65 protein-coding genes (2 of these 65 only partly in view) are annotated in these 56,964 nt (G+C 32.9%); 39 read left to right on the forward strand and 26 right to left on the reverse strand.

Features of this window, described 5'->3' with window-relative positions; translation table 11 throughout:
• A protein-coding gene (locus JNUCC83_RS00565) for a GNAT family N-acetyltransferase (protein WP_454460326.1) crosses the window boundary here: on the reverse strand, positions 1-174 show its 5' portion. It extends 288 nt beyond the left edge of the window; 174 of the gene's 462 nt are visible here — the first part of the coding sequence; the start codon lies at positions 172-174; its stop codon lies off the left edge, out of view.
• 151 nt (positions 175-325) lie between these two features.
• On the opposite strand from JNUCC83_RS00565, the gene JNUCC83_RS00570 reads away from it, so the two are divergent.
• Positions 326-844 (forward strand): QueT transporter family protein, encoded by a 519-nt coding sequence (locus JNUCC83_RS00570; RefSeq protein WP_454460327.1) that lies wholly within the window; start codon positions 326-328, stop codon positions 842-844.
• Positions 845-892: 48 nt separating this feature from the next.
• Here JNUCC83_RS00570 and cbpA read toward each other — a convergent pair whose 3' ends face one another.
• A complete protein-coding gene (cbpA, locus tag JNUCC83_RS00575; RefSeq protein ID WP_454460328.1) occupies positions 893-1,537 on the reverse strand; it encodes a cyclic di-AMP binding protein CbpA in 645 nt (214 codons plus the stop codon).
• Positions 1,538-1,698: 161 nt separating this feature from the next.
• Here cbpA and rpmG point away from each other — a divergent pair, with 161 nt between their 5' ends.
• The 5 genes from rpmG (at position 1,699) to nhaC (ending at position 5,354) form a co-directional block, all read left to right on the forward strand.
• Positions 1,699-1,851: a 50S ribosomal protein L33 gene (gene rpmG / locus JNUCC83_RS00580; RefSeq protein WP_071457484.1), complete on the forward strand. Its 153-nt coding sequence runs from the start codon at positions 1,699-1,701 to the stop codon at positions 1,849-1,851.
• A 25-nt stretch (positions 1,852-1,876) separates the two neighbouring features.
• On the forward strand, positions 1,877-2,053 hold the full coding sequence (secE, locus tag JNUCC83_RS00585) for a preprotein translocase subunit SecE (RefSeq protein ID WP_454460329.1): 177 nt from the start codon (positions 1,877-1,879) through the stop codon (positions 2,051-2,053).
• A gap of 105 nt (positions 2,054-2,158) precedes the next feature.
• Complete coding sequence (nusG, locus tag JNUCC83_RS00590; RefSeq protein WP_454460330.1) at positions 2,159-2,701, forward strand: transcription termination/antitermination protein NusG; 543 nt, start codon at positions 2,159-2,161, stop codon at positions 2,699-2,701.
• A gap of 63 nt (positions 2,702-2,764) precedes the next feature.
• Positions 2,765-3,625, forward strand: a complete 861-nt coding sequence (locus JNUCC83_RS00595; RefSeq protein ID WP_454460331.1) for an alpha/beta fold hydrolase — start codon at positions 2,765-2,767, stop codon at positions 3,623-3,625.
• A 349-nt stretch (positions 3,626-3,974) separates the two neighbouring features.
• Positions 3,975-5,354 carry a Na+/H+ antiporter NhaC gene (nhaC, locus tag JNUCC83_RS00600; protein ID WP_454460332.1) on the forward strand — a complete coding sequence of 460 codons (1,380 nt, stop codon included), beginning with the start codon at positions 3,975-3,977 and terminating at the stop codon, positions 5,352-5,354.
• Positions 5,355-5,368: 14 nt separating this feature from the next.
• On the opposite strand, the gene JNUCC83_RS00605 is transcribed toward nhaC, so the two are convergent.
• Together JNUCC83_RS00605 and thiD are read right to left on the reverse strand one after the other, a co-directional pair.
• Positions 5,369-5,920, reverse strand: a complete 552-nt coding sequence (locus JNUCC83_RS00605) for an ECF transporter S component (RefSeq protein WP_454460333.1) — start codon at positions 5,918-5,920, stop codon at positions 5,369-5,371.
• Positions 5,904-6,749: a bifunctional hydroxymethylpyrimidine kinase/phosphomethylpyrimidine kinase gene (gene thiD / locus JNUCC83_RS00610; protein WP_454460334.1), complete on the reverse strand. Its 846-nt coding sequence runs from the start codon at positions 6,747-6,749 to the stop codon at positions 5,904-5,906. Before thiD ends, JNUCC83_RS00605 begins: the two co-directional genes overlap by 17 nt.
• Positions 6,750-6,871: 122 nt before the next feature.
• Between thiD and JNUCC83_RS00615 the strand changes: the two genes are divergently transcribed.
• The 5 genes from JNUCC83_RS00615 to JNUCC83_RS00635 all read left to right on the forward strand — a co-directional run bounded on the left by JNUCC83_RS00615 (position 6,872) and on the right by JNUCC83_RS00635 (position 13,960).
• Entirely contained in the window at positions 6,872-8,299 is a 1,428-nt protein-coding gene (locus JNUCC83_RS00615) for an aminotransferase-like domain-containing protein (protein WP_454460335.1), read from the forward strand.
• A gap of 250 nt (positions 8,300-8,549) precedes the next feature.
• A complete protein-coding gene (locus JNUCC83_RS00620; RefSeq protein WP_454460336.1) occupies positions 8,550-10,223 on the forward strand; it encodes a ribonuclease J in 1,674 nt (557 codons plus the stop codon).
• A gap of 307 nt (positions 10,224-10,530) precedes the next feature.
• Positions 10,531-11,847, forward strand: a complete 1,317-nt coding sequence (locus JNUCC83_RS00625) for a DRTGG domain-containing protein (RefSeq protein ID WP_454460337.1) — start codon at positions 10,531-10,533, stop codon at positions 11,845-11,847.
• 10 nt (positions 11,848-11,857) lie between these two features.
• The gene (locus tag JNUCC83_RS00630) at positions 11,858-12,811 is read left to right on the forward strand and encodes a DHH family phosphoesterase (protein WP_454460338.1); all 954 of its coding nucleotides are present in this window, start codon (positions 11,858-11,860) and stop codon (positions 12,809-12,811) included.
• 147 nt (positions 12,812-12,958) lie between these two features.
• Positions 12,959-13,960: a hypothetical protein gene (locus JNUCC83_RS00635; RefSeq protein WP_454460339.1), complete on the forward strand. Its 1,002-nt coding sequence runs from the start codon at positions 12,959-12,961 to the stop codon at positions 13,958-13,960.
• 43 nt (positions 13,961-14,003) lie between these two features.
• Here JNUCC83_RS00635 and JNUCC83_RS00640 read toward each other — a convergent pair whose 3' ends face one another.
• Positions 14,004-14,522, reverse strand: coding sequence for a GNAT family N-acetyltransferase (locus JNUCC83_RS00640; protein WP_454460340.1), 519 nt, complete (start codon positions 14,520-14,522; stop codon positions 14,004-14,006).
• Positions 14,523-14,755: 233 nt separating this feature from the next.
• On the opposite strand from JNUCC83_RS00640, the gene JNUCC83_RS00645 reads away from it, so the two are divergent.
• Positions 14,756-15,472 (forward strand): YebC/PmpR family DNA-binding transcriptional regulator, encoded by a 717-nt coding sequence (locus JNUCC83_RS00645; protein WP_125957239.1) that lies wholly within the window; start codon positions 14,756-14,758, stop codon positions 15,470-15,472.
• A gap of 17 nt (positions 15,473-15,489) precedes the next feature.
• Here JNUCC83_RS00645 and JNUCC83_RS00650 read toward each other — a convergent pair whose 3' ends face one another.
• Complete coding sequence (locus tag JNUCC83_RS00650; RefSeq protein WP_454460341.1) at positions 15,490-16,257, reverse strand: DUF6681 family protein; 768 nt, start codon at positions 16,255-16,257, stop codon at positions 15,490-15,492.
• The gene (locus tag JNUCC83_RS00655) at positions 16,257-16,712 is read right to left on the reverse strand and encodes a hypothetical protein (protein ID WP_454460342.1); all 456 of its coding nucleotides are present in this window, start codon (positions 16,710-16,712) and stop codon (positions 16,257-16,259) included. Before JNUCC83_RS00655 ends, JNUCC83_RS00650 begins: the two co-directional genes overlap by 1 nt.
• Positions 16,713-16,980: 268 nt before the next feature.
• On the opposite strand from JNUCC83_RS00655, the gene JNUCC83_RS00660 reads away from it, so the two are divergent.
• The 3 genes from JNUCC83_RS00660 (at position 16,981) to JNUCC83_RS00670 (ending at position 19,901) form a co-directional block, all read left to right on the forward strand.
• Positions 16,981-17,487: a DUF2798 domain-containing protein gene (locus JNUCC83_RS00660; protein WP_454460343.1), complete on the forward strand. Its 507-nt coding sequence runs from the start codon at positions 16,981-16,983 to the stop codon at positions 17,485-17,487.
• Between the two features lie 82 nt (positions 17,488-17,569).
• On the forward strand, positions 17,570-18,667 hold the full coding sequence (locus tag JNUCC83_RS00665) for a S66 family peptidase (RefSeq protein ID WP_454460344.1): 1,098 nt from the start codon (positions 17,570-17,572) through the stop codon (positions 18,665-18,667).
• Positions 18,657-19,901 (forward strand): S41 family peptidase, encoded by a 1,245-nt coding sequence (locus JNUCC83_RS00670; protein ID WP_454460345.1) that lies wholly within the window; start codon positions 18,657-18,659, stop codon positions 19,899-19,901. Before JNUCC83_RS00665 ends, JNUCC83_RS00670 begins: the two co-directional genes overlap by 11 nt.
• Here JNUCC83_RS00670 and JNUCC83_RS00675 read toward each other — a convergent pair.
• Positions 19,891-21,147: a S41 family peptidase gene (locus tag JNUCC83_RS00675; protein WP_454460346.1), complete on the reverse strand. Its 1,257-nt coding sequence runs from the start codon at positions 21,145-21,147 to the stop codon at positions 19,891-19,893. The genes JNUCC83_RS00670 and JNUCC83_RS00675 overlap by 11 nt on opposite strands.
• A gap of 84 nt (positions 21,148-21,231) precedes the next feature.
• Between JNUCC83_RS00675 and JNUCC83_RS00680 the strand changes: the two genes are divergently transcribed.
• Both JNUCC83_RS00680 and JNUCC83_RS00685 read left to right on the forward strand, forming a co-directional pair.
• On the forward strand, positions 21,232-21,615 hold the full coding sequence (locus JNUCC83_RS00680) for a GFA family protein (protein WP_454460347.1): 384 nt from the start codon (positions 21,232-21,234) through the stop codon (positions 21,613-21,615).
• A 15-nt stretch (positions 21,616-21,630) separates the two neighbouring features.
• A complete protein-coding gene (locus JNUCC83_RS00685) occupies positions 21,631-22,080 on the forward strand; it encodes an HIT family protein (protein WP_454460348.1) in 450 nt (149 codons plus the stop codon).
• Here JNUCC83_RS00685 and JNUCC83_RS00690 read toward each other — a convergent pair.
• Positions 22,077-22,421, reverse strand: a complete 345-nt coding sequence (locus JNUCC83_RS00690) for a YrvL family regulatory protein (RefSeq protein WP_454460349.1) — start codon at positions 22,419-22,421, stop codon at positions 22,077-22,079. The two genes, JNUCC83_RS00685 and JNUCC83_RS00690, sit on opposite strands and share 4 nt — an antisense overlap.
• A 104-nt stretch (positions 22,422-22,525) precedes the next feature.
• Between JNUCC83_RS00690 and JNUCC83_RS00695 the strand changes: the two genes are divergently transcribed.
• Positions 22,526-23,284, forward strand: a complete 759-nt coding sequence (locus JNUCC83_RS00695) for an AIM24 family protein (RefSeq protein ID WP_454460350.1) — start codon at positions 22,526-22,528, stop codon at positions 23,282-23,284.
• Between the two features lie 19 nt (positions 23,285-23,303).
• Here JNUCC83_RS00695 and JNUCC83_RS00700 read toward each other — a convergent pair whose 3' ends face one another.
• The 3 genes from JNUCC83_RS00700 to JNUCC83_RS00710 form a co-directional block, all read right to left on the reverse strand.
• Positions 23,304-23,939, reverse strand: coding sequence for an alpha/beta fold hydrolase (locus JNUCC83_RS00700; protein WP_454460351.1), 636 nt, complete (start codon positions 23,937-23,939; stop codon positions 23,304-23,306).
• Entirely contained in the window at positions 23,936-24,259 is a 324-nt protein-coding gene (locus tag JNUCC83_RS00705; protein ID WP_454460352.1) for a DUF1700 domain-containing protein, read from the reverse strand. Before JNUCC83_RS00705 ends, JNUCC83_RS00700 begins: the two co-directional genes overlap by 4 nt.
• Positions 24,260-24,395: 136 nt before the next feature.
• Entirely contained in the window at positions 24,396-24,701 is a 306-nt protein-coding gene (locus tag JNUCC83_RS00710; protein WP_454460353.1) for a hypothetical protein, read from the reverse strand.
• 86 nt (positions 24,702-24,787) lie between these two features.
• Between JNUCC83_RS00710 and JNUCC83_RS00715 the strand changes: the two genes are divergently transcribed.
• The 7 genes from JNUCC83_RS00715 to JNUCC83_RS00745 all read left to right on the forward strand — a co-directional run bounded on the left by JNUCC83_RS00715 (position 24,788) and on the right by JNUCC83_RS00745 (position 28,335).
• On the forward strand, positions 24,788-25,147 hold the full coding sequence (locus JNUCC83_RS00715) for a MerR family transcriptional regulator (protein ID WP_454460354.1): 360 nt from the start codon (positions 24,788-24,790) through the stop codon (positions 25,145-25,147).
• A complete protein-coding gene (locus tag JNUCC83_RS00720) occupies positions 25,137-25,655 on the forward strand; it encodes a phosphoribosylanthranilate isomerase (protein ID WP_454460355.1) in 519 nt (172 codons plus the stop codon). Before JNUCC83_RS00715 ends, JNUCC83_RS00720 begins: the two co-directional genes overlap by 11 nt.
• 50 nt (positions 25,656-25,705) lie before the next feature.
• Positions 25,706-26,086: a hypothetical protein gene (locus JNUCC83_RS00725; RefSeq protein WP_454460356.1), complete on the forward strand. Its 381-nt coding sequence runs from the start codon at positions 25,706-25,708 to the stop codon at positions 26,084-26,086.
• Between the two features lie 156 nt (positions 26,087-26,242).
• Positions 26,243-26,689, forward strand: a complete 447-nt coding sequence (locus JNUCC83_RS00730; RefSeq protein ID WP_454460357.1) for a hypothetical protein — start codon at positions 26,243-26,245, stop codon at positions 26,687-26,689.
• Between the two features lie 59 nt (positions 26,690-26,748).
• A complete protein-coding gene (locus JNUCC83_RS00735) occupies positions 26,749-27,171 on the forward strand; it encodes an NUDIX hydrolase (RefSeq protein ID WP_454460358.1) in 423 nt (140 codons plus the stop codon).
• Positions 27,161-28,003 carry an alpha/beta fold hydrolase gene (locus JNUCC83_RS00740; RefSeq protein WP_454460359.1) on the forward strand — a complete coding sequence of 281 codons (843 nt, stop codon included), beginning with the start codon at positions 27,161-27,163 and terminating at the stop codon, positions 28,001-28,003. The genes JNUCC83_RS00735 and JNUCC83_RS00740 overlap by 11 nt, the downstream gene beginning before the upstream one ends.
• 53 nt (positions 28,004-28,056) lie before the next feature.
• Positions 28,057-28,335: a hypothetical protein gene (locus JNUCC83_RS00745; RefSeq protein ID WP_454460360.1), complete on the forward strand. Its 279-nt coding sequence runs from the start codon at positions 28,057-28,059 to the stop codon at positions 28,333-28,335.
• Positions 28,336-28,408: 73 nt separating this feature from the next.
• On the opposite strand, the gene JNUCC83_RS00750 is transcribed toward JNUCC83_RS00745, so the two are convergent.
• The 3 genes from JNUCC83_RS00750 to JNUCC83_RS00760 form a co-directional block, all read right to left on the reverse strand.
• Positions 28,409-28,846, reverse strand: coding sequence for a CPBP family intramembrane glutamic endopeptidase (locus JNUCC83_RS00750; RefSeq protein WP_454460361.1), 438 nt, complete (start codon positions 28,844-28,846; stop codon positions 28,409-28,411).
• A 447-nt stretch (positions 28,847-29,293) separates the two neighbouring features.
• Complete coding sequence (locus JNUCC83_RS00755) at positions 29,294-29,701, reverse strand: GyrI-like domain-containing protein (RefSeq protein WP_454460362.1); 408 nt, start codon at positions 29,699-29,701, stop codon at positions 29,294-29,296.
• Positions 29,664-30,206 carry a cysteine hydrolase family protein gene (locus JNUCC83_RS00760; RefSeq protein WP_454460363.1) on the reverse strand — a complete coding sequence of 181 codons (543 nt, stop codon included), beginning with the start codon at positions 30,204-30,206 and terminating at the stop codon, positions 29,664-29,666. Before JNUCC83_RS00760 ends, JNUCC83_RS00755 begins: the two co-directional genes overlap by 38 nt.
• 99 nt (positions 30,207-30,305) lie before the next feature.
• Here JNUCC83_RS00760 and JNUCC83_RS00765 point away from each other — a divergent pair, with 99 nt between their 5' ends.
• Positions 30,306-31,238, forward strand: a complete 933-nt coding sequence (locus tag JNUCC83_RS00765) for a helix-turn-helix transcriptional regulator (RefSeq protein ID WP_454460364.1) — start codon at positions 30,306-30,308, stop codon at positions 31,236-31,238.
• Positions 31,239-31,500: 262 nt separating this feature from the next.
• Here the strand turns inward: JNUCC83_RS00765 and JNUCC83_RS00770 are convergent, their stop codons facing one another.
• From JNUCC83_RS00770 to JNUCC83_RS00785, 4 genes are all read right to left on the reverse strand, one after another.
• A complete protein-coding gene (locus tag JNUCC83_RS00770) occupies positions 31,501-32,310 on the reverse strand; it encodes an alpha/beta fold hydrolase (protein ID WP_454460365.1) in 810 nt (269 codons plus the stop codon).
• A gap of 153 nt (positions 32,311-32,463) precedes the next feature.
• Entirely contained in the window at positions 32,464-34,092 is a 1,629-nt protein-coding gene (groL, locus tag JNUCC83_RS00775; protein ID WP_454460366.1) for a chaperonin GroEL, read from the reverse strand.
• A gap of 27 nt (positions 34,093-34,119) precedes the next feature.
• The gene (groES, locus tag JNUCC83_RS00780) at positions 34,120-34,404 is read right to left on the reverse strand and encodes a co-chaperone GroES (protein ID WP_489749544.1); all 285 of its coding nucleotides are present in this window, start codon (positions 34,402-34,404) and stop codon (positions 34,120-34,122) included.
• 282 nt (positions 34,405-34,686) lie between these two features.
• Positions 34,687-35,322 carry a redox-sensing transcriptional repressor Rex gene (locus JNUCC83_RS00785; RefSeq protein WP_454460368.1) on the reverse strand — a complete coding sequence of 212 codons (636 nt, stop codon included), beginning with the start codon at positions 35,320-35,322 and terminating at the stop codon, positions 34,687-34,689.
• 186 nt (positions 35,323-35,508) lie between these two features.
• On the opposite strand from JNUCC83_RS00785, the gene JNUCC83_RS00790 reads away from it, so the two are divergent.
• Both JNUCC83_RS00790 and JNUCC83_RS00795 read left to right on the forward strand, forming a co-directional pair.
• On the forward strand, positions 35,509-37,446 hold the full coding sequence (locus JNUCC83_RS00790; protein WP_454460369.1) for an ABC-F family ATP-binding cassette domain-containing protein: 1,938 nt from the start codon (positions 35,509-35,511) through the stop codon (positions 37,444-37,446).
• Positions 37,447-37,468: 22 nt separating this feature from the next.
• Positions 37,469-37,678: a hypothetical protein gene (locus tag JNUCC83_RS00795; RefSeq protein WP_454460370.1), complete on the forward strand. Its 210-nt coding sequence runs from the start codon at positions 37,469-37,471 to the stop codon at positions 37,676-37,678.
• 39 nt (positions 37,679-37,717) lie between these two features.
• Here the strand turns inward: JNUCC83_RS00795 and yjeM are convergent, their stop codons facing one another.
• Together yjeM and queG are read right to left on the reverse strand one after the other, a co-directional pair.
• On the reverse strand, positions 37,718-39,220 hold the full coding sequence (gene yjeM / locus JNUCC83_RS00800) for a glutamate/gamma-aminobutyrate family transporter YjeM (RefSeq protein ID WP_454460371.1): 1,503 nt from the start codon (positions 39,218-39,220) through the stop codon (positions 37,718-37,720).
• Between the two features lie 189 nt (positions 39,221-39,409).
• Positions 39,410-40,555 (reverse strand): tRNA epoxyqueuosine(34) reductase QueG, encoded by a 1,146-nt coding sequence (gene queG / locus JNUCC83_RS00805; RefSeq protein WP_454460372.1) that lies wholly within the window; start codon positions 40,553-40,555, stop codon positions 39,410-39,412.
• 106 nt (positions 40,556-40,661) lie between these two features.
• Here queG and JNUCC83_RS00810 point away from each other — a divergent pair, with 106 nt between their 5' ends.
• Together JNUCC83_RS00810 and pepF are read left to right on the forward strand one after the other, a co-directional pair.
• The gene (locus tag JNUCC83_RS00810; protein ID WP_454460373.1) at positions 40,662-41,807 is read left to right on the forward strand and encodes a competence protein CoiA; all 1,146 of its coding nucleotides are present in this window, start codon (positions 40,662-40,664) and stop codon (positions 41,805-41,807) included.
• 24 nt (positions 41,808-41,831) lie between these two features.
• A complete protein-coding gene (gene pepF / locus JNUCC83_RS00815) occupies positions 41,832-43,643 on the forward strand; it encodes an oligoendopeptidase F (RefSeq protein WP_454460374.1) in 1,812 nt (603 codons plus the stop codon).
• 143 nt (positions 43,644-43,786) lie between these two features.
• Here the strand turns inward: pepF and JNUCC83_RS00820 are convergent, their stop codons facing one another.
• Positions 43,787-44,386 (reverse strand): DsbA family protein, encoded by a 600-nt coding sequence (locus JNUCC83_RS00820; protein WP_454460375.1) that lies wholly within the window; start codon positions 44,384-44,386, stop codon positions 43,787-43,789.
• A gap of 103 nt (positions 44,387-44,489) precedes the next feature.
• Positions 44,490-45,071 (reverse strand): CYTH domain-containing protein, encoded by a 582-nt coding sequence (locus JNUCC83_RS00825; RefSeq protein ID WP_454460376.1) that lies wholly within the window; start codon positions 45,069-45,071, stop codon positions 44,490-44,492.
• 134 nt (positions 45,072-45,205) lie between these two features.
• Between JNUCC83_RS00825 and yjbM the strand changes: the two genes are divergently transcribed.
• From yjbM to JNUCC83_RS00850, 5 genes are all read left to right on the forward strand, one after another.
• Complete coding sequence (gene yjbM, locus JNUCC83_RS00830; RefSeq protein WP_454460377.1) at positions 45,206-45,892, forward strand: GTP diphosphokinase; 687 nt, start codon at positions 45,206-45,208, stop codon at positions 45,890-45,892.
• Positions 45,870-46,688 (forward strand): NAD kinase, encoded by an 819-nt coding sequence (locus JNUCC83_RS00835; RefSeq protein ID WP_454460378.1) that lies wholly within the window; start codon positions 45,870-45,872, stop codon positions 46,686-46,688. The genes yjbM and JNUCC83_RS00835 overlap by 23 nt, the downstream gene beginning before the upstream one ends.
• Positions 46,685-47,569: an RluA family pseudouridine synthase gene (locus JNUCC83_RS00840; protein ID WP_454460379.1), complete on the forward strand. Its 885-nt coding sequence runs from the start codon at positions 46,685-46,687 to the stop codon at positions 47,567-47,569. Before JNUCC83_RS00835 ends, JNUCC83_RS00840 begins: the two co-directional genes overlap by 4 nt.
• 15 nt (positions 47,570-47,584) lie before the next feature.
• The gene (gene mgtE / locus JNUCC83_RS00845; protein ID WP_454460380.1) at positions 47,585-48,955 is read left to right on the forward strand and encodes a magnesium transporter; all 1,371 of its coding nucleotides are present in this window, start codon (positions 47,585-47,587) and stop codon (positions 48,953-48,955) included.
• Between the two features lie 71 nt (positions 48,956-49,026).
• Positions 49,027-49,929 (forward strand): magnesium transporter CorA family protein, encoded by a 903-nt coding sequence (locus JNUCC83_RS00850; protein ID WP_454460381.1) that lies wholly within the window; start codon positions 49,027-49,029, stop codon positions 49,927-49,929.
• A gap of 50 nt (positions 49,930-49,979) precedes the next feature.
• On the opposite strand, the gene rpsD is transcribed toward JNUCC83_RS00850, so the two are convergent.
• A complete protein-coding gene (rpsD, locus tag JNUCC83_RS00855) occupies positions 49,980-50,591 on the reverse strand; it encodes a 30S ribosomal protein S4 (RefSeq protein WP_454460382.1) in 612 nt (203 codons plus the stop codon).
• Between the two features lie 376 nt (positions 50,592-50,967).
• Here rpsD and JNUCC83_RS00860 point away from each other — a divergent pair, with 376 nt between their 5' ends.
• A complete protein-coding gene (locus JNUCC83_RS00860; RefSeq protein WP_454460383.1) occupies positions 50,968-51,762 on the forward strand; it encodes a formate/nitrite transporter family protein in 795 nt (264 codons plus the stop codon).
• Between the two features lie 36 nt (positions 51,763-51,798).
• Here the strand turns inward: JNUCC83_RS00860 and def are convergent, their stop codons facing one another.
• Positions 51,799-52,362 carry a peptide deformylase gene (def, locus tag JNUCC83_RS00865; RefSeq protein WP_454460384.1) on the reverse strand — a complete coding sequence of 188 codons (564 nt, stop codon included), beginning with the start codon at positions 52,360-52,362 and terminating at the stop codon, positions 51,799-51,801.
• Between the two features lie 231 nt (positions 52,363-52,593).
• On the opposite strand from def, the gene gndA reads away from it, so the two are divergent.
• From gndA to pnp, 3 genes are all read left to right on the forward strand, one after another.
• Positions 52,594-54,015, forward strand: a complete 1,422-nt coding sequence (gndA, locus tag JNUCC83_RS00870) for an NADP-dependent phosphogluconate dehydrogenase (protein ID WP_454460385.1) — start codon at positions 52,594-52,596, stop codon at positions 54,013-54,015.
• A 153-nt stretch (positions 54,016-54,168) separates the two neighbouring features.
• Positions 54,169-54,438 (forward strand): 30S ribosomal protein S15, encoded by a 270-nt coding sequence (gene rpsO, locus JNUCC83_RS00875; RefSeq protein WP_071457431.1) that lies wholly within the window; start codon positions 54,169-54,171, stop codon positions 54,436-54,438.
• Between the two features lie 179 nt (positions 54,439-54,617).
• Positions 54,618-56,762: a polyribonucleotide nucleotidyltransferase gene (gene pnp / locus JNUCC83_RS00880; protein ID WP_454460386.1), complete on the forward strand. Its 2,145-nt coding sequence runs from the start codon at positions 54,618-54,620 to the stop codon at positions 56,760-56,762.
• 50 nt (positions 56,763-56,812) lie between these two features.
• Here pnp and treR read toward each other — a convergent pair whose 3' ends face one another.
• Positions 56,813-56,964: the 3' end of a trehalose operon repressor gene (gene treR / locus JNUCC83_RS00885; RefSeq protein WP_454460387.1), read on the reverse strand. 571 nt of this gene lie beyond the right edge of the window; 152 of the gene's 723 nt are visible here — the last part of the coding sequence; the start codon falls outside the window, past its right edge; it ends in the stop codon at positions 56,813-56,815.

Here is a 56,964-nt window from a genome sequence, read left to right on the forward strand (position 1 = left end):
GTCATCTTTTTTATCTAATGTCATAATTCCTACAATTTTATTATTATAAAGGCATTCGAACAAAAAAGCACGAGAAATATATAAGTTTATCATTTCACTACTAGGATCAGCTTCGTAAAGTAGTGAAAAATGTATGGTTGATAGAGTATTTATTGCTTTAATTTTGACGGACATAAAATTCTTCCTTTTTTGTTAGTCTTTACCCATCATACCAAAAATTTTGACATTTTGTAGAACAAAGGGTAGGATAATATCGTTATGCTTTATAACCGCAGTTCATTCATACCATCCTGCGATATCAAAACTAGGAAGGAGAAAAATAAAAATGGAAAAATCTGTATCAAAATCGAAAACAACTGTTCTAGTTGTCAATGGGTTAATTGCAGCATTATATGTGATTTTAACTCTTGTAGTTGCCCCGATTGCCCAAGGTCCAATCCAATTTAGGGTATCAGAAAGCTTAAACCATCTGGTGGTCTTTAACAAAAAGTTACTATGGGGTGTACTCTTAGGTGTTGTTTTTTTTAATCTGTTTTTTGCTGAAGGTGGCATGATGGATGTGCTATTTGGTGGTGGACAAACGTTGTTAGCGTTAAGTATTACAGCTCTATCAGCTAAATGGATTAAGAGTGAGAAAAAACGAATGGTTATTAATATTATTGCATTTTCTACGAGTATGGTGTTAATCGCTATTATGATTTGTATGTTATCTAATCAATCAATCGGCTCTGGGTTCTTTTGGGCAACATATGGCTCGCTATTTTTAAGTGAGTTAATTATTATGAGTATTTCAGCGCCAATTATGTACTCAATCAATAAAGTAGTCCGCTTTGATAAATTTTAATGAATAGACATAAAAAAGCCAGCAAGAAATTTTTCTTACTGGCTTTTTTTAACTTAATGGTTGTTTCAAGTCTTCTACTTGGGCAACAAAAAAGTCTTTTTTCTCAAGAGCTTTAACGATTAAATCGCACGTTTCTTTATCAGTATCAGCTGGTAGAGTGATGATTGTGCGACGAATATACTCGTCACGACCAACATCTAATGTGATACAACTTGCAATATCAGAATATTTTGAAATAATTTTTGTCATGTTTGCCAAGTCACCTTTTCGACCAGTTGAGGCAATCGTTAATGCGAAGCGTCCTTCGTTAACGTTCCATGACTGAGATAAGATACCTAGTAAACTGCTATGAGTTAAAATACCATAAAATTGGTCATTTGAGTCTAATACAGCGATGTATGGTAATTCTTTAATGGTAAAAAAGATTTTAAAGAATGATGAATTCAAATGAATGAATTTTGTTGCATTTTTTATTAAATGTGTGACTGGTAAACTCATGTCACCGCCATTCGCTTTATGACGATAGATATGCATTTTATAGATATTTCCTCTAAAAAATTTTCCTGTTTCGTCAAGTACAGGGACGCAGCGAAAACCAGACTCTTCTAAGATATTTAACGCATCTTCTAGCGTACAAGTTTCACTAACAGTCGTTAGTAATCTTTTAGGTATACAGACTGATTCAATTAACATAATGTGTGGCTCCCTTCATTTTTCATTACATCCTAATAATACCATAAACAAACACTGAAACAAAAGAACAATAAACCTGTTCAGTAAATGAACGAGTTTGACAAACCCTTCATAAAACGTTATAATTTAAAAGTTATTAATACAGTGGGAGGATTCTACCCTTGGCACAAAAAAAATCAGCATTAGCGTGTACGGTTTGTGGTTCGCGTAATTACTCAAAAGCAGTTAGTGATTCACAGCGTACAGAACGATTAGAAGTAAAGAAATTCTGTAAGTACTGTAAAAAGCATACAGTACATAAAGAAACAAAATAGAGATTTATTTAGGAGGAGTTTAATCATGAAATTCTTTAAAAGTGTTATTGAAGAGATGAAACTTGTTACTTGGCCAACTCGTAAAAAATTAGTAAAAGATGTAATTACAGTGATTCAATCAACAATCTTATTTGCGTTATTCTTTGCAGCAGTTGACTTCTTATTAGCAAAAATTTCATACTTAGGATTAAAAGGCTTGTAGAAATTACTAGAAAAAAGCGTTGTTCAGTGTTACAATTAAGTTGAAAGAAAAACTTCGGCTCTCTGAGGTTTTTTTATTTTATCATGAAAAGGATGGTTGAATTCTGTGGAGTCATTTGAAAGACAGTGGTACGTATTACATACATATTCAGGTTATGAAAATAAAGTGAAAACAAATATTGAATCTCGTGCTCAAAGCATGGGAATGGAAGATTTTATTTTTCGAGTAGTTGTTCCAGAAGAGGAAGAACGTGAAATAAAAAATGGTCAAGAAAAAATAACAGCTAAAAAAACATTTCCTGGTTATGTTTTAGTGGAAATGACGATGACAGATGAGTCTTGGTATATTGTACGTAATACACCTGGAGTGACAGGGTTTGTCGGCTCTCACGGAGCAGGAAGTAAACCAGCCCCATTATTACCTGAAGAAGTTACTCATATTCTAGGAAAATTAGGAATGAGCAAACGTGTCACAGATTTAGATGTTGAATTAGGTGAAACTGTGACAATTACAGAAGGTGCCTTCTCTGGATTAACAGGTGAAATCACAGAAATCGATTTAGAAAAACAAAAATTAAAAGTAAATATTGATATGTTTGGTCGCGAAACAAGTACAGAGTTAGACTTTGATCAAGTAGATAAACTATAAAACCGATATTCTTATCGGTTTTTCTTTTCACTTATTTTATATAAAAGGAGGGATCTAGGACGTGTGAAAAAATTAGTTGTTATTATGATTAGTTTATGTTTTACGATGTTAACAGGATGTCACTTAAAAACAGCTCCTGCTCCTTTGACTGAAACGGAAAAAGAAACAGCCATTGACTACACAAATACACCAACAGTTTTTATACATGGAGCAGGTGGAGGGAAGTATTCTTTTGGTGGGATGATTAAGCGTTTTGAAAAACAAGAAATAGCTACTAAATCACTTGTCATAACTGTAGCAAGCAATGGACAAATTTTAACTGATGTAGATAGAACATCTGACAGCTTTTCAGATAATAATCCAATGGTTCAAGTATTGTTTGAAGACAATCGTAACAATGAATGGGAACAAGCGGCATGGATAAAATCAGTTCTAGTGTTTTTACAACAAGAATATGGTGTCAAAGAAGTTAATTTAGTGGGTCATTCAATGGGAGGGATTAGTGGATTTAGATATTTACTACAAGATGGTCGTAACAATGAGCTACCAAGCATTAAGAAATTTATTGCTATCGGTTCTCCATTTAATGAGTTTTTAGATACATTGGACAATCAAACATTAGATAACTTACTAGCAAATGGTCCAAGTGAGAAAAGTGAACGCTATATATTATATGAAAACGAACAAGCAGGTATGCCTATTGATGTGGATGTTTGTTTAATAGCTGGGAAAATATCTGATGATGATTTAAGTGATAAAACAGTGCCTCTAAGTAGTGCTCTTGCTATTAATTCTATGGTACAACAAAATGGTAATCCTATTTCAGTTGAGGTAATTGAGGGAAAAGGGGCTGATCATAGTGGCCTTCATGAAAACAGTGACGTTGATACACTAGTTAGTCAATTTTTATGGTATAAAAAATAAAGTATTGACTTTTACCTGATAACTCGATAATATGAATGAAAGTTTTACATTTTTTGCAAGTAGGGAATAAGAACTGTGCTAAGAAAGTCGATGGATGCTGCAAATCGAACCAACTTATTCACCGAATTACACTTAAAATGCCATAATTAAATAATAAATTAAGAGATGAAGATAGATGGACTATCTTTAAATTAAGGTGGTACCGCGAAAAAGTCGCCCTTATGTTTTAAAACATAAGGGCGATTTTTTTATTATAGAAAGGGAGAATTGTGATGAGTTGTGGTGGGATGATACGATATCATTTTATTTAATAAATTAATCAACTTATTAAATGAAAAGAGGAAAAATCATGAAAAAAAAGATAGGCTTGTTAGAAGCAAGTTTAGTGTTATTAATCATTTTATGTTGTATTTCGATGGGCGTTATTGTATTTAAATTGTCACCGAATGTCGTGATTTTATTTGCGATAGCTATAACGATTGGCTATATGGTAATCAGAAGAATGCCACTGGAATGGGTAAATGAAGGTATTGTGAGTGGGTTAAAACCAGGAGTTATTCCTATTTTTATCTTTTTATTAGTTGGGGCACTGATTGCTGTGTGGATACAAGCAGGAATCATTCCAACAATTATGGTGATAGGGTTCAAATTATTAAGTGTAAAATGGTTTATTCCATCTATTTTTCTTGTATGTGCGATTGTAGGAAGTGCGGTTGGAAGTGCCTTTACGGTAATGTCAACAATTGGGATAGCTTTCTTTGGTATCGGTGTAACATTAGGGTTAAATCCTCCATTGATTGTTGGAGCGATAGCTTCAGGAGCTGTCTTTGGAGATAAGATGTCACCATTGTCAGAGTCTACTAATTTAGCTTCGGCTGTTGTCGAAGCTGATTTGTTTGATCATATTAAAAACATGATGTGGTCAACCATTCCGGCATTTTTAGTATCGTTAATTTTATTTACAGTGATTGGAAAATCAGATACAACAGCTGAATTATCAAATGTCAAAGAAGTGACACAAGTACTTGAATCAAATTTTTACATATCCATGTGGTCACTTATTCCGATTTTATTGATGCTCATTTGTGCATGGAAAAAACTACCGGCTATCATGACAATTTTATTAAATGTAGTCGTTGCAGTTGGGATGATTGTGATTCAACAAGGGGAAATAGATTTAGTTCAATTAGCAAATGTTATTGAAAATGGGTTTGTCTCAAAAACTGGTAATGAGCAGGTTGATATGTTATTGACTCGTGGTGGAATCAATAGTATGACGTTTACTGTTCTACTTATTATTTTGACGTTATCACTTGGTGGTATCCTAATGAGAATTGGACTTGTGACAACAGTTATTGATGCTTTATCAACTAGACTAACATCACCAAAACAACTGATTATTGTGAGTTTATTATCTAGTATTGGGGTGAATATTTTTATTGGTGAACAATTATTATCAGTTATTTTGCCAGGAAATGCATTTAAAGATGTGTATAAAAAAATGGATTTAGATCCAGTTGTATTGAGTCGTACATTAGAAGATGGAGGAACTGTTATAAATTATTTGATTCCTTGGGGGATTGCTGGTAGTTTTGTGGCGAACACGTTTGGTGTACCAACAATGAGTTATATGCCATTTGTTTTCTTTAGTTTATTGTCACCAGTATTTTCTATAGTAAGTGCCCTAACAGGAATTGGAGTAAGATACACAAAAAAAGTTGCCGATTAGGGCAACTTTTTTATTTAGTACAACATTTTACTTGTAAGAGCTTTTACCGGCTTATAAAGTAATGACACAATGATAATGGCTGCAATAGCGTTAATAACAGTAATATAAAGTGTTGAAAAACTGGCAAAAGCAGACACGCCAAACGTATTTCCCATCATAAGTTGGATAACTAAGTTTTTAAGGAATGTCATTGTAATTTTTGCAATAGCTGCAATTGTCATAATGACAGGAATAAACCATACTTTATTGTCATATTTTTGAAAACGATGATAAGCTAGTGTTAATACACCACCAACTACAAAACTCTCTAAAATAAAATAAGGAGCTTCAGCTGCAAAACCATTTAAAACATCAAAAATTGCAAAACCAATTCCTCCAGCTAATGAGCCCTTAAAAAAACCTAATGTTAAAACAGCAAGTGAAAGAATAGGTAACCCAAAGTGGAAAAATGGATTTCCTACAAGGGCGGGAAGTGGCACACGGATACTTGTCCCAACTACTGTTAGTGCGGCAAATAACCCCATCAATGTTATTTCTTTTATACTCCATCTAGAACTTGTTACCATGATTATCATCTCCTAAAGTCATTCGATTTGTTGCTTCTTGCAAGGCGCCATGCCACACATAACCTGTAAAGTCATTCAGATAAATGCCATGTTTAATAGCACTTGTTACATATGTTTTAGCTAATTTTACACTAGATTTTAATCCCAAACCTTTAGCAATTCCGGCAGTAATCGCTGCGGCAAAAGAACAACCAGCTCCGTGATTAGTATGAGTATTTAATTTGTCTTCATGAATAAACATAAAGTCATCCCCGTCATAAAATAAATCAGTTGCTGTTCGACCTTTAAAACGTGCTCCACCTTTAATAATGATCGCTTTTGGACCAAGCTCATATATTTTTAGGGCCGCTTGTTTCATGTCGTCTTCAGTTTCTATGACATCTATGCCAGATAAAATACGTGTTTCAACTAGATTTGGTGTGATGATATCTGCTAAAGGAATTAATTTTTTAATCATGGCATCGACCAAATCGGGTTGTAAGACATCATTATTAGTTTTGACAGCCATTACAGGGTCTAAAACAATATGTGATTGATGTTCTTTTGTTAAGTAATGTTCTAATAAATCAATGACAGGCAAACTTCCTAATAGGCCAATTTTTAGTGCGTCTAATGATCCTCCAGAAAAAGCTGTTTCAAGTTGTTTTTCAACTATTTCTGTTGGAATTGGGTAAATAGAAGGTGTTTTTGTTTGAGGGTCAACAGTTAAAATGCTTGTGATACTGCTAAGTCCAAACGTTCCATATTCTTCAAATGTTTTTAAGTCAGCCTGGATTCCTGCGCCTCCTCCAGCATCGGAGCCAGCAACTGTTAATATTTTTTTTACCATAGTGTCCACTCCTTGTGTATGTTGTATTAAATTTTATCATGTTGATTAATAAAACATACATCCAATTTTAAAAAATTGGACCCATCCAGTTGTGATATACTTGAATGTAAAGAGGTGTTTTTTTGGAGATTAATATAAACAAGTCATCAAGTACACCATTGTATCGTCAAATCATGAATCAACTTATTTATCAAATTAATGAGGGGATACTCTATCAAAATGAGCGACTTCCTTCAGAGAGAGAATTAGCAGAAAAGTTGGCAGTCAATCGGAGTACAGTGGTCAGAGCGTATGATGAGTTAAATGCACAGGGATTTGTTGAAAAGAGAGCGAGTAGTGGTACTTATGTGATTGGTCAGACTGAAGAGCAAAAAATCGATCATTTTAAAGATAGGATTCAATTTAATAATCAAAATCATGAACATCGACATTACATGATGAAAATGAAAGAAATCATAGCAAGAGAAAGCCAAGATGTCTTGGACGGCTTTACAGGTGAATTGCCTTACAAGATGATTCCAAATATCAACTTACCCAATGTTAATTGGCAAACCTTTTTGTCTGAAGATGTCTCAAGGCTAGGATACGTTCCTCTTAGAAAAAATATTGCGAAGTTAGTTCACACGATGTATGATCATGAGCCTAAGTTAGATGAGCTGATGCTTACAGCTGGAGGACAACAGAGTCTGGTGCTACTTATTCAAGCCTTGTTAAAACCAGGTGATACAGTAGTGGTAGAGGATCCGTCTTTTTTTAATGGTATTTCTGTTTTAACGGCCATGTCGATAAAAGTGATTCGTATTCCTGTAGATCAAGATGGTTTTAATGTAAATAAGTTTGAGGAACAAATAAAGAAAGCAAGTATCCAACTGGTTTTAACCAATCCAAATTTTCAAAACCCAACAGGTACATCGATGAGTATGCCAAGAAGAAAGAAATTAATTGAATTGTGTGAACTATACCGTATTCCGATTATTGAAGATGATGTATTTGGTCAACTATCATATGATTCTCCTAATAGACTACCATTACTAAAAGAACTATCACCTCAGTTAGTGATATACATTGGGTCGATTTCAAAAATATTGGGCAGTCGTATGCAATTAGGATGGATAGAAGCACCAGTGTATGTTTTAGATGAGGTGGCGAAATTAAGAGATGAGTATGAAACACAATTAAATATTTTTCCACAAGTAATGGCGTCATACGCTCTTGATGATTCCGAGTTTTTAAAAAAATTGACCGAGTTGCAACAATTATTAAAGCATAAAGTGGCTATTTTTATAGGAAAACTACAAGAAAAAATAGGAGAGTATTTTTCTTATACCTTACCAAAAGGAGGTTATTACATCTGGCTGACTTTTAAAGGAAGGACATTAACAGCAGAAGATTGGTGGATATGTATCGATAAAAACATAGCTGTTTTGCCAAGTTTTACTGTGACACATTCTGCTCAAAGTTGTCGTATTAACGTAGCAAGGATAGGTCATGAAGAGATGGATTTATTTATGATGAGGTTAGAGGAAATAGCTAAACATTGGAGCAACTAAACAAGAAAATAGAGATAGTGTGATAATAAATATAAGAGAAAGTATATCTTACAGAAATTTTTTGTTTTTTATGATAAAATGGTATCAACTTAAGACGTGTAAAAATTTATCGATTGAAAAATAATTCGTGTGAGTATCAAGTAAGCAATTATTTTAGTGAATGTATTGATAAATATGGATCGTGAACAAGAAAAATAATGAAAGAGGCTATATTGATTCATTCATATAGCATAATTGAGGTGGAGAATTAGTGAGTCAAGTGAAAATAATTCCTTTAGGAGGAGTTAGAGAAAACGGCAAAAGTATTTATGTTGCAGAGATAGAAGAAGAAATTTTTGTGATGGATTGTGGGTTAAAATACCCAGAAAATGAACAATTAGGAATTGATATGGTTATTCCTGATTTTTCTTATCTAGTAGAACGTCAAGATAAAATTGCAGGTGTATTTTTAAGTCATGGCCATGCTGATGCGATTGGTGCGCTACCTTATCTTTTGGAAAAAGTATCCGTGCCAGTATTTGGTTCAGAGTTAACTATAGAGTTAGCAAAAATCAATGTTAAAAATTATCCAAACACTAAAGATTTTAATGATTTTCATGTCATTGATGAGAATACCATTATTGAGTTTGCTCAATCAGAGGTTAGCTTCTTTAGAACCACACATACAGTTCCAGACTCAATGGGAATAGTGTTGACAACTGATGAAGGTCAAATTGTTTATACAGGTGATTTTAAATTTGACCAAAGTGCCAGTCCAATGTATCAAACAGATTTTGCTAGACTAGCTGAGATTGGTAAAAAAGGTGTACTGGCGTTATTGAGTGATTCTACAAATGCTGAGAGCAATATTTTATCAGCATCTGAAAATGAAGTGGCTGATGAAGTAGTGGATACTTTTAGATATTGGGAAGGTAGAATTATTGTTGCTAGTGTTGCAAGTAATCTACAACGTATCCAACAGGTATTTGATGCAGCTTATTTAAGTGAGCGTTTTGTTGTTTTAACAGGAAAAGACGTCGAGCAAATTGTTCGAACAGCTATTCGTTTAGGCAAGTTGACTTTACCAAATGATGAGTTGATTATTACTGAAAAACAAATGAAACAAAAAGAGCCACATGAACTAGTTATTTTAGAAACAGGTCGTATGGGTGAGCCGTTAAATACATTACAGAAAATGGCGAGTGGGCGTCACCGTTTTATTCGCATCACAGAAGGCGACTTAATCTATATCACAACTACACCGTCAACAGCTGTTGAGACAATGGTCGCAAAAACAGAAGACATGGTGTATCGTGCAGGGGGAACTGTTCAAACGATTTCTGATACAGTAAAGGTATCTGGTCACGCCAACCAAAATGATTTAAAATTAATGATTAACCTGATGAAACCTAAATTCTTTATCCCAATTCAAGGAGAATATAGAGTGTTGGCTAAGCACGCTGAGTTGGCAAATGAAGTAGGTATTCCATTTAAAAACATCTTTATATTGGGTCTAGGGGATATTGTAGAATTTGAAACTGGTCGTCTAAGGATGACAGGATCAATTGAAATTGAGAATGTATTGATTGATGGCTTAGGTGTCGGTGATATAGGGAATATCGTTTTAAGAGACAGAAAGATATTGTCTGAGGATGGTATTATTATTGCGGCAATTACCATTAATCGTCGGGAAAAGAAAATTATTTCACCAGCTAGAATTACGTCACGTGGATTTGTTTATATGAAATCTAGTAATAACTTGATGAAAGAAAGTGGCGACATTGTTGAAGCCGTTGTTTTAGAAAACCTTGAGAAACAAGATTTCGATTGGGGAATCCTAAAACAAGAGATCAGAGACCAAATGAGTCGTTATCTATACGAACAAACCAAACGTCGTCCAGTTATTCTACCAGTCATTATGGAATCTAGTCAAAAAAGAAAATAACTAATTGTTAAAAACACGTTACGGGATATTGTATCCAGTGCCGTGTTTTTTTATCGGTTGGTTTGTTGCTATCAGTTGAAAAGTTGGATAATCAATGGTTTTTTCATTCTGGATTTCTTCATTAATTTGATAAGTGTTTTAGTTATCCTCATTTTGAAAAACAAGTGTTTTATTTTCTGTTATAGCAATCAAATGTATTTTTAATAGGTTTTATGATAAAATATAAGCATTACAAAAGAATTTGTATTAGTACAGTTTTTTCAAAAAGTTATAACAATAAAAAAGCAATAAGGGGATACCTATGAGCATGACGAAGCATGATCAAATTTTAGCACACATCGAGTCATTGCCAGTTGGAGATAAGATATCTGTTCGAGGCATTGCTAAAATGTTAGGTGTAAGTGAAGGAACCGCCTATCGGGCAATTAAAGAAGCGGAAAACGTTGGTCTTGTATCAACCATTCAACGTGTTGGAACGATTAGAATTGAAAAAAAAACAAAAGAAAATATAAAAAATTTAACGTTTAAAGAGATTGTAAAAATTATTGATGGTGATGTGTTAGCTGGAAAAAAAGGATTAAAGAAGCCATTAGATAAATTTATTATTGGTGCGATGACGGAAAAAAGTATGTTGCGCTACATCACGCCAGGCGCACTGATGATTGTTGGTGATAGAGAAGGCGTCCAAAGGCTGGCACTGAATAATGGTGCGGCGGTACTATTAACGGGTGGATTTGACGTAACTAAAGAGATTATAGCACTTGCAGATAAAGTCGAAATGCCTATATTAAGAACATCACATGATACCTTTACTGTGGGGACGTTAATTAACCGTGCGATTAGTGATCAAATGATTAAAAAGGATATTGTGTTAGTAGAAGACATCCAAACACCTGAAGATGAGACAAGTTATATGACCACAAAAGATACGGTGGAAGATTACTTCAAACTAGTTGAGCAAACAGGCTATACACGTTTTCCAGTGGTTAATAAGTCAAACCGTCTTGTAGGGATGGTAACGACCAAAGATGTGGCTGATAAATCTTTAACGCAGTCTATCGAAAAGGTGATGACAAAAGATCCACGGCATGCAAAAGCCCATATGAGTGTGGCAAGTATTGGCCACCAAATGATATGGGATGGCTTAGAAATTATCCCAGTGGTGGAGGATGATTTGACTCTTGTTGGCATCATCTCAAGGCAAGATGTGATGCGTACTGTTCAATCTGCTCAAAAACAACCACAAGCGGCACATAAACTGACTGATCATATTACTAATCAAATTGTTGAAAAAGAATTGCCAGAAAGTGGTGATGCAGTCTTTACTTTTGTTGTAACACCTCAAATGGTTAATAATTTAGGAACGCTATCATTTGGTGTGCTAAATCAAATTATATCTAGTGTGGTCCGTTCAACTATGCTCTCACGTTACAACTTTCATTCAGTCATTGAGCAGAGTAGTTTATATTATTTTAAATTAATACAAATGGATAGTGAAATTGAAATACGTACACAAGTTATCGAAGTGGGAAGACGTTCTGGAAAAGTTGAAGTGAGCGTATTTAAAGATAATATTGTTTCTGCTAAGGCGATTGCAGTATGTCAATTGATGGATCCAATTTAGGAGGAAAATAATGCCAATTAGTCAAGAAATTTTAGAAGAAATAAAAAAATATAAAACGATTATGATCCATAGACATCAAAGTCCAGACCCAGACGCATTAGGCTCACAAGGTGGTTTGGGTGAAATTTTAAAAGCAAGTTTTCCTGAAAAAAATATTTACTTAGTTGGTGGACCTGTACATGATTTAGATTATTTAGTCACAATGGATGACGTGAGTGATGAGATGTATAAAGATGCTCTTGTTATTGTAACAGATACAGCAAACGAGCCGAGAATTAGTGGTGAACAATATGCTTTAGGAAAAAAAATAATCAAAATAGACCATCATCCAGATGATGAGCCTTATGGTGATTTATCATGGGTTGAGACGACTGCTAGTAGCACAAGTGAAATCATTTTTGATTTTTATGATGCACATAAAGATGAGTTGAAAATGACTGACAATGCAGCTAGATTACTTTATGCAGGGATTATAGGAGATACTGGACGATTTTTATATCCAGCGACAACTTCTCATACATTATGGGTAGCTAGCCAATTAACGAGTTACTCATTTGATGCTGCAAAGTTAAGTCGTTATATGGATGAAGTAGACGAAAAAATATCAAGATTGTCAGGGTATATTTATGAAAACATGATTTCTGATGAAAATGGTGCAGCTATGGTGTTGTTAACTCAAGAAGCACTGAAAAAATTTGATGTGGTTGATTCTGAAACTCCAGCGATTATTCCTTTACCAGGTAAAATTCGTGGAATATTGTCATGGGCGATTTTTGTTGAACAACGAGAGGGCTTCTTTAGAGTTCGTTTAAGAAGTAAGGGACCTGTTATTAATGGCATTGCTAAACGTCATCATGGCGGAGGCCATCCTTTAGCTAGTGGTGCTAATGCCAAAGACATGGATGAAGTAGAAGAGATGTTCCAAGAAATTAAAACAATTGTTAGTGAATATAAAATAAAATAAGCATATAAACTCTAAATACTTAGATAGATAATCTTCTAGGTTTTTAGAGTTTTTTTTACTTAATTAATAACAAAATATAAAAAAGGTTGTATTTGTGAGTTAAATCACTTATGATGAAAAGGAATTTATTTAAAAAAGGAGAGTTATATGAAGAAAAGTTTGTATGGTATGTGTTTAATGTCAACTGCTTTGTTGTTAGCAGCTTGTGGTGGGAGTGGTGAGTCTACTAAGAATAGTGCTACAAAAGAAAAAACAGAACAAACACAAAATGAAGAGAATCAAGAAACCTATGTTTATGAGAGAAATGGGCATGAATATGAAGTTGATACTGTGTCTGGTGCAACAACAGGTGAATACTCAGGAACTGAATATAAAGGTGAAGAAAAACAAGAGAAAATGTTTTGGTCAGGTCGGCCAGAAGTCGGGACTTTAAAGGGAGACTACTATACGGGTACGATTGATTTTGAAGATGGCTATATTGGTACAGCAGATGTTGTAATGGATGGTGATAAGTTATTATTGGTTGAGTTTGATGAGCGCGGTCCAGATGATTATTATTCAGAAACATGGGCAGGACAAACAAAAAGAACATCAGGTTATGCCAATTTCCAAGCCCAAAATGACCGTACCAATGTGACGTTAGTTACCATTGTTAATGGAATGACGATACTTGAAGATCAGATGTTAAAAAATAATAGTTTAACAGGAGATTTTGTGAGTGTAAAAGGCTCATCTAATAGTGTGCGCCGAGGATTTATTCCTCTAGCTGAAAAAATTGATAAGGAAACTAAAAACGGCTCCAACTTATCTTATCAATCAGTGACAAAAGATTTAGGTGCTGGATTATTTGCGCGCCTTATTATCATAACGGATAAAGAGAGTGGAAAAATAACAGAAGCTAAGTATAATGAATTTTTTGCAGATACAAAAGATGACATAAAAAATAAAGAAGATCAGCAGTTTTATCGTCAAAGTAAGTATGATTCAATCACGTATGCTAAAGAATCTGGAGTAGATTTTAAAAAGATTTCAGATGAATTAACAGAAAAAATTGTTAAAGATCAATCCTTAGGTGTCGCACCAAGTGATGATGCTATTAAGAATCATTATGATAGTGTGGCAACAGATATGAAAGAATTATTAAAATAAAAAAACGTAAAAATAAGAAAATCTTATTTTTACGCTTTTGAATTTAACCAATATTTTTTTCAGAAACTAGCTGTTGACCATAATCACCTGAATAGCTATCAACTACTTGGAAATCTTGTTTTTCCCAGAAACGAGTAGCACGTTTATCTTCTTCGACGAAAGATAGACGTATTTTTTTTGTTCCAGTATCTGATACTGTTTTTTCTAAAGCATTATATAATTCTTGGGCAAGTTTTGAACCTCTGTATTCTTCTGCTAATACAAAGTATCCTAGAGTACCTGTTTCTTTTTGAGGAAAATCTTCAACCCAGTCAATAAATCCCATTAATCTGTCACGATCAAAAATACCGTAGACATATTTTTGAGAAGGTGATGTTTTGGGTGGCAATTCAGTAAAGAAATTTTTTACCTGTTGTTCAGTTGGTTCAACAGTAAGATAATCAGTAAAATAGTCTTTGGTACTTAATAAAAATTCTTTAAAAATAGCTAAGTCTGCTTCGTTGTTTCCATCAAGTAATCTAATGTGAATAGAAGGAAAATCAATCGTATTAAAATGCTTCATAAAATATATACCTCTTTCTATCTGTATGGGAACAGTTATTACTACCTAAGAATAGCGTATATTTTGATTAAATAAAAGGTGTTATCGATAAAAAAATAGAAATGATGTTGGAGAGTTGATTTTTTGAAAAGAGAAAAAAATACTTTGCGAAACGATGATAAGCAAGTATAATAAAACAGAACGTTTTTGCGTTACAACTTGAAACAATTAATTAAGAAAGAGAAGTGAGACTAATGGGACGTAAATGGGCTAATATCGTAGCTAAAAAAACAGCTAAAGATGCAAACAACAGTAAAGTTTATGCCAAATTTGGAATTGAAATTTATGCAGCAGCAAAATCAGGTGATCCAGATCCGCACTCTAATCAAAAACTTCGTTTCGTTATTGATCGCGCAAAAACATACAATGTACCAAAACATATTATTGATCGCGCTATAGAAAAAGCAAAAGGATCAGGAGATGAAAATTATTCTGAGTTACGTTATGAAGGCTTTGGGCCAAATGGTTCAATGGTCATTGTTGATACATTGACAAATAACGTGAATCGTACAGCAGCAGATGTTCGTGCGGCATTTGGTAAAAATGGCGGAAATATGGGCGTATCAGGTGCTGTAGCCTATATGTTTGATAACACAGCTATTTTTGGGTTTAAAGGTGACGATGTTGATGAGATATTTGAATATTTATTGGAAAAAGATATTGAGGTAAAAGATGTCTTTGAAGAAGAAGACCAAATCATCGTTTATGGAGAATCAAGTGATTTTCATGCGATTCAAGAAGCGCTGAAAGAAAAAGGAATAACTGAATTTTCAGTAGCTGAAATCCAAATGTTGGCCCAAAATGAAGTAGAATTATCTGAAGATGATCTAGCTCAATTTGAAAAAATGATTGATGCTTTAGATGAATTAGAAGATGTTCAACAAATATTTCACAATGTTGATATGGATTAATTAAAAAAGTCAGAAGATTAACTTTTCTTCTGACTTTTTTTTCGTCTACTACCGACTGATTTCTGATTTTGTTGTGAGATTGGCTCATTGTCTTCATCTGTGTCTTTTACACGAAGTTCAAGTGAGTAGGGCTCTTTGTAGATAATACCATCTTTTTCGTATGACCCACCACTCACAAAAACGCCAAGAGGAACGAGTGAATCGGCTTCCTCATTAATTTTTATTGTCGCAACTTCTTCTAAATCTTTGTAACTACTACCTATAAGTAGTGTTCCTTTTGATATTTTATAAAATGGAATTAGGGTGTAGCTCTCTAGTTCATAAGCGTAGTCATTTAACTTAGTTGCTTTAATATAATTTTTGTCAATCAAATCATGAATGACAGTATCAATCACTTGATCGCTATCATCATTTAAAGTTAACGTTAAGAGTTTCCCTTGAATTTTTGGAGTGGTTGAATTGGTTTGCACTGTTTCGTCAAACGTTGCATCTTCAGGAACAATATTTTCAATTAGATTGGTAACATCCCATTTGACTTTTTGGTTTTTGAAATAGTAGATAAAGTTCAAAACGATAAAATAAGTTAGAACTATAAAAAGCAATAGGTATAGAGACATTCTCAAATAATTTCCATTTTGAAAATACCCTTTTACAATACGTAAGAGGTAAAGGGTCGGAAAAACACTTAGCACAGTTAATATTTTATTTTGTAATCTTGGGTTGATATTTAAGTAATTCAAAAATTTGGTGATGTTACTTAAAATCAGTGTTAAAAAAGCATCCATTAGCTATTCCCCCCAGTGGCAGTTTTATGTTCATTGGTTTTTGGGGAAACCTGGGTATCTGGAGTAACCGTATCGTCTGTCTTTTCAGCATCATTTTGAACACTATTTGATTGTTGCTGTTCTGAAGAAGGTGTATTGTTTTCCACAGATGATTGACTTTGATTTGTTTTCGATTCTCTACTATCTTGTTCTTGATTTTTTTCACTGTCATTAGTAGCCGTATTTTCAGTGTTTTGAATCATACTATTGGTTGTTTCATTGTAGTTGCTATCTTTGGTCGTTTCTGTTTGATGATTGGTTGTTTGTGTTGTCGTTTCCGTTGTTGATGTATCTGTTTTTTTGGTTTTATAATTACTCCCATCAACCACTGCTGTAGTTGCGCTAATCCCTAAAGCAATACTAAAAATAGCGATAGGCTTTAAAAAGGGAGCAACAATTTTTTTATCTTTTGCCATACATAATCTCCCCTCATTAGTATAAATCTTATTAATCCTGTTTAATTATATCAAATTTATAACATATTAAAAAATGATGTTTCTTCCTTTCGATATATTTAAACTATTTTTAATATCCATTATCTTAATTTAATTATAAAGCTTGCTATTTATTTGAAAAATATGGTAAACTTTTCATACAGTGAAGATTACGTTAAGTGTAGGAACCATCTGAAAAGATGATTCCTGCACTTTTTTTTCGCTAATTTTTAAGAAAAGAGGAAAAATAATGGCATCAGAAAAAAGATTACCAATGAATAAAAAGGAAGGGTTACTTTATGGTATAGTCATTTGTGGTATTTCAGCGACTACGATGTGTTTTTATAACTTATATTTGGGATTTGGAGAAATTAATCAAGACATGTTACTAACGTTTGTTAAAAGTTTACCACTGTTTTTCGTGATAGCGATGCTATTAGAAAATTTTGTGGTTAGTCATTTTGCCCATCATTTGGTCCATAAATTTAGTCATGATGAGGATAGTTTTAATGCTAAATTATTGTTTACTATTTTGTTTACTGTACTAGGAATGTCATTTTTTATGACGTTTATTGGGGATATTGTTGGTCATGGATTAGTCGTAAACAGTGCCACATTAAGTCGATTTGTTATGGCGTGGCCGAGAAATTTTGGTGTTGTTTTAGCCCTTGAACTATTGGTTGCTCAGCCAGTTGCTAGAAAAGTAATGGTAATGATTCACACAAAAAATATAGAAGACAATGTAGAATATGATTAAATGATAACTTTGATGGAGACATCAGAGTTATTTTTTTATGGTATAATTTGTAAAAATCAAGGTCATAAAAGTGGAGGATTATATGATTAAACCAAAAAGATTGCGACGAGGAGACAAAGTAGCTGTTGTTAGTTTGTCAAAAGGGTTATTGGGTGAGGCGTTTATTCAACATAATTTAGATATAGGAAAGAAACGCTTAGAGGATTGGGGGTTAGAAGTTATCTTTATGCCACATACGTTGAAAGGACTTGATTATGTAGCGAAACATCCTGAAAAACGAGCAGACGATTTAATACAAGCGTTTGAGGATGATGCGATTAAGGGAATTATTTGTGCTATTGGAGGGGATGATACCTACAGAACAATTCCATACTTGATGGAGAGCACGAAGTTTAAAGACCTTGTCGTTTCAAAACCTAAAATATTTACAGGATTTTCTGATACGACAATTAATCACTTGATGTTTTATAAACTGGGGTTGACGACATACTACGGGATGGCTTATATTCCAGATTTAGGTGAGATAAGTGAAACAATGCTACCTTACACGGAGCATTATTTTAATTACTATATTGAAAATAGTTCAAACTATGAGGTGATTAAACCTAGTGACACTTGGTATGATGAACGATTGGATTTTTCTGTTAATGCCCTAGGAACAGAAAGGGTTAGTTATAAAGATAAAAAAGGGTATGAATTATTGCAAGGTGAGGCTATTTTTGAAGGAAAATTATTAGGTGGTTGTATTGATAGTTTATATGATATGTTGACACCAAAAACTCATTTAGATGAACCACAAGTGATTGAGCATTACGATATTTTTCCTGATTTAACCACATGGCAAGATAAAATTTTATTTATTGAAACATCAGAAGTAAAAGAGTCACCAAAAGTATTTGAAGAGATGCTTACATTGTTAAAAAGTAAAGGGATATTGGATGTCGTTAATGGCATAATTGTTGGAAAACCGCAAGATGAAGTGTTTTATGAAGAATATAAACAAGCATTAACTAAAGTTGTTGATAATAAAAATATTCCGATTATTTATAATGTTAATTTTGGTCATGCGACGCCACGCTGTGTTTTGCCATATGGTGTTTGTGTCAGAGTAGATAGTGTTAATCAAGAGATTAGATTTTTAGAGCCTGTATTTGATGAGGGAGCTAGAAATGGAAAATAGATTAATAGATGTATCAACTGTATATCATTCAGCCTTACATTTATTTCCTTACTGGACAAAAGAAACATTAGAAAAGTGGGAGACGTCTTATGTAGAGATGATGGAAAAAACTCTTTTAATGGAACCCTTATCTGATTTTTATAAAGAATTAAGTCACTTTTCAGCAACTTTAAATGATGGTCATACATTGATTTATTTACCTAAAGAGGTTCAACAACCTAATGTATATCCAATCGTTTTTGACGTTGTCGAGGGGAATTTAGTCATTACGCAAGCAACGAAAGAGTATCAAAAGTACCTCTATAAACCGATTGCTAAGATGGACTCTCAATCAACTACTTCATTTTTAAACAGTGTAAAATCGTCTATCTGGTACGAAAATCAACAAGTATCTTTGGTTTATTATCAGAAGTACTTATCATTTTTTCATCCAAAACAGTTGTCACTCACTTTTGAAACAGGTGATTTGATACAAGTATATCCTCAAGAACAAGTAACATTTGTTGACAATCAACAGCAGAAAAATAATGTGGTAGAGACTGGTTCAATCGTAATCAGAGAGGAGGATAATAAAGTCATTATCAAATTGAATCATTTTCTAGATGAAGAGGTAGTCACAACTTTTTATGATTACATGGATTTATATAAAAAAGCAGATACCATCATCTTTGATGTTAGAGGAAATATGGGAGGAAATTCTGGGTTTGCTAATGAAATTTGTTCAGCTTTTTACACAGCTCCTTTTGAAACAGAATTATCCTTTCATCAAGTCCTTGATGCCGAATTATATGCTTCTGGTACACAATTTTACTATCATCAAGATATGATTGGAGAGAATCAATATATTCAGACGTTGAATCATCAATACTATAATCAAAAAATTGATCTATCTGAAGAGTCGCCTTATCAAGGCTTATTAGCAGAAAAAAGCGTGATTATTTTGCAAAATAGACAGACGTATTCTTCGGCAGAAAATTTTGTGATGAATTTTTGTGATAGACCTAAGACTTGTGTTATTGGAACTTATTCAGCAGGATCGACAGGTCAGCCGGCTCTAATACCTCTTAAAACAGGTGGGACGTTTATGGTGACAGCAAAAGGAGTTAAAATTCCGAATGGAAAAAACCATCACAATAGTGGTATTAAACCAGATATCATGATGGAAGAGACATTGAAAGAGAAATTAAGAGGTGAGGACAGATTACTCGACTATGCATTGCAAACTACTGTTTAGTTTTAAGTAGTTCTAAAGCGTATTGTAAATCAACATCTTCTGTTAAATGCTCAGGTGTCCAAGGAACATAAATATCAGGAGCGACTCCTTTACTTAGCATACCAAGACCCTCATCTACAAGAGATGTTTTAGATGTTGGATACATGAGAGTGAACAATGGGTATTCTTGGAAGCAACAATTGGCATAATCAAGAATTCCTAATGTGTTTCTTCCAAGAGTTGTTACTTTGTTAGATTCTTTGACTAAATTGACAAAACTATCACCACTGGAACCACAATAAACATCTGTTAATACAATAATTGATGAGGGTGACGAGGTACCATGAACGGTATAATCAAGCACAGGACTATCAGTAAACGGAATAAATCCTGTTTGATTTTTCTCTATGTGGTGTTTAAAAAAATCTAATTCTGATTGAATGAATTGTCTAGATACATCATCTAACTCTTCAGACTCTAAAAAAGGTTGAAAAGCCTTTTGACGTAAATCGTAGTTTCGTTGTGTTACGTTATAGTACATCAATTCGTTTGGCTTATTTAAATCATCTAATTTAAAAGTTTGTTTAAACAAATAACTGAGTAAAGGAAAATAACTCATGTCACTCCCACCGTTATTAATACGGACATCAATAATTAAAGAATCAATTCTATCTAGTAAGTGTTTATTATCATGAATTAATGCTGAAATAGGCTGTTCAGCATAAAAATCACTTAAAACCATGTACCCAGTTTTTTCATCTAGCAACTCAAAAGAATAAACACTTTTTTTGGGGCATATGTCTTGTTCTTTTGGTGTTTCGATGACGTCACCATTAGATAGAGTAAGCTGATTGGATTTTCCTAATAAATAAGTAAAATTTTGTCTTTCAGGTACAGAATCAAGAATAGCTTCATTATCTTTTGCAATCTCAGAAATAGCTTGGTTGTCAATTTTAATGATTTCTTGTCCAATAACTAAGGGACAACTTTCTGAAAATAACTCCGAAACATAAAGCTTATCGTTGAATCGTCGTGTTAAAAAAGTGATTTTAGGGATATCCATCGTTGGTTCAATTAAGGTTAGATGAGCATCTTTATAGCTTTTTAAAAAGTCCATTGTGGCATAATAAAAGTCTTTATCAGAAGTAATTGAGGACACTTTTTCTAAGTAGTCACTTTTTGCTTCTTGCTGTGGTAATTCTTTGCAACCAGAGTAGTCATTACTCACTAGGCTAATAATATCTTCGGCAATTTTTTCGTAGTTCATATGAGACACCTCGCTTATAAGTTATAATAAGTTTACCAAATATTTCATTAAAAGTATGTATATTACGAAAAAGGAGTGACGAATTTGGCATATTATTGTCAGTGTTTATGCGAAAAAGTTAACTATGATGTCACATTAAGTAATTTAGATTTTAGTATTTGTCACTGTTCTATGTGTCGAAAAAATACTGGTGGGACAGGTTTTTCATATTTTTATACAGATTCTCAGCCTAATTTTTCTTCAAATGATTTTATATCAATTTATAATGGTCAAAATATTGCGGAAAGAGCATTTTGTAATCAATGTGGAACATTACTATATTATCGACATGTTGAAAGTAATGGATATTGTATTCCAATAGGGATAGTAGAAAAGTTACCAGAAGACAACGTAAAACTAGTTTCCGAATGGTATTATCAAGATAAACCAAGCTATTATGATTATAAGGAAGAAACAAAAAAATATTAAAAAGGAGAACTAAAAATGACGTGGAGAGAAAATCGAATTAAATCAGCACAAAATGGTACGAATCCAATGTTGGTAAAAGAGATGACTGGAGGTTTTTTAGTGTTTGGAGATGTTCAGTTTTTACCAGGATATTGTGTACTATTACCAAAAAGAGAGGTAAATTCATTAAATGATTTGTCATTAAAAGAAAGAGAAGATTTTCTAGTGGACATGTCGATAGTGGGAGATGCCTTACTAAGTGTATGTGGAGCTACTAGAGTAAACTACGATATTTTAGGAAATACAGATAATTATCTACATGCTCATATTTTTCCTAGATATGATTGGGAAAAGGACGAGAGACGTAAGATGCCTGTTTGGTTGTATGATAAATCAAATTGGGGTAACCCAGACACAGCCTATCGAGAAGAAAAACATGGCGATATTCGCTCAAGAATAAAAAATTATTTAGAAAAAGAAAACTAAACATCTTTATCTAAGTAATCGACAGACTTTTCGAAAAGTACTAATAAAAGAGAGAATAAAAGAATTGTTTGAACTGAAAGAGAAACAGACTCGACAAAATAATCCGTAATCATTAAAGAGATGATATTTTGACAAAGCATTAAAAAGAGAGACTCTTTCTTAATGACTAAGTGGAAAAGTATATCTATCAAAAAATCAATAGCTAATGATACGATAAAAAATAATATTAAATTACTAGGATGTAAATAGGTGGCACCAAGTAATTTCAATGCCCCTGAAAAAATTAAAGAGATAGTGATTAATGGCATACTAATAATAACTACAAGAATCAGTTGTTTCATAAAGTGGCCTGCCTTCTCAATTATATTTTTTGATAAAAATACTGTATTCTTTTTCATAGTCTTATATTACAATTAAAGCAACCAGTAAAAAAAAGGGTGCGGTTATGTTTAAAGTATCAAATTTTTGGGACAATGATGATGTTGTTGTTAAAAATGAATTAGGGGCGTTTAAAGTAATTGAGTATGTTAAAGACTTGAGTTTGACACCACAAGAAGCTCAAACAGCCTATTTTTCAAGTAAGATGAATGTGAGAAAACGTCAAGTAATTTGTGATGTCGCACAAACGAATATCACATTACAAGCTGGTGCCATGCAGTGGGTAGTTGGAGACGTCAGTGCAACAACCGGTGTAAAAGGCGTAGGTGATTTTTTTAGTAAAACGGTTCGAGGTGCGGTGACGAAGGAATCTGCGATTAAGCCTGAATATACAGGTAAAGGATTACTTGTACTTGAACCAACATATAAATATATTATATTACTTGATGTCTCACAGTGGGATAATTCAATCGTACTTGATGATGGATTATTCTTAGCGTGTGACTCCAAATTGAAGCATAAAGCTATCATGCGTTCTAATTTTTCATCAGCTGTTGCAGGAAATGAAGGGTTATTTAATTTAAATATAACAGGCAACGGGATTCTGTGTTTAGAATCTCCAACACCACATGAAGAATTAATTGAAATTGAGTTACAAGATGATGTGTTAAAAGTAGATGGTAATATGGCGATTGCTTGGAGTGGCTCGTTAGATTTTACTGTTGAGCGTTCAGGAAAAAGTTTGATGGGATCAGCCGTTTCGGGCGAAGGTCTTGTCAATGTTTATCGAGGAAGTGGAAAAGTACTACTAGCACCAGTTGGGTAAACTAAACAGGAAAGCATGATTAGGTGCTTTCCTGTTTGTCTATAAAAGAATTAATAACTTGAGACAATTCTAAATACGTGTTTTTGTTTAATTCATGTGCTCCATTAGGCACAATATATAAATCAGATGTTGAAATGAGTGAGTGGATTTGTTTAGTAGACTTTATATTAACCGTATCTTTTTCTCCACAAACTACAAGTGAAGGGAGATTAATTCGTTTTAAAGATTCCGTTAAGTCTATATTAATAGACGAAGTTAGTTGTATCATTTGTTTCTTAGATAATCCGATAGTATCAAATTTTTTTTGGGGAAAAATCATAAAAAGTAATGATTGAAAAACGACTATCATTTTAGGGATAGGTTTATAAATGGCTCCAGCAATAATAATCCCCTTTAAGTGAGGATGAGTTGATCTGCAAGTGTACATCAGAGCCAGCATACCTCCCAATGATAAACCACACAGATAGTACGGTTCTGTTATGTCGTCAAGTTGTTTCGATATGGTTGAATAGATGGTTTCAATAGTGACATCTGACTGATAATCAATCGCTGTAAATAAGGAAATAATTTGACTATCAGCATCAATACATGTCGTAACTTTTTCCCAGTCTTCTTTAGTTTGACCTAGGCCGTGTAAAATAATCAGTTTTGTCATATAGGCACGCTATATATCAATTTTTTATTATACTCAATGTATTTTACAGAGTAGGTTATAATTAATCGAGTTAATTTTTTCATGGTAGGGAATAGTCCTAGGCCTATTGCACAAAGAAAAATACTAGCAATAGATTGAAACATAGAAAAATTTTGTAATTGTGTCACGTTGGCTATCACTAATAACATAGGAGATATAGTAAATGCTCCTATAATTATCCAAAAACTAGCTATAATAGCATATAGAGCTATTGCAAATCCCATTACTACAACTAAATTAAAAAAAATTAAGCTTATTAAAGCAAACCAATTCGTTTTCATTTTTTAACACCCCTTTTATAAAAGGATACCAGATTAGTTAGATTTTATAATGGGACTTAAGAAGTATTTTTAATATTTCAAAAAGATAGTCAATTTGTATGTTTATTTTACTTTTTAAACTTCAAGTCATTATAGACTATTTTGAATAATGAATTAGATAGTTAGCACCTATTAATACAAGTGAAACTATCAAACGAATGACTATATGGCTGGGTGTTAATCGATTTAAAATAATCATACCATTGAGGATCGCTGCGATAAAAATAATAATAACACCCACATATAACAGGCGATAGTCTTTAATGTAAAGTAGAAGGCATAATGCCCCAACTAGATTAATAATAAAGATTATAGGGTGTTCTGAAAAGACAATCACTTTTATTGTAGCTAATGCCATTAAAAGACCGTATAACATAGATATAATGGATAAAACATATTCCATAAAAATACACCTCCTTTTTAATATAATTCATTAAATCACAGGTGGTGTACCGCACAGCAAGGTTTTTTTAAGGAGGAATTTATTTTATGTACATTGGAGAGTTTATCCAAATGTTTGAGACAACTAGAGAAACGGTGAGGTATTATATTGACGAGGGACTTTTAACACCGAAAAAGCAAGATGGAAAGTATTATTTTACTGATATAGAAATGTCTGATTTCAAAAATATTAGAGAATTACGTGACATGGGACTGTCAATTAGAGTGTTGAGGGAAATTAAAAAAAATAGAAAAGACTGTGGTAGCGTAGCACAATGGGAGTCGAATCTTCAAATTATTGAAGACGAGTTAGAAAGGGTAGGTACACAATTAGATACTTTAGCTAAGCAAAAGAAAGCATTAGAGAATGTTTCGAGTCAGTTGAAGGTGGTATTGGATGACAATTAGTGAGAGAGAACCAAAAAAAATGGAAGAATTTTTAGAAATAACTCAACTTTTAAATAAAGATAATATTACACCTTTATTGATGGGGTCCCTGGGATTAGAATTTGTTACAAAAAAAGATTGGCATGCTAGAGATATTGATATTCATGTCAAAGGTGATCCTAGAGGATGGGATGCACCAGATGAAGAAAGAATTTATGAATGGGACACGATAAAAACAGTGATGGAAAGTTTAGATTATCAATTAACTGATCTCCATGAACATGAGTTCATTAAAGGAGATACATCAGTGGAGTATGGATCAATTGATACATTACCTAGTTTTGCTGGTGTATCATTTAATGAACTAGAGTACGAAATTGTAGACGGAGTTGAATTTTATGTTCCATCATTAAAAGCTTTTTATAAAATTTACTTGGCATCTAGTAAAGATAGTTATCGAGCAGATAATAATAATCAGAAAGATTTTCAAAAAATTAATTATTTGAAGGAACAATTAGAAAAAGAATAATGGGATTATACGTTAAGATATCTTTCAATTAAATTCTGGAGGATAATAAAATGAAAAATGAATTAGGCTTTGCTGTTATTAATCTCCTAATCGTGTTAATGATTGCTTTTTTAGTCATTTATTCAATGTCTAGTTTAGTTATAGCCTGTAAGAATTTTAAAAAGTTTGATGAATTACAGAAAAAAGCACTCTATGAATCATTTGCGATTAGTTTTTTAGTAATATTGATCGTTCATTTATTACAGGTATTAGGAAGTTTGTGGTTACCATATCCGTACTCTAAATTTTTACAATTTATAATCAGTACGGGTGATTCTAAAGGGGTTATTCTGACAAATACTCCACTTGTTAGATTGGATAGCTTTGCGTTTGATTCAATTGTTTTCGGGGTGACTTATTACATTAAGCAAAAGATATATGGATTAGATTAAAAATAGGATAAACGTGCTTATTAAACAAATTATAGATATCAATTGATTAATAAACTATGCGATATAAAAATTTTTTAGTATATTGTATAAAAAATGTGATATTTATAGAAGAATATTATTCTAAGTATAAAGAAAGTTGAATATGAAAGGAAAATTATGTGGGGAAAATTTATTTATAATTTACACACTAAGTATTTACCAGTGGCTTTTTTTTCAGCTATTGTAGGAGTATTAGCATTACTTTTTATTACTAAATGGTACGAAACTTTTTTAACACCCTATGTTATTGAACAGAAAAATGTTATTTACCAGGGAGAACAGATTGAAGAGATTAGTACAAGGCGAAAAAAAAGTAGCCGTTATACATCAATAAAGTATGTTTTATATAGAACTGACAGTGATATTTACTTTGAGTCAACAACATCAAATTTGACAGTTGCTGATAAAGATTATACGACGTATGTGCTAAAACTAAAAAATGATAGTGGGGGTGTTAGTAAAGTACTAGCTACTGATATAGGTTTTCTAAGCAATAATCAAGAAGGTGAAATATGCTCTTTAGGAGATTTTATGGTCACTAATAAAAACTTTTATGATAGATAAGTATTTACTAGTTATAAATATGATGCGTTAATTTAGGATTGATATAAAAAGGAAAGAACATGAAATTAAAAACATATGAATTAGAAGAAATAAGTGATGAGCAATTAATTATTGCAATGATTGTAGCCAAGTATAAAGGGAAAAATGTTTATGTACGACATAAAGATAGAACTACTTTTGAAATACCAGGAGGGCATCGAGAATCCAATGAAACAATAGAAGAATGTGCTAAAAGAGAATTAATGGAGGAAACAGGAGCTACTAAGTTTACCATTAAACCGTTGTTCGTATTAGGTGTGGAAAAAGAAGGTTTAGAGGATTATGGACAAGTATTTATGGCAGAAATAGAAGAGCTCTCAGATAAGTTAGAATATGAAATGGAAGAAGTTATTTTTCTTGATCGAGAACCAATGGAATATACCTATCCTGATATTCAAGTATTAATAATGAAAGAATTTATTAAAAGAGGTGTTGGATATTAATGAGTTAAATAATTTAATACCTGTAGATGATGGAGTAATGAATGTTTTTGAAATAGGTAAAGGAAACAAAACGCTAATCTTTCTTTCAGGAGGACTAACTGCAAGTCCAATTTTAGATTTTAAAATGCTTTATGATTATTTAAAAAATGATTTTAAAATTATAGTTGTTGAAAAATTTGGATACGGATTTAGTAGTGATACAGAGAAATCTAGAGATATTGATGTGATGTTAGAAGAAACAAGATATGTATTAAATGCTCAAGAAATAAAACCTCCTTACATTTTAGTTCCCCATTCAATGTCGGGAATTGAAACCTTGTATTGGTATCAAAAATATCCCGAAGAAGTATCGGCTGTCGTTGGTTTGGATATGGCGACATATGAAGCATATGAAATATTGAAAATTAATTTATTAGGATTAAAGTTAAATAGGTTATTAGTAAAGATTGGTATAACCAAACTATTCCCTAAAACTATTGAATCTGATGCAGTAAAGTATGGGAATTTGAGTCAAGATGAGAAAGATAGATATAGCCAACTACTTCATAAGAGTTTTACTTCAAGTGCTACCCTTAATGAGGTTAGACAAATTAAAGAAAATAGTTTATTAGTAAAAGATATTAATATTAGCAATCTACCTATACTAGTATTAGTTTCTAATGGTCAAGGAACAGGTATTGAAAAAAATAAATGGTTGAGTGTTCAACAGGGTTTGTACAATAAAAGTAAATATGGAAAAATTATTTATTATGACTGTCCTCATTATATTCATAATCACAAAGCAAAAGAAATATCAGAAGACATTAGAATGTTTATAAAAGAATTAAAGTAATGAGGGTATATAAGCATTCTATCTATAATTAATATTTCTAGGAGGGATTAGTAATGGAAAATCAAGAAATGGTGAAACAGGCGTTAGAAACAAATAGTGATTTAAAACTAATTATGAAAGGTGAGGTATTAACAAAAGGTGATAAAAAAGTTGGAGTTACTTCTGTTGTCTTTGTTTCAGAAGATGTTTTAAAGGTTGAGAAAATGTATAATGAGTTGGTTCAAAGTGATACTGAATCGTTTTATATGGTATATGCAGTTAATTTAAATGAAAAACTTAATGATAATTCACACTATCCATCTATAGCAATGTTCTCCGAAGATTTAGTGTAAAGTAGATGTCTAACATCAAAAAAACACGTGAAGAGTTGCTTCTTAACGTGCTTTAAACGTTAATAGTGAAAAACTATAAAGGTATTTTAAAAATTATCATGATACTAAGTAGCACTATAGGGATAGCATTATTAATAAAGTGAGCTAACATAGGGATTTCCAACTTATTTGTTTTTTTGTAAACTAAAGCATAAATAATAGCAGGTATAAAGTATTGTAAAAAGAAAGCTAAATGAAATGAACCACCTAAAATATCAGGTAGTATGTGTGGTAAAGAGAATAAGAAAGCTTGAATAATTAGCCCTATAATGTTTTTATTAAATATCTTTTGATAAATTATTCCTCTAAAAATAGTTTCTTCGAATAATGGTGCTGTTAAAAGAACAAAACTTACAGGTATAAATCCTTTTGTAATATCTGATAGAATAGCCTCTTGATTTTGTGAATTATCAGTAATATTAAATAAAGCCTTTGTAATAACGTTGATGATAAAAATAACAATAGGAGTCATAAACACATACTTAATATCTGATTTGATTAATTTACTTTTCAAATTTAATTTAGTTAATATGAATAGGAAACAACTGATTAATAAAATGAAAAATAAAGTAAGTAATGAAGTGTTTAATATGTTTGGGGATAGCTCTATTGTTATGTATCCAGATAGTAGAGTTCCTGATTGGCTCAATATAAAAAGAAAAATAGCTAAAAGAAACAACTTGATTTATCCATATAACCCTCCTTTAGAGAATCATTATACCATATTAAATTAAGTAGATTCACGTCACATTCTACATCAAAAAACCACATGAGAACAAAATCCTCATGTGGTTCTATTTATATCAATATACCTCTTTTAAAGAGTTTACATCATACCGCCCATCATTAGCACCATTATTTTAATTAAGATTTTAAAATTGGATGTATTTTTCAATGTTTTAAAGTTATTCTAATGATATTACTGAATAGCAATATATATTTCTATATTGTCTTGAGAATAATATTTTTCATAATCATAGGTATAAGATCTATTTAATAGACCTTTTTCTTCTTGTTCCCATATAAGTTTCCATGTATTGAAAATACTATTATCAACAGAAGAATCAACTTTAAACATTCTGTACTTAGTATTATCTAAAATATTTATATTATTTGAATTATTTTCTTCATATTCGTTTCTAATACATATACTACAAGTATAGTCTCCTCGAAAATCGGACTGATAATCGTGATAAATTGCATAAATAGTGGTGTCGATTTTTTGAATTTTTTCTATAGCGCATTTCCATAAGTTAGTCATTTTTGTTTCGATATTTTTATCATTAAAATTATTTGTTCTGATTGATTCTACAATAGATAAATTCATTTGATACTCCTTTTTCTTTTAGTATATCGTTTAAGGTTGTATTATGGCATCCTTTACTTTCATAATAAAAAAGCATATCATGCATTTTGCTTTTATCATAACTAGTTATGCAATCTGTTAACACAGTAACTTGAAAATTATTCTTTCGTAAGTTATAGCAGGTAGATTTAATACAAAAACATGCATCCCCACCAGCAATATAAAACTCATTGATTTGGTGTTTATCGATAAATTCTTTGAAATCCTCACAGGTTAAAGCATTTTGCTTATTTTTAGTAAATATATTTTTTGAAACAACTTTTAAATCAGGTGTTAGTTCAGCACCAAAAGTATTTGGTTTGAAATATCGAGCTTTTGGAGATACATCTTCGTGTTTGATATAAATAATTCTCATCTTGTTATCAAATGCCCAATCAACAGCATTGTTTATATTATGTATGACTTCTTTATAATTTTTTGTGATATCATTTTGAATATCAATCACAACTAGACTTTTATGCTTCATGCTAATCTCCTTTCTTAATAAATTAAGTATACAATTCGATTGTTGACAACTATATGTCAACAATATATAATTAAAAAATTTGGAGGATTAATTATAAAAATGAAAATCGAACGTTTGATTAGTATTATTATGGTGTTACTTAATAAAAAAAGGGTAAGCGCCCAAGAGTTATCTGAAACATTTGAAGTATCTTTACGAACCATTTATCGTGATGTTGACACAATAGACAGAGCAGGTATTCCTATTCGTTCAATCCCTGGTGTTGGTGGAGGTATAGAAATAATGCCTAATTATAAAATAGATAAAAATGTTTTTTCTTCTACAGAATTAGCCACAATACTGATAGGATTATCAGGTGTTTCGAATATAGTTAATGGGGCGAATTTGAGAAATGTTCTTTCAAAAGTAAAGAGTTTAGTTCCGAATGAGTCAGAACAAGATATTGAAAATCAAGTAAATCAACTATATGTTGACTTAACACCATGGATGGCTCAGAAAAGTATCCAACACTATATAGAGACAATAAAAAAGGCTTTAGATGAAAAAAGAGTTCTTTCTTTTAATTATATAGATAGGCATGGAAATGAAATTAAACGAGAGGCCGAACCATGTCAGTTCATTTTAAAAAATGGTTATTGGTATTTACAAGCTTATTGCTGTCTTAGAAACGATTTCAGGCTATTTAAATTAAATCGTATGTCTAATTTAGTGATGTTAAAAAATAAATTTGAGACTCGACAATATCCAAAGCCACAGCTAGAATTTGATGATACGTTTGGCATAGAGCAAAGTAATATTAAATTAAGAATTCATAAATCAATAAAAGAAAGATTTTTAGATTTTAATTCAGATGAAAAGTTTATACCGGATGGGGAAGAACACTATATTATAAGTTTTCCATTTATAGAAAATGATTATTATTATAATATTATTTTGGGGTTTGGGATATTTTGTGAGTGTATTGAACCTAAACATGTTAGGGATGGAATAAAAAAACGGTTAAGGGAAATGAGTATAATGTATTCGAATTGAAAAAATCTTTAGTTATGCAGTGAACTATGTCAAATAAGTTATGGAATGTTAGTACAATAAATGAGGCTGACCCAAAAGTATCTAAAAGTGATTCTCGTTTAAAAAGTTACTTTTGGATTAGCCTCTTGTCATTAAACTTAATTTATTTAGACAATCCATGAGCATTTTTTACGTTTATTATGAGATAATATTATCTACTAACATGGTAAGTATGTTCATCATCATTCATCTTATATTTTGTAGTTTTATAGTGAATTTAGATTTAAACATTACACAAAAAATTTTCTACAAAACTTGAAAAAAGTTTAGGCTTTTCTATTTGTAGATTATGTCCAGCTCCATCTATGACAGCAAACGTTCCACGAGAGAAGTTAGGTAACAGATTTAAAGCATCTTGATAACCTACTACATGGTCTTGTTTTCCTAATAACATAACAGTTGGCTTATTAAATTTAATAGTGTGAAATAAAGACTCACAAGATAAAGAATATTCATTATGAGATAAAAAAGATAGGTATTCCGAATTAGCTTTTTCTATACCTGGAAGAATATCTTTTTTATAAGCTATCCATGTATTTTCATTTATAGTTACTGACATATCTAAAAAGTTTTGATATGCTACCTTGTCATCAGAATCAACAGTAAATTCTTTTATTTTTATTAATTCTTTTTGGGGTAATTTTCTTTCTTCATTATTAGCAACAGTGAGAGGACAAATCAAAAATAAGCCTTTAATCTGTTCTGAAAAATGTTGTAGTAGACCTAATGATAGGTAACCTCCGTAAGATTCTCCGAAAAGTAAAAAGTCATGTTCACCAACTAATGTATGAATAAATTGCACTACTACATTTAACATATCATCAGTATTTTTAATGTTTTTGTTCTCAGGAGAATTTCCCATCCCAACCAAGTCAACATAGATACGATGGAAATTCTTTTTATCCTTAAAAATGGGTTCTAAACAACCTTTCATTAAATTGCTGTCAACTGAGAACCCATGTAAACAAATAACTGGAATACCCTTTCCATATTCTTCATAGTAAAGGGTGGTACGATTAATATCGATGTACATATTTAGACACCTCTTTTTAATTTATTGTACCATATATAAAATAATGGATTTAGTTTTATTATTTAGAAATATTGTTTTTCCACATCAAAAAACCACATGAGAACTAAACCCTCATGTGGTTCTATTTATATCAATATACCTCTTTTAAAGAGTTTACATCATACCGCCCATCATTGATGGATCCATACCACCAGGCATTCCTGGAGTTTCTGGTTCTGGTTTGTCAGCAATAACTCCCTCAGTAGTTAAGATTAAAGCTGAAACACTTGCAGCATTTTGTAAAGCTGAACGAGATACTTTAGTTGGATCTACGATACCAGCATCAATCATATTAACCCAAGTATCATCTTTAGCATTGTAACCAACGCCAGCATCAGCTTGTTTTAATTTGTCAACAACAACTGAGCCTTCCATACCAGCATTTTCAGCGATTTGACGAACAGGTTCTTCTAAAGCACGAACAACGATGTTCACACCAGTTTTTTCGTCACCAGTGACATCAAGTTCAGAAACTTTTGGCAATACATTAACAAATGCTGTACCACCACCTGCAACAATTCCTTCTTCAACAGCAGCACGAGTTGCGTTTAATGCATCTTCAATACGTAATTTTAATTCTTTTAATTCTGTTTCAGTTGCTGCACCAACTTTAATAACTGCAACACCACCAGCTAATTTAGCTAAGCGTTCTTGTAATTTTTCACGGTCAAAGTCTGATGTTGTTTCAGCAATTTGAGAACGGATTAATGACACACGATTTTCAATATCTTTTTTATCGCCATTTCCTTCAACAATTGTTGTGTTATCTTTATCGATAACCACTTTGCTTGCAGAACCTAACGCGTCGATTGTTGTGTCTTTTAAGTCTAATCCTAAATCTTCTGTTATAACAGTTGCGCCAGTTAAAGCGGCAATGTCTTGTAACATTTCTTTACGTCGGTCACCAAAACCTGGAGCTTTAACAGCAGCTACGTTGAATGTACCACGGATTTTATTTAAAACTAATGTTGGTAAAGCTTCACCATCAACATCATCAGCAATAATTAACAATGGTTTACCTTGTTGTAATATTTGTTCTAATAAAGGTAAAATATCTTGAATGTTAGAGATTTTTTTGTCTGTGATTAAGATGTATGGATTTTCTAAAACAGCTTCCATCTTGTCGTTGTCAGTTACCATATATTGAGATAAGTAACCACGGTCAAATTGCATTCCTTCTACAACATCTAATTCAGTTTCAATCCCTTTAGATTCTTCAATTGTGATAACGCCATCGTTACCAACTTTTTCCATTGCTTCAGAGATTAATTCACCAATTTTTTCACTACCAGAAGAAACAGCAGCTACTTGTGCAATCGATTCTTTAGAATCAATTTTTTTAGAAATAGCGTGTAATTCTTCAACAGCTTTTTTAGTAGCAAGCTCAATCCCACGGCGAATACCGATTGGATTTGCACCAGCAGTCACATTTTTAAGACCTTCACGAACAATTGCTTGTGTTAAAACAGTAGCAGTTGTTGTTCCATCACCAGCGATATCGTTTGTTTTAGAAGCTACTTCGGCTACTAATTGAGCACCCATGTTTTCAAAACGATCTTCCAGTTCAACTTCTTTAGCGATAGTGACACCATCATTTGTAATTAACGGAGAACCAAATGATTTATCTAAAACAACGTTACGTCCTTTAGGTCCTAAAGTTACTTTTACAATATTTGCTAATGTATCAACACCACGTACCATTGAGCTACGAGCATCTTCAGAGAATTTAATATCTTTTGCCATTTATTGTTCACCTCATCATTTTATTTTTTATTCTACGATTGCAATAATATCTTTATCATGTAGTACTAAGTAATCTTCGCCAGAGTCACTGACTTCTTGTCCGGCATATTTTTCAAATAGGACAGTTTGTCCAACGTTTACAGATACGGATAATTTTGTCCCATTTTCTAAAGTACGACCATCACCAACAGCAATGACCTCACCTGTTTGAGATTTTTCTTTTGAAGCTGATGTTAAAACTAATCCACTGGCAGTTTTTTCTTCTGCTTCTTTTACTTTAATAACAACACGATCTCCTAATGGTTTTAACAATGTGTATCCCTCCATAATTTTATATTTTTTAGCACTCTTATTTATCGAGTGCTAATCACATCTTTTATAATACAGACAAATGTTTTTTTTTGCAAGCATTTTGATACTTTAAGAATAGATACTTTTTATATTGAATTATTACCATCTTTAATCCTAACATGTCATAGTGAATGTTTTTAGTTTATTTTTGTTGATTGAATTGGACAAAAAACACCATGCAAAAGAAAATACACTATTACTTAGCAAAAAAGACTCAACGAAAAAATTCGTTAAGCCTTTTGGTTAGTCTTCTTTATAATTTGATAGGAAATAGATTAATGTTTGCATTTCATTGGTTAAGTCAACGTTTTGAATTTGAACTCCTTTTGGAACGTTAATTCGAATAGGTGTAAAGTTCATAATTCCTTTTATACCAGCTTCAACTAATTTATCAGTATTTTCTTGCGCGTGTGCTGGTGGGACTGTTAAAATAGCAACATCAATATGTTGTGCACGTATTTGTTCAACCATTTCACTAGCGTCATACACTGGAACACCATCTAATATACGACCAACAATATCTGGATTAACATCGAAAGCAGCACTGATACGAATGCTATCACTTTGGTGAAAACGATAGTTTAACAAGGCATGTCCTAAGTTACCCACACCAACTAAAGCCACATTTGTTAAGCGATCTTCATTTAGTGTTTTGGCAAAAAATGTCATTAAACTTTCTACATCATAGCCATAGCCACGTTTACCTAGTTCCCCAAAATAAGAAAAATCGCGGCGGATAGTGGCGCTATCAACTTTGACAGCTTCGCTTAATTCAGTTGAAGAAACCTTTTTTTTACCTGAATCAAATAAAAATTTTAAATATCGATAATACAAAGGTAACCTTTTGGCAGTTGCCTTTGGGATAGTCGTGTCTTTCATAATAATTCCCTCACTTTTTTATCTTATACCCTAATTGTTATAAAGTTCACGTTAATAGGATACCTTTACTAAAGGATAAAAGCAATTTTTACGCTTACACTTGAGTACTTATGAACGATAAATATACCAAACATAATACTATATTTATGATAAACTGTTTTTAGAAGTTAATAGATGGAGGAAGTTATGATTTTATTACAAGCCAATAATGTCTCTCGATTATTTGGAGATGACGTATTATTTGAAAACATACAATTAGACATACAAGATAAAAGTAGAATAGCATTAGTTGGACGAAACGGTGCTGGAAAATCGACATTACTAAAAATTTTAGCTGGAATGGAAGAACCAGACACAGGATTAGTAACGAAGACGAAGGATTTAACGATTGGTTATTTGGACCAACATACAGGCCTTGAATCAGATAAAACAATTTGGGAAGAGATGTTGAGTGTCTTTGATTATGTACAAGAAATGGAAAAAAAAATACGCCAGTTGGAGCAAGATATTGCCAATCCTGACATTCACGATGATGAAGAAGCTTACCAACAAGTGTTAAAGGATTATGATAAATTACAACACGAGTTTAATGAGATAAATGGATACGGATATGAATCGGAAATAAAATCAGTGTTACATGGTTTTCGATTTGATGAATCATTTTTTGATGTACCCGTTCAAAATCTATCTGGTGGACAAAAAACTAGATTAGCATTAGCTCGATTATTATTGGAAAAACCAAGTTTACTAATATTGGATGAGCCAACAAACCATTTGGATATAGATACTCTTAACTGGTTAGAAAATTATTTACAAGGTTATCGTGGAGCCATCTTAATGGTTTCTCATGACCGTTACTTTTTAGATAAAATTGTCAATGAAGTATACGATATTAGCCGACGAAAAATTACTCATTATAAGGGGAATTATTCAACATTCTTAGAAAGAAAAGCTGAAAGACTGGAACTAGAAGAAAAAGAATACGAAAAGCAACAAGATAAAATTGCTAAGTTAGAAGATTTTGTTGCTAGAAATATTGTACGAGCGTCAACAACCAAACGTGCTCAAAGTCGACGAAAACAATTAGAAAAAATGGAAAAGTTAGAAAAACCTTTAGGTGATGAAAAATCTGCTCATTTTCTGTTTAAAACCAATCGCACGTCAGGTAGAGAAGTGCTAACGCTGGATGATGTGGCGGTGGGCTATGATGATCTTATTTTGAGTGAACCGATTAATCTAGCTTTGCGTAAACAAGAAGCCATTGCTTTAGTTGGCCCAAATGGAGTTGGTAAATCGACTTTATTAAAGAGTATTATTGGAGATATCCCATTTATTAAAGGAACAGCTGATATTGGCCATAAAGTAGATATTGGTTACTATGACCAAGAGCAAGGAAAACTTAGTGGAAGTCAAAGCGTGTTGGAAGAATTATGGCGTGAGCACCCAACGACACCTGAAAAAGATATTCGTACTTTATTAGGTAGCTTTTTATTTTCTGGAGAAGATGTTAAAAAGACGATTAATTTATTAAGTGGGGGAGAAAAAGCCCGTGTCTCATTAGCCAAATTAGCGATGCAACGTGATAACTTTTTAATTCTAGATGAGCCGACTAACCACTTAGATATAGATAGTAAAGAAGTATTAGAAAATGCCTTAATCGAATATGATGGCACATTGCTATTTGTTTCTCATGACCGCTACTTTATTAACCGAATCGCGACAGGCGTTTTAGAGCTGTCAGAAGATGGTAGTACTTATTATCATGGGAATTATGATTACTACATTGAGAAAAAAGAAGAAGAAGAGGAACGCAACGCATTACTTGATGGCGAACAAGATAATCCAACGAAACACATGACAGAGGTTAAACTAAGTTATGAAGAATCAAAAGAGCGACAAAAGGAACAGCGTAAATTAGAACGATTAGTAGAATCTTTAGAAAATGATTTACAAGAGATGGAAGAGAAAATTGAAGGTATCCAAAAAGAAATGGAACAGCCTGAAATGTTAGAAGATCACGAAGCGTTGTTAGAGTTAGATAAAGAATTAAAAAAAGCCTATGCCAAACAAGAAACGTTATTAGAGTCATGGGAACATGCTTCAGTTGAATTAGAAGAGTTTTAATACTGACATAAGGAGGTGTCGCATGCGAAAAAAAGATAAGTTGGAGTATTTTTTACAAAATAAGTTAAATGCCAAAGGAAAATTTATTGTGATTCTTGTTTTATTTTATCTTTGGCTAAAATATTCTACGAATTTGTACCTAATGTTAAAATTTTTCGCTATTGTGGCGCTTGTTTCATTGTTAGTTTTTATTTATGAATTGATTTTTTATAATAAAATATACAAAAAGTAACAGCCAAAACAGTGAAAATCTGTCTTGGCTGTTTGTTTATTATTTAGTTTTTTTAGTTCGTTCATATCGATTGAATAATAGTAAAGCGATTAGTGAGAATAATACAGGCCCAGCAATTTGCCATAAAGTATCGCCCCAAACTGGACCATCTTTTCTAAATAAAGGTTCAATAATAGTAAAGATATTCGCAAAACCAATCACAGCCATAACTATGATGGTACTTACCATATATTGCGTTTTAGTTTTAAAAATAGTCATCGAGTGATTGATGTCTTTTTTCTGTTTAAATGCAGGAAAAGCACCTGTTAAAAATAAATATGGGATGGTCATTGAAACGTTAACCATAAGAGTCAATACGTTATAAAATGACTGTGCATCTTTTCCACCAAAGGAAACGAGTGCCAGTATTAGCACTACAATAATACATTGAATCCACATTGCAAAAGCGGGCATACCTTTGTCATTTTCTCTAACCATTTTTTCTGGCCAAAGTCCTTTAGGTGTTCCTTCAATAATCGTTTTTAATGGAGAGTAGATTAAAGTAAAGAATGCTCCTAGGTAAGCCAAAAACATTGATAATCCAGTGAATCTCGCAAATGCATGACCAATAGCTAAGGCAGTATCTGTTGATAGATTGATTGCACGACCTAATTCAAATCCTAAGTTGTTCATTAAAACATAGGTGATATTTCCCAAATTAACATTGTCACCGCTTAACACCGAATTCCAATTGGTTGATACCCCCCATAAAAGTATGGTTAATGCATAACCAATAGAGATGATGATAGCAGAAAAAATGACACCTTTAGGGAAGTTTTTCTCAGCATTTTCAGTCTTGTCAACCAAACCTCCAACAGCTTCAAGTCCACCATATGCAAAAATAGCAAATACTAAAAATGAAATAAGTGCTAACGGAGAAGTGAATGCAGGATTTGGTGAATCAATAAAACTTTTCATCCCTTCAATTGGTTGGGCTACTTGCCCTTTATTAAAAATTAAAATAATTAAACTAACAAAAATCAATACAACGTTTAAAAATGTCACAGCTATCCCACCAACAGAAGTGATTTTGGTGATTTTATCTAACCCTCTTGCAGCGAAAAATGTCACAATAATAATAAATAAAATGGCAAGTAATCCAATCGTTTGTGTAGAGTCTAAACCAAACAAGCTCCAATAGTTTGTTCGATCAGCTCCTGAATAGGTGGTTGAAAGGGTGATAAATACTTTAGTTGATACGTTTACCATCCATATAATATATGAGGTGTACCACATAAATGTCCCAATAAAAGCATATTTTGGACCAACGGATTTTTCCATCCAGGTATACATCCCACCACTTTCATGTTTGAAAGTTGACCCATATTCGGCCATCATAAGTGCATAGGGTATAAAGAAAAACAAAGCAGCCAGTATGTACCAAATAATCGCACCGTACCCCATACGATAAAAAGCAACTGGGGCATTACCAAACCCGAACACTGAAGTAAAAATCATTAAGATTAAACCAAACAGAGTTACTTTTTTTGTTGATTTCGTCATAAAAAATCCTCCTTAAATTAAAATACCTTATTATATCCCACAGTTATAATATCAAACATTCTAAGAATAGATTAAAAGAACTGAGTAAAATGTTAGTAAATTTACTCAGTTCTTTTAAAATGTTTATTAAATTGTTACCTGTTTGTTATTTTATTCTTATTAAAATAAAGCGGTTTTGTTAGGTCTACATTAGATTCTCATTCTAAGGAGAGCATTTCTCATTTCTTCTTTCGCTTCATCATCATCTTCTTTTTCTATGAAGTCTAATAAAAAGTCATATATTGCTGGGTTGGTTGGATCAATCATACTCAACGACCAAGCCGCTGTTCCTCTAATTACTGGCCGAGGATCTTTTTCGATACACTCTAATAAATGAGGAATACTCGTCTTATCTCTTACATTTCCTAAAGCAATAATAGCATTACGTTGAATAGGTTTTTTTCCTCTCCATGAGCCAGCTAGATAACCAAAACGTTCTTTGAATTCACGATTTGAAATAGTTAATAAGGGGTTTAATAAAGGTGTCACAACGTCAGGATCAGGCTCCATTTCTTCATGAAAATGAAAGTTTTTTCCTTTATTAAAGGGACATACCTCTTGGCAAATATCGCATCCATATATAATAGAACGAATTTTAGGACGGTATTCTTCAGGCATAAATCCTTTAGTTTGTGTTTGATAGGATAAACATTTTTGAGCATTCATTCGCCCATCACCTAAAAGAGCCGATGTGGGGCACTGATCAATACATTTTGTGCATTCTCCGCATTTGTTTTCTATAGGGGTATCAGGTTCTAAGGGAATATTAGTAATGATTTCCCCTAAGTAAACATAAGATCCAAATTCTTCAGTAATGAGCAAGCCGTTTTTTCCGATGAACCCAAGACCAGCTCGTTGAGCAACAGCCACATCAATTAATTCACCAGTGTCTACCATTGGTTTGAAATTTGCATCAAAGTCTGGAGTAGTTTTTTTAATAAAATCTATCAGTTTATTTAGTCTATCTTTTAAAATATCATGGTAATCAATTCCCCAAGAAGCCCTAGCAAATTTTCCTCTCTTTTCTCCACGGACAGATCTTAGTCGTTCGTTCATTCGAGTAGGATAAGCTAACGCAATGGAAATGATGGATTTTGGTTGATTAAAAATTAACTCAGGGTAAAGACGTTCATCAATGTTTCCATGCTCAAAACCGGTGGTATGATTGTTTTCTTTTTGTTCGACGAGACTATCTTTTAAATGGTCGAAAGGATCAGCCGTTGTAAAACCAATTTTATCTATGCCAATCTCTTGACTTGCTTCAATAATTTTTTGTTTCAATAATTGAGTATCCACTAAAAAGTCCCTCCCTAGTCATTCTTTATTAAGTATCAAATAAAGCCTTCTATTTTTCAACCTTTTTTAGTTATTTCGCAAATATTGTTATAAAGAGGTGAGAAATGTGTTAATAGCAAAAAATAAATATGAACAAGTTGTTCGTAGTGATGAAGCAAACAGAAAGAATGACTATTACTGTCCGTGTTGTAAAGGCGAGGTGATTTTAAAGAAAGGCTCGATTAAGTACCCTCATTTTGCTCATAAGTCATTAACTACTTGTGTTGGATATAGTGAAAATGAAACATTAGAACATCTACAGGGGAAATTATTAATCGCTAAAAATTGTGAAACATTTGGAATCGACTATGAATTAGAAGCATATTTGCCACAATTTAGACAACGAGCAGATGTTCTGATAGGTAAACATATAGCAATAGAGTTTCAGTGTAGTTCATTAAGTATTGATAGATTAAAAGAACGGACACAACAATATCATAATCATGGCTATCAGGTGTTTTGGATTTGGGGGAAACGCTTAGGAAATGAAACGAAACTGACTGAATTAAAAAAGCACGGAATTTATTTTGATTCTGAGAAAGGGTATGTTGATTACTGTTTACTTGTAGAAAGTAATCAATTAGTAGTGACTTATTATTTGTTGAGAGACACAAAAAGGGTTGTGACAAAAATAGAAACCTATTCTTTATTAAAAATAAATCTTTTGGAAAGTTTAAGAGAATTGACTGGTTGTGCTACTTATTTATGTCACACACCATTAGAAGAAATGGAAATAAGGAAAAAGTCATATACTCATTTATTGTATCGTTCAGAAAAAAGAGTCATGTCTATTCAAAGTTATTTATACCAAGAATCCCTGCATTTATTATATTTGTCTTCGTATATTTATTTACCCAATGTGTATCATCCATTATTAAAAGGAGAGGATATCGTGATTCGTACGATTGTATTAGAGTATTTAAAAATTAACACAGTGACAACTTATGATGAGCTAAAGGATGCAATAGTAGGAAAATTACCTATGGGCATGTTAGATGATTATTCACAACTAGGACCGTATCAGCTCATTGATTATTGTTTATCATTGTATTTAAACTTTCTAGAGGGGTTAAGGATGATTAAAATAACATCATCAAAAATGATATATTTTAAAGAAGTCAATAAAATGACTGACGATCAGTTAAAAAATTTCTTTAAAAACAAGAGCGAAAGACTAACTCTTCCGTTAAAATATGATATGATTATGAGGTGATAATGAGAAAGGAGTTACTTAAAAATGAGTGAAACAAAACAATTACCAAATCGTTCGGAATTACCAGAGGAATTAACATGGGATTTAACGCCAATTTTTGCATCAGATGATGCGTTTAATGAGGCATTAACGACATTATCTTCGGAGTTAGACAAAGCAAGTGACTACCAAGGAACATTAAAAAATGGGGCACAAGCATTTTTAGATGCGATTGACTATGTATTATCTATCCATCGTACAACGGAAAAAATCTATGTGTATTCGCATTTAAAAAATGACCAAGATACAGGTAATACAGTGTATCAAGGGTTATATGCCAAAGCTAGTATGATGGCAGCTAAAGCAGGGGAGGCTGTGTCATGGTTTGGTCCTGAAGTTTTAACGTTATCAGATGATACGATAGAATCATATTTTAAAGAAGAATCTGGTTTAGAGATTTATCGTCATTTTATTAATCAAATTACAGCAGATAGAGATCACACTTTATCTGAAAAAGAAGAAGCATTGTTAGCTGGAGCGAGTGAAATATTCTCTGCCTCAAGTAACACATTTTCTATTTTAAACAATGCTGATTTAGAGTTTCCAATTGTAACAGATGACGATGGAGAAAAGGTACAACTATCTTCAGGTGTATATGGACAACTGATGGAAAGTACTAATCGTGAGGTGCGTAAAGAATCGTTTGAAGGATTGTATAAAGTATACAAACAATTTAGAAATACCTTTGCTAGCACATTATCATCTCATGTTAAAAAACATAATTACAATGCACAAATTAGAAATTATAGCTCTGCTCGTGAGGCATCACTGAGCGCTAATCATATCCCTGAGTCAGTGTACGATACGTTGTTAGATGTGGTTCATAAAAATTTACCATTATTACATCGTTATGTGGCTTTACGTAAGAAGCTATTAAATGTTAGTGAACTACATATGTATGACATGTATACACCAATTTTAGGAGATGCTCCGATTCGTTACACCTATGAAGAAGCTAAATTGAAATCACTTGATGGATTATCTCCACTAGGTGAAGAATATTTAGAAATTGTCAAAGAAGCGTATGGCGATCGTTGGATTGACGTTATTGAAAACAAAGGAAAACGTAGTGGGGCATACTCATCTGGAAGTTATGATACTAAGCCATATATTTTATTGAACTGGCATGAAAGTTTAAATCATTTATTTACGTTAGTACATGAGATGGGACATAGTGTTCATAGTTATTACACAAGAAAAAATCAACCATATGTTTATGGAGATTATTCAATTTTCTTAGCAGAGATAGCTTCAACAACCAATGAAAACTTGTTAACAGATCATCTATTAAAAACAGAAAAAGATCCTAAAGTGAGAGCCTTCATCTTAAATCATTATTTAGATGGTGTAAAAGGAACAATCTTTAGACAAACTCAATTTGCTGAATTTGAACATTTTATTCATACTGAAGATGCAAAAGGAACACCACTAACAAGTGATTATTTGAGTGAGTATTATGCTGATTTAAATGCTAAATACTACGGCGACTCAGTGGAACGTGATCCTGAAATTGCTTATGAATGGAGTCGTATCCCTCACTTTTATTACAATTACTATGTGTATCAATATGCTACAGGATTTTCAGCTGCTACGGCTTTAGCTGATAAAATTATTCGTAAGGAAGATAGCGCGTTAGACAATTATTTAACGTTCTTAAAATCAGGAAGTAGCGATTATCCAATTGATGTCATGAAACGAGCTGGTGTTGATATGACACAAGCAGATTATATTGAAGAAACAATGACAGTATTTGAATCAAGACTAGATGAATTAGAAACTTTAATTGATTCGTTTTAAAAAATAAAAAAGAGGCTGACCCAAAAGTAAGTTTTTAAATGAAAATCACTAAACTAACAAAATAGAAATCCCATGAAGTCAGTGTTTTAATAAACTGATTTCATGGGATTTTTCTATTTTAAGATTTTTGGGTCAGCCTCTTTTTAATGTTCTAATAGTTTGGCGCAAGCTGTATGATTAGTCTCGACTTTTAGTAATTGTTTGATTAAATCGGTAGATGAAAAGGCATCAATCAATACACCAAAATTTCGTGAAGAATCATAGTTGAAAATGACTGCTTTTGAGAATCGGTTAACTCCCATTTCATTGGCTATTTTTTGATCTGTTTTAAAAAAGTCCTTAATTAGTTTTGATTGCCTATCTAATTTAAAGGTTTCTTTATCTGCATTAATTTTGTTTAGAATATCATCAACCAATTTTTCGGAATAAGGGACTTTCTTTTTTCCCACTAGGTCTTGTAGATGGAATAAGAATAGTCTGCCAATTTTTTTTCCTTGCAATTGAGCAGCTTTTACATCAAGACAAGCAGAATAAATAGTTTCACTTAGTTGATTTCTAAAGTGTATATCTTTTGTTGGAAAGTTATTATCAATTAGATAATGATGAATGATCAGTGGGTTTAATATTGGAATCAATTTTAAGTACACTTTGTTATCTTCTTTTTCAATTGTTTTTAAAAAACGTTTTTCAGACAAAAGACACAACTCGTCTAGTGGATTAACAAATAAATAAATTTCTACCATTATGCCCCCCCTTACCTTACTAACTGTTCTACTACTTACGTATAATGTAACAAATATACATAAAAAACAAAAGGAAAAAGCCTTTTAAATAAAGGCTTTTAAATCAACTGAGATATTTTATCATACGAGCGATTTTTTTGCTAGCAGGACGTCTTTTGATGCCTTCTTTTATTAAAAAATCATTAAAAAACATTTCACCTTTATCTGAGTGTTGTACTTCCATTTCTAACTCAAAATCAGTGGTCTGTCCAAAATGACTTTCATCTAGTACTAAGAGTGTCGTGTTATTTATTCTTTTTTCTCTTCGATATGTGGTTAATGCTCCTATTATATGCAAGTTTTCTATAGAAATACCAAGTTGCTGCAGTGTTAAACCGACGTCACCATCTTTAAAAATTTGTCGATTTTTTATGAGTTGTTCCATTTGATGATTTGTTAGATTATCTGTTACTTCTTGATAAGTGTGTTCATCAGCAGTAGGTATCTTCAATGTGCATTCATTTTTTCCATCGCGTTTTCTCAATCTTAGCCCCATAGATTTTTCTTTTAATTCATTTTTAGAGGTGTCAAAATAACAATTTGTTTGAGAAAAGGCTGGAGTATTTAAAAAATATTTATCTACTAATAGTTGAAACTCTTCTTGAGTCAACATGTTTTTGAATTCGATTTCTAATTCTTTACTCATATTTATCACCTCGCAAATAGTGTAATGAATTCGCTGTAAAAAAACAACCATCTCGACTTATTCGGGAGCTAACTTTTTAGGAGCAATTATGTTAAAATATAGCATGTATGTTGACAGTAAAGGTGGCGAATAACATGGAAAATAGAAATTGGCAATTATTTTTGGCACCATACGAGCAAGCAGTTTCAGAATTAAAGGTGAAACTTAGAAATATTAGAACACAATATAAAGAAAATAATTTACATACACCAATAGAATTTGTGACAGGTCGTGTAAAACCTAAAGATAGCATTTTAACCAAAGCAACACTTCGCGGAATTGAGCTAGATAGATTAGAAGAGGAAATGCAGGATATTGCAGGGCTTCGCGTGATGTGTCAATTTGTTGAGGATATTTACGAAGTTGTTAATTTGTTACGAAAACGAACAGATTTTAAAATTATTCATGAGAGGGATTATATTACTAACAAAAAAGCCAGTGGTTACCGGTCGTATCATGTGGTAATAGAATACCCAGTACAACTTATTATGGGTGAGAAAAATATTTATGTAGAAATACAAATAAGAACGTTAGCCATGAATTTTTGGGCAACAATAGAGCATTCATTAAATTATAAATATGACGGAGAATTTCCTGAAGAAATCAATAAGCGTTTAGAGCTTACTGCAGAGGCAGCTTATTTATTGGATGAAGAGATGTCGAAAATAAGAGATGAGATACAAGAAGCTCAGCACCTCTTTTCATATCGAGATTTGGAACACCTGGAAAGATATGTTAGCGAGCGAAAGGGGGAAAATGATGAGAATCAGAGTATACTCTAACCGAAAACCAACGTCTAGAAAAGTCACACAAGAATTGATGACCAAGCTTAGAAAAGCAGGGTTTATTTTAGATAAAAAACATCCAGATGTGATTATCACAATTGGTGGGGACGGTACATTACTTAGTGCTTTTCATGCTTATGAAGGTCAATTAGATACGGTTAGGTTTGTTGGGGTTCATACCGGTCATCTAGGTTTTTATACTGATTGGCGTGATTATGAAATTGATGAATTGGTTAGAAGTTTAAAAGAAGAAAAGCAAAATAGTGTGAGCTACCCATTACTGGATGTCTGTTTGACATACACTAATAATCTACCGAACAGGCATTTTTTAGCGTTAAATGAGGCGACAATTAAAAATGTTGATAGAACCATGGTTGCTAATGTTTATATAAAAGATGAGTTGTTTGAGTGTTATAGAGGGGATGGGTTATCTGTATCCACACCCACCGGCTCTACAGCATATAATAAGAGTCTAGGTGGAGCAGTGGTACATCCTAGAGTAAATACTTTACAATTAAATGAAATAGCCTCTTTAAATAATCGAGTGTATCGCTCATTAGGTTCTCCTATGATTATTGCTCCAGACGAGTGGATTAAGTTAGATATGAAAAAAAGAGAAACATATAGCTTACAGGTGGATAATTTATCATTAACCAATTCTAATATAAAACATGTGACATTTCGTTTATCGGAGAAACGAATTCACTTTGCGTTGTATCGTCATACCCATTTCTGGCGACGGGTAAATAATGCTTTTATAGGAACTTCAAAGGAAAGTAGCGAGAGAATATGAGATTTAGCTGGACAGTAGATGAAGAAAAAACTACTTTAAAACGATTTTTAAATGATCAGGGAGTTTCTAGGCGGTTGTTGGCTAAAATAAAATTTCAAGGTGGAACTCTTTTAGTAAATAAACAAGTTAGAAACACAAAATATGAGGTTAAACTAGGGGATATCGTGACGATTATCATACCTGATGAAGGAGAGCATGAAACGATGCTTCCCTTTGAATCAAGTTTGGATATTGTGTATGAAGATGAGCATTTGTTGATTGTTAATAAGCCAACAGAAGTAGCATCCATTCCCTCTCAATACCACAAAAATGGTACTATGGCGAATTGTGTGAAGTATTATTATAATCAACAAGAGTATGTAAATCGTGTGATTCATGTTGTCACACGCTTAGATAGAGATACGACAGGTTTAATGATGTTTGCAAAACATGGATTTGCCCATGCCATGATGGATAAACAACTTCAATCAGGCGAGCTGAAAAAGTACTATCATGCGTTAGTTGGTGGGGACTTAACACGTTTGAAAGAACATGAATCAATTGATCTACCTATAGGAAGAGATGAAACATCAATTATTAAACGTTGTGTCATCGAGGGCGGGCAACGTGCGTTAACTGAGTATAAATTAGTTGATAAAAATGCTGATATCGCACAAGTTTCAGTGCAACTCCATACTGGTAGGACTCATCAAATTAGGGTTCATTTTTCTGAAATAGGTTGTCCGTTAATTGGAGATGAGTTGTATGGTGGGGACTTAACAAAAGGAATACAAAGACAAGCTCTTCATTGTCAAAAATTGGTTTTTCTACATCCATTTACAAGAGAGGAGTTAACATTTGAGTTGCCATTACCAAATGATATGAAAGAGTTAATAGAGTAAGGGGAGTTCGTTGGTATGACAGAAGTGTTAAACAAAGAAGAGCAAGAAAAAGAATTATTAAAATTATTGCAAAGTCAAAATATGGATTTATTTAGAGAACAATTTCTTGATTGGCATTTGTATGAACAAGGTCAGTTTTATCTATCGTTAGACAAAAAGGATCGTCATCTCATGTACACATATCTTTCACCAAAAGAGATGGCCGATATGCTTGATGTCATTGAAGAAGATCATGAAGGATTGACAGATTATATCACTGAAATGTCACCAAATTATGTGGTGGCTATATTAGAAAACATGTATACGGATAATGCGGTGGATATTTTAAGTCAGTTAGAAGAAGAAACAGCACGTAAGTATTTGGACCGCATGAAACCTGAAACTTCTGTAAACATGAAACGATTGCTTCATTATGAAGATAAAACAGCTGGGTCGATCATGGCAACGGAATATGTGTCGATAGTAGCGAATCAAACAGTTCGCTCGGCGTTAACGTTATTAAAGAAGAAGGCACAAGAAGCCGAAATTATTTATTATGTGTATATGGTCAGTTTGACGAATCAGTTAGTAGGAGTTATTTCTTTAAGAGATTTGATTGTTAGTGATGATGACATGATGATTGAAGAGATGATGGGTGAGCGTGTGATTAGTGTTGGTGTTAATGAAGATCAAGAAGAAGTTGCTAAAATGATACGTGACTATGATTTTCTAGCAGTTCCTGTTGTAGATGACAACAATCATTTGTTAGGAATTATTACAGTTGATGATATCATTGACGTTATTGATGATGAGGCAGCGAGTGATTACTCTGGTTTGGCCGGGGTCGATGTTGAAGCAACAACTGAAAGTTCCTTTCAAGCTGCATTGAAACGATTGCCGTGGCTTGTGACACTTCTATTTTTAGGGATGTCGACAGCGTCATTGATAAGTCACTATGAAATATTAATTAGTGAAGCTAGCATATTAGCTGTGTTTATTTCACTGATTACCGGAACAGCAGGGAATGCTGGAACACAATCATTGGCTGTTGCTGTTAGGAAATTAGCTGTGTCTGATGATAAAGAGTTAAACTTTTTTTCATTGATTATTAGTGAAATTTTAACAGGAATCATTACTGGTGCTGTGACTGGCGTTGTTATCTTTTTGGTCGTTGGCATCTGGAAGCAAAACTTTCCTCTAGGCCTTGTTATCGGAATTGCGATGCTTTGTGCGATTACAATCGCTAATCTAGCAGGAAGTTTGATCCCTATTTTGATGGAAAAAATAGGATTTGACCCTGCAGTTGCGAGTGGCCCATTTATTACCACGTTAAGTGACTTGACAAGCGTCTTAATTTATTTCAATATAGCAGGTTTATTTATGCCACTAATCATTGGTAGTGTATAATGAAAGAGACTAAAAGAAGTCATTTTTGCGTGGCTTCTTTTTTTATAGACAAAGATAAAGGAGAGTGAAAAATGCTAATAGAACATGAAATAAATGCTTCTCTTAAGTGGGTTGAAACACATCATTTATCGGAAACAGAGAAAAATATATTGAGAGAAACATATAAAATTCCTGAAGAAACACTGGAATACGTTACGGATATTTATGAACGAAGTAATTATATTAAAGATGTGGAAAATGACTTGGATTTAGTAATCATTCATGTGCCAACGAAACAGCCTAGAGAAATTCGGTATGTGTCTAGACCGGTTAGTTTTTTAGTGCAAGGAGATAGGTTGTTTTCTTTTAATGAAGGGGAAAGTACTGTTAACTATGAAGGGGTTAAACAAGCCATTGCTAGTGAGGAGATGTTGACTCCGATGATTTTTTTATTTGAGTTGATACGTGAATTAGTTGATAGATATTTACCGATACTAAGAGAAATATCGAAAGAACGACAACAGCTAGATGATCTACTGACTGAGAAAGTGAAAAATAAAGATTTAGTTCGCTTATCTTACCTACAACAAACATTGACATTCTTGTTAAGTGCCTCAGAAAATAATTTAGAAACTTTAGAACAAATAAAGCGCTCAAAGTTAGGTCAAAGTTTTGATGGGGAAACAATGGAAAGGCTTGAAGATGCTATTATTGAGGCGAATCAAGTCTCTCATATAACAGAACTTGAATCAGATATTGTTGATAGGATTGCTCGGATTTTTGATAGTATCATGAACAATAATTTGAATGATACAATGAAATTTTTAACAGTTTGGTCTTTAGCTTTAGCGATTCCGACACTTATTACCGGATTTTATGGAATGAATATTGATTTACCTAGATTTTCATCAGACTATGAATGGATTTATGTGGTTATTTTATCAGTAGTTCTGATTATGTGGTTGATTATGTTTATTAATCATAAAAGAAAATAAAAAAAGAGATGGTAATCATCTCTTTTTCTATATAAAAGTAACTAAAAATCTTATAGTAATTTGTTGTAGAATTCAACTACGTAAGATTCGTCAACTTCTTGTGGTAATTCATCACGTTCTGGTAAACGAGTGATACTACCTTCTAATTTTTCAGCGTCAAAGCTTACAAATGAAGGACGTCCTAAAGTTGATTCAACAGCATCTTTAACGATAACTAAATCTTTAGATTTTTCACGGATAGAGATAACTTGTCCAACAGACACTTCATATGAAGGAATGTCAACACGTTTACCATCTACTAAAACGTGACCATGGTTAACTAACTGACGCGCTTGACGACGAGTTGTAGCTAAACCTAGACGATATACAACGTTATCTAAACGTTGTTCTAAAAGAATCATAAAGTTAACACCGTGTTTACCTTCTTGAATTTTACCAGCTCTCATGAAAAGGTTACGGAATTGACGTTCATTTAAACCGTACATATGGCGTAATTTTTGTTTTTCAGTTAATTGCATACCATATTCTGATTTGTTTCTTCTTTGGTTTGGTCCGTGTTGTCCTGGTGCATATGGACGACGAGCCAACTCTTTACCAGTTCCTGATAAAGATACGCCTAAACGACGAGATAATTTCCAACTTGGTCCTGTATAACGAGACATTAAAAAATCCTCCAATATATTTTTATTTGGAGTAAAATAATTTCTTGAAAATATTAATAGACGCTTAGTTTATTCTTCAATCTTCACCTTTGCAGCCGCGGTTACGCAATTGAACCCATATAGGCAAACAAACTAATACACGTGCTACTTATTTTCTAGCTGCATTATTTTACACAAAATTAATTATACTTTAATATCTGTGAAAAGACAAGGATAACTTAATTAGCATTAGTCATGTTTTTTTTTAATTTGACGTATTTTATCCATATTTTTATTAAACTTTTAGTAGATTTGGATGAGTTTTTGATATATAGTATCTACTGTAAATAAAAGTTTGTTCAAAAAATAACAATGTAACAGAGAAAGGAATAAATCAATGGCACAACATTCAGAATTGATGGGGAAATTGGATGCATCCATCGAAAAAAAAGATGAATTAATACAAAAACATTTTGGCAAATATGCCATGCGTTCAGTCCTAGCAACATTATATTTGAGCTTAGGGTCAGCTATAGCAATAGGTCTGGGACTTAAATTTTCAGATCCAGCAGTAGGAAAATCATTATATGCGATGGCTTTTGGTCTAGGATTAGCTCTTATTATATTTTTAAATGCAGAATTAGGCACATCAAATATGATGTATATGACTGTTGCAACGTATCGTAAAAAGTTGGTACCAAGTAAGGCCTTAAAAATCTTGTTAGTTTGTGTGTTGTTTAATTTAATCGGCGCTTTAGTTGTCGCTTATTTATTATCATTAACAGGTTCGTTTAAAGGTCTACCTGCCGATAATTTTTTAACTCATTTAGTTGAAGGAAAGTTCCAAAAGGGAATCGGTCAAACCTTAGTTGAAGGGATATTTGCCAATGTGATTGTTAACCTAGCAGTGTTGATGTCAATGAAAATTAAAGATGATGTTGGTAGATTATTTGGTATTATTTTAACTATCTTCATTTTTACCTTCTTAGGCTTTGAACACGTTATCGCCAATTTCATCTACTTTCCACTTGCTTATTTTTCATCAGGTGGAGTAGTTGCAGGGATGACAGTTGGCGCAGTAGCAACAAATCTTATTTTTACGTTTATTGGTAATTTTATTGGTGGGGGCTTAGTGATTGGTTTAACATATTCATGGTTAAATAAAGACGAGTCCATTCATTATTTAGATTAAAAAAGTTTGCCATCCTGTTAGGGTTGGCAAACTTTTTTATTGAATAAAAATGACATCATCAGGTGCATAATGAGGGTGTTCTTCATTGATATGGTCATAAAACATAATACCATTGATGTGATCAATTTCATGTTGAACAACAATAGCCATGTAGTTTTTAAGACGAATTTTATGTTCTTCACCATTCATATCATGGTAAGTTACAGTAATTCGTGCATTTCTCACAACGTATCCTGGTACAGGTCTATCAACAGATAAACAACCTTCCCCTTCTTCAAGAGCAGCTTGTTGTACAGAATGACTAACTATCTTTGGATTGTACATGACAGTGCTTAAAAGTGGTTCATCATCATCTTCAGATTGACTAGGAATTTCAATCGCAATGATGCGTTTTGAAATATTTAATTGCGGAGCAGCAAGACCAACGCCGCCACGTAAATGATACTTTTCAGCAAGTTCTGGGTCTTGGCTATTTTTTAGAAATTCTTGCATGCGTTTACCTAATTCAATGTCTTCCTCAGATAAGGGTAAGTCAACTTCTTTAGCCACTTCACGAAGGGTAGGATGCCCTTCACGGATAATATCATCCATTGTAATCATCAATATCCCTTCCTTTCTATCTAATATAGTACTTTTTATTTTACCATAAAATAAAAATGATGAGAAATAAATAAATTGTTAATCCCCTTAATAAATGTTATTTATACTTATTTTATTTTGGTAATAGAACGATGAAAACTTTCATATTTTCCCAAGAAATTAAATCTGTTATGTTATTATTCTAAAGGATTTATAACAAATAAAAACAAGTCGCAGGAGGCAATTGGTTAAATGGACAAGCAGCAATTTGGCATGGTTGGTTTAGGTGTGATGGGGAAAAATTTAGCGTTAAATAGTGAGGGGAAAGGGTATAAAGTATCTGTCTATAGTCATTTTTTTGAAGAAACAGAGGCATTTATTAATGGGCATCCAGATAAAAATATTAAAGGATTTGCAGACATCAGTTCTTTTGTTGATTCGATTGAAACGCCAAGAAAAATTATGTTAATGGTAACAGCTGGCAAAATAACAGATAACATGATTGATCATCTTTTACCACATCTAGAAGATGGGGATATTTTAATTGACGGGGGCAACACGCATTACGAAGATACTTTGAGACGAAGTGAGTATTTAGAAAAATTTGGGATTAATTTTATTGGTTCAGGAGTTTCTGGAGGAGAAGAAGGAGCGTTAAACGGACCATCTCTTATGCCAGGTGGACAACGTGATGCGTACGATTTGATTAAGCCTTTATTTGAAGCGATTGCTGCAAAAGCACATGATGGAAAACCCTGTGTATCTTACATTGGACCAGATGGAGCAGGGCATTTTGTTAAAATGGTCCATAACGGGATAGAGTACGGTGATATGCAATTGATTGCTGAAAGTTATGATATATTATCTAGAGGATTAAACCTAAGTATAGATGACATTTCTCAAATTTTTAAATCGTGGAATGAAGGCGAATTAAATAGCTATCTAATGGCAATTACATCTGACTTATTGGGACGAAAAGATGATTTAGATACAGAGGAGTACATCGTTTCTCATATCATGGATAAAGCAGGAAACAAAGGAACTGGGAAGTGGACTAGTCAAAATGCTTTAGATTTAGGTGTGCCGTTACCACTTGTTACAGAAGCTGTTTTTGCTAGATTTATGTCTGCTTTAAAAGAAGAAAGACAGGTTGCAAGTACTTTGTTAAGTGGTCCAACTATAACACCATCTTATGATAAGAAAGAAATGATTGAAAAAATAAGACGTGCCCTTTATTTTAGTAAAATCATGAGTTATGCTCAAGGATTCTCTCAGATGATGATGGCTAGTGAGGAATATAATTGGCAGTTAAATTACGGGGAAATTGCTCAAATTTTTCGCGAAGGATGTATTATAAGAGCTCGATTTTTACAAAAAATAACAGATGCCTATGAAAAAAATCCACAACTAAAAAATTTAATGTTGGATGACTACTTTTTAAAAATCGTTTCAGCATATCAAGAAGATATTCGTGATGTTGTATCACTAGCGGTAAAACTGGGTATACCAGCTCCAACACTTTCCTCTGCAGTTGCTTATTATGATTCATATCGTTCAAAAGATCTCCCAGCGAATATTATCCAAGCTCAAAGAGACTACTTTGGAGCACATACATATGAAAGAAAAGATAGAGATGGAACGTTTCATTATGATTGGTACAAAAAAGATAAATAAAACATGATTTAAGTATGAGAAACAGTTGCTTTTATACTAAAAATCATGTAAAGTACCATTGTGTGATAAATCGTCACATGCCTATTACTTGGTACATCGAATCACCAACGATATACTCAGTTTTGGGGAAATAATATAGAAGAGGTGAAAGACATGGCAATTTCAAAAGAACGCAAGAACGAAATCATTAAAGAATACGCACGTCACGAAGGAGATACTGGTTCTCCAGAAGTACAAATTGCTGTATTAACTGCAGAAATTAATGCATTAAACGAGCATGCACACGTGCATAAAAAAGACCACCATTCATACCGTGGATTAATGAAAAAAGTTGGTCACCGTCGTAACTTATTAGCTTACTTACGTAAAAATGATGTTCAACGTTACCGTGAATTAATCAAACGTTTAGGCTTACGTCGTTAATCAATTTATCTAAGAATAAGAGGATAAGTGAGGTCGTTTTGATCTCGCTTTTCTTTTAATAAAAAACCGAGGATGGGCTGATTGTCTACTATGCAAATATGAGTATTCTCACGCTAAATGAGAGAATTGATATTTGTTTAGTAGTCTGTTCACCTCGAGTATGTAAAGGAGAAAAAATAATGCATAGTGAAAAACATGTATTTGAAACAACTTGGGGCGGAAGACCGTTATCAGTTGAGATTGGCCAATTAGCCAAACAAGCAAATGGAGCAGTTTTAGTAAGATATGGTGATACAGTTGTCTTAAGTGTGGCTGTCGCTTCAAAACAAGCGAAAGATGTTGATTTTTTCCCATTAACAGTTAATTATGAAGAAAAAATGTATGCTGTTGGGAAAGTACCAGGAGGATTTATTAAACGTGAGGGACGACCAAGTGAATCAGCAACATTAACTGCTCGTTTGATTGACCGTCCAATCCGTCCAATGTTTGCAGAAGGATTCCGTAATGAAGTACAAATTACGAATACCGTGATGAGTGTGGAACAAGATTGCTCACCAGAGATGGCAGCAATGTTAGGATCATCTCTAGCTTTATGCGTATCTGATATTCCATTCAATGGCCCGATTGCTGGTGTTGAAGTTGGTTTTGTGGATGGTGAGTATGTTATAAACCCAACTGTGGAACAAGCCGAAAACACAACAATTGAATTATCAGTAGCTGGAACAAAAGATGCGATTAACATGGTTGAAAGTGGTGCAAAAGAAGTATCAGAAGAAGATATGTTAGGTGCACTGTTATTCGGTCATGAAGAAATCCAACGATTAGTTGCTTTCCAAGAAGAAATTGCAAAAGAAATTGGCAAAGAAAAAATGGAAATCGACTTATTACAAGTTGACGCTGACTTAGAAAAAGAAATCAATGATACTTATATGCCTCGTATGACGCAAGCAATCCAAACAGAAGAAAAATTAGCTCGTGAAGATAATATTTCAGCTTTAAAAGAAGAAGTAATCGCTGTTTACGAAGAAAAATATTCTGAAGACGAAGAGTCTGCTAAATGGATGAAAGAAGTTCGTCAAATTTTAGAAGACATGGAAAAAAATGAAGTTCGTCGTTTGATTACAGTTGAAAAAGTTCGCCCTGATGGTCGTAAAATTGACGAAATTCGTCCTTTATCATCAGAAGTTGGCATCTTACCACGTGTTCATGGTTCTGGCTTGTTTACTCGTGGGCAAACACAAGCTTTGTCAGTTTGTACATTAGCACCACTTGGTGAACATCAAATTATTGATGGATTAGGTGTGGAAGATAGCAAACGATTTATCCATCACTATAATTTCCCTCAATACTCAGTTGGTTCGACTGGGCCAATGAGATCACCAGGTCGCCGTGAAATTGGGCATGGTGCATTAGGTGAGCGTGCCATGGCACAAGTTATTCCTAGTGAACAGGACTTCCCATACATGATTCGTGTGGTTTCAGAAGTATTAGAATCAAATGGTTCTTCTTCACAAGCAAGTATCTGTGCTGGTATTTTAGCTTTAATGGATGCAGGTGTACCAATCAAAGCACCTGTTGCAGGAATTGCAATGGGACTTGTCATGGATGGAGATAATTACACTATTTTAACTGACATCCAAGGAATGGAAGACCACTTAGGTGACATGGACTTTAAAGTTGCCGGAACAAAAGATGGTATTACAGCTCTACAAATGGATATTAAAATTGAAGGTATTACAGAAGCTATCTTAACAGAAGCTCTAACTCAAGCGAAAAAAGCACGTATGGAAATTCTAGCTGAATTGACATCAACGATTGCTGAACCTCGTAAAGAATTAAGTAAATATGCTCCTAAGATTGAAATGATTCAAATCAAACCTGAAAAAATTAAAGACGTTATCGGTAAAGGTGGCGAAACCATCAACAAAATTATCGAAGAAACTGACGTTAAAATTGATATCGATCAAGATGGTAATGTAAGTATTGCCCATCAAGATCAAGATAAAATCAACCGCGCGATTGAAATCATTAAAGATTTAGTTCGTGAAGTTGAAGTGGGACAAGTATACTTAGCTAAAGTTGTAAGAATTGAAAAATTCGGTGCTTTTGTTAACTTATTCAAAGGGAAAGATGCCTTAGTGCATATTTCTCAATTCTCACACGAACGTGTGAATAAAGTAGAAGATGTGGTTAAATTAGGCGATGAAATTCTTGTGAAAGTGACAGAAATTGACCGTCAAGGACGCGTTAATGCTTCACGTAAAGCAATGATTGAAAAACCAAAAGAAGAGAAAAAAGAAGAAACAAAAGAAAAATCAGAATAATAGTGAAAGCACCCTATTTACTTAGTGAATAGGATGCTTTTTTATTGTTATTAAATTGTGGAAGGATTTCTCCTAGCAAAATCATAAAATAAGAATTTATCCACACGATGCCTACTATCAGTGTACTGAAATTGCTCAGTATTGGCTAAAAAAACACGACTTTGGATAGAGACAATATTAATATCTTGTGACGTTAAATCTA

Source organism: Vagococcus sp. JNUCC 83, from assembly GCF_053667615.1.

Excerpts from the sequence above, each read along its gene's own strand:
- JNUCC83_RS00710 (WP_454460353.1), bottom strand. The coding sequence starts at position 24,701 with ATGGAATATGTTTTATCCATTATATCTATGTTATACGGTCTTTTAATG.
- JNUCC83_RS00735 (WP_454460358.1), top strand. The coding sequence starts at position 26,749 with ATGAAATTAAAAACATATGAATTAGAAGAAATAAGTGATGAGCAATTA.
- JNUCC83_RS00695 (WP_454460350.1), top strand. The coding sequence starts at position 22,526 with ATGTTTAAAGTATCAAATTTTTGGGACAATGATGATGTTGTTGTTAAA.
- JNUCC83_RS00635 (WP_454460339.1), top strand. The coding sequence starts at position 12,959 with ATGAAGAAAAGTTTGTATGGTATGTGTTTAATGTCAACTGCTTTGTTG.
- JNUCC83_RS00820 (WP_454460375.1), bottom strand. The coding sequence starts at position 44,386 with ATGGTAGAAATTTATTTATTTGTTAATCCACTAGACGAGTTGTGTCTT.
- JNUCC83_RS00685 (WP_454460348.1), top strand. The coding sequence starts at position 21,631 with ATGACGTGGAGAGAAAATCGAATTAAATCAGCACAAAATGGTACGAAT.
- nhaC (WP_454460332.1), top strand. The coding sequence starts at position 3,975 with ATGAAAAAAAAGATAGGCTTGTTAGAAGCAAGTTTAGTGTTATTAATC.
- rpsO (WP_071457431.1), top strand. The coding sequence starts at position 54,169 with ATGGCAATTTCAAAAGAACGCAAGAACGAAATCATTAAAGAATACGCA.
- def (WP_454460384.1), bottom strand. The coding sequence starts at position 52,362 with ATGATTACAATGGATGATATTATCCGTGAAGGGCATCCTACCCTTCGT.
- secE (WP_454460329.1), top strand. The coding sequence starts at position 1,877 with ATGAAATTCTTTAAAAGTGTTATTGAAGAGATGAAACTTGTTACTTGG.
- thiD (WP_454460334.1), bottom strand. The coding sequence starts at position 6,749 with ATGGTAAAAAAAATATTAACAGTTGCTGGCTCCGATGCTGGAGGAGGC.
- rpsD (WP_454460382.1), bottom strand. The coding sequence starts at position 50,591 with ATGTCTCGTTATACAGGACCAAGTTGGAAATTATCTCGTCGTTTAGGC.
- JNUCC83_RS00760 (WP_454460363.1), bottom strand. The coding sequence starts at position 30,206 with ATGAAGCATAAAAGTCTAGTTGTGATTGATATTCAAAATGATATCACA.
- JNUCC83_RS00795 (WP_454460370.1), top strand. The coding sequence starts at position 37,469 with ATGCGAAAAAAAGATAAGTTGGAGTATTTTTTACAAAATAAGTTAAAT.
- JNUCC83_RS00765 (WP_454460364.1), top strand. The coding sequence starts at position 30,306 with ATGAAAATCGAACGTTTGATTAGTATTATTATGGTGTTACTTAATAAA.
- JNUCC83_RS00790 (WP_454460369.1), top strand. The coding sequence starts at position 35,509 with ATGATTTTATTACAAGCCAATAATGTCTCTCGATTATTTGGAGATGAC.
- JNUCC83_RS00850 (WP_454460381.1), top strand. The coding sequence starts at position 49,027 with ATGCTAATAGAACATGAAATAAATGCTTCTCTTAAGTGGGTTGAAACA.
- JNUCC83_RS00675 (WP_454460346.1), bottom strand. The coding sequence starts at position 21,147 with ATGAACTACGAAAAAATTGCCGAAGATATTATTAGCCTAGTGAGTAAT.
- gndA (WP_454460385.1), top strand. The coding sequence starts at position 52,594 with ATGGACAAGCAGCAATTTGGCATGGTTGGTTTAGGTGTGATGGGGAAA.
- JNUCC83_RS00840 (WP_454460379.1), top strand. The coding sequence starts at position 46,685 with ATGAGATTTAGCTGGACAGTAGATGAAGAAAAAACTACTTTAAAACGA.
- JNUCC83_RS00640 (WP_454460340.1), bottom strand. The coding sequence starts at position 14,522 with ATGAAGCATTTTAATACGATTGATTTTCCTTCTATTCACATTAGATTA.
- JNUCC83_RS00715 (WP_454460354.1), top strand. The coding sequence starts at position 24,788 with ATGTACATTGGAGAGTTTATCCAAATGTTTGAGACAACTAGAGAAACG.
- JNUCC83_RS00625 (WP_454460337.1), top strand. The coding sequence starts at position 10,531 with ATGACGAAGCATGATCAAATTTTAGCACACATCGAGTCATTGCCAGTT.
- JNUCC83_RS00650 (WP_454460341.1), bottom strand. The coding sequence starts at position 16,257 with ATGGATGCTTTTTTAACACTGATTTTAAGTAACATCACCAAATTTTTG.
- JNUCC83_RS00725 (WP_454460356.1), top strand. The coding sequence starts at position 25,706 with ATGAAAAATGAATTAGGCTTTGCTGTTATTAATCTCCTAATCGTGTTA.
- JNUCC83_RS00770 (WP_454460365.1), bottom strand. The coding sequence starts at position 32,310 with ATGTACATCGATATTAATCGTACCACCCTTTACTATGAAGAATATGGA.
- JNUCC83_RS00745 (WP_454460360.1), top strand. The coding sequence starts at position 28,057 with ATGGAAAATCAAGAAATGGTGAAACAGGCGTTAGAAACAAATAGTGAT.
- JNUCC83_RS00670 (WP_454460345.1), top strand. The coding sequence starts at position 18,657 with ATGGAAAATAGATTAATAGATGTATCAACTGTATATCATTCAGCCTTA.
- yjbM (WP_454460377.1), top strand. The coding sequence starts at position 45,206 with ATGGAAAATAGAAATTGGCAATTATTTTTGGCACCATACGAGCAAGCA.
- yjeM (WP_454460371.1), bottom strand. The coding sequence starts at position 39,220 with ATGACGAAATCAACAAAAAAAGTAACTCTGTTTGGTTTAATCTTAATG.
- JNUCC83_RS00570 (WP_454460327.1), top strand. The coding sequence starts at position 326 with ATGGAAAAATCTGTATCAAAATCGAAAACAACTGTTCTAGTTGTCAAT.
- JNUCC83_RS00720 (WP_454460355.1), top strand. The coding sequence starts at position 25,137 with ATGACAATTAGTGAGAGAGAACCAAAAAAAATGGAAGAATTTTTAGAA.
- JNUCC83_RS00730 (WP_454460357.1), top strand. The coding sequence starts at position 26,243 with ATGTGGGGAAAATTTATTTATAATTTACACACTAAGTATTTACCAGTG.
- JNUCC83_RS00655 (WP_454460342.1), bottom strand. The coding sequence starts at position 16,712 with ATGGCAAAAGATAAAAAAATTGTTGCTCCCTTTTTAAAGCCTATCGCT.
- JNUCC83_RS00785 (WP_454460368.1), bottom strand. The coding sequence starts at position 35,322 with ATGAAAGACACGACTATCCCAAAGGCAACTGCCAAAAGGTTACCTTTG.
- JNUCC83_RS00825 (WP_454460376.1), bottom strand. The coding sequence starts at position 45,071 with ATGAGTAAAGAATTAGAAATCGAATTCAAAAACATGTTGACTCAAGAA.
- mgtE (WP_454460380.1), top strand. The coding sequence starts at position 47,585 with ATGACAGAAGTGTTAAACAAAGAAGAGCAAGAAAAAGAATTATTAAAA.
- JNUCC83_RS00605 (WP_454460333.1), bottom strand. The coding sequence starts at position 5,920 with ATGGTAACAAGTTCTAGATGGAGTATAAAAGAAATAACATTGATGGGG.
- JNUCC83_RS00750 (WP_454460361.1), bottom strand. The coding sequence starts at position 28,846 with ATGACTCCTATTGTTATTTTTATCATCAACGTTATTACAAAGGCTTTA.
- JNUCC83_RS00690 (WP_454460349.1), bottom strand. The coding sequence starts at position 22,421 with ATGAAACAACTGATTCTTGTAGTTATTATTAGTATGCCATTAATCACT.
- JNUCC83_RS00755 (WP_454460362.1), bottom strand. The coding sequence starts at position 29,701 with ATGAATTTATCTATTGTAGAATCAATCAGAACAAATAATTTTAATGAT.
- JNUCC83_RS00860 (WP_454460383.1), top strand. The coding sequence starts at position 50,968 with ATGGCACAACATTCAGAATTGATGGGGAAATTGGATGCATCCATCGAA.
- cbpA (WP_454460328.1), bottom strand. The coding sequence starts at position 1,537 with ATGTTAATTGAATCAGTCTGTATACCTAAAAGATTACTAACGACTGTT.
- pepF (WP_454460374.1), top strand. The coding sequence starts at position 41,832 with ATGAGTGAAACAAAACAATTACCAAATCGTTCGGAATTACCAGAGGAA.
- JNUCC83_RS00665 (WP_454460344.1), top strand. The coding sequence starts at position 17,570 with ATGATTAAACCAAAAAGATTGCGACGAGGAGACAAAGTAGCTGTTGTT.
- groL (WP_454460366.1), bottom strand. The coding sequence starts at position 34,092 with ATGGCAAAAGATATTAAATTCTCTGAAGATGCTCGTAGCTCAATGGTA.
- pnp (WP_454460386.1), top strand. The coding sequence starts at position 54,618 with ATGCATAGTGAAAAACATGTATTTGAAACAACTTGGGGCGGAAGACCG.
- JNUCC83_RS00630 (WP_454460338.1), top strand. The coding sequence starts at position 11,858 with ATGCCAATTAGTCAAGAAATTTTAGAAGAAATAAAAAAATATAAAACG.
- JNUCC83_RS00645 (WP_125957239.1), top strand. The coding sequence starts at position 14,756 with ATGGGACGTAAATGGGCTAATATCGTAGCTAAAAAAACAGCTAAAGAT.
- JNUCC83_RS00705 (WP_454460352.1), bottom strand. The coding sequence starts at position 24,259 with ATGAAAACGAATTGGTTTGCTTTAATAAGCTTAATTTTTTTTAATTTA.
- JNUCC83_RS00835 (WP_454460378.1), top strand. The coding sequence starts at position 45,870 with ATGAGAATCAGAGTATACTCTAACCGAAAACCAACGTCTAGAAAAGTC.
- JNUCC83_RS00700 (WP_454460351.1), bottom strand. The coding sequence starts at position 23,939 with ATGACAAAACTGATTATTTTACACGGCCTAGGTCAAACTAAAGAAGAC.
- JNUCC83_RS00660 (WP_454460343.1), top strand. The coding sequence starts at position 16,981 with ATGGCATCAGAAAAAAGATTACCAATGAATAAAAAGGAAGGGTTACTT.